The sequence below is a fragment of the Propionivibrio limicola genome (assembly GCF_009469695.1).
Lineage (GTDB): Bacteria > Pseudomonadota > Gammaproteobacteria > Burkholderiales > Rhodocyclaceae > Propionivibrio > Propionivibrio limicola.
Window position 1 is genome coordinate 1 of sequence record NZ_SSSR01000001.1, and the last position, 57671, is coordinate 57671.

Annotated in this window: 58 protein-coding genes and 1 tRNA gene (1 of these 59 running past the window's edge); 9 read left to right on the forward strand and 50 right to left on the reverse strand. The window is 55.6% G+C overall.

Features of this window, described 5'->3' with window-relative positions:
- Positions 1-341: 341 nt before the first annotated feature.
- The 12 genes from GH659_RS00005 to rpoE all read right to left on the reverse strand — a co-directional run bounded on the left by GH659_RS00005 (position 342) and on the right by rpoE (position 9173).
- Positions 342-432 (reverse strand) — tRNA-Ser (locus tag GH659_RS00005).
- 99 nt (positions 433-531) lie between these two features.
- A complete protein-coding gene (gene nagZ, locus GH659_RS00010) occupies positions 532-1578 on the reverse strand; it encodes a beta-N-acetylhexosaminidase (protein WP_211364046.1) in 1047 nt (348 codons plus the stop codon).
- Positions 1575-1952 carry a holo-ACP synthase gene (gene acpS, locus GH659_RS00015; protein WP_153108672.1) on the reverse strand — a complete coding sequence of 126 codons (378 nt, stop codon included), beginning with the start codon at positions 1950-1952 and terminating at the stop codon, positions 1575-1577. The genes nagZ and acpS overlap by 4 nt, the downstream gene beginning before the upstream one ends.
- Entirely contained in the window at positions 1949-2704 is a 756-nt protein-coding gene (locus tag GH659_RS00020) for a pyridoxine 5'-phosphate synthase (RefSeq protein ID WP_153108673.1), read from the reverse strand. The genes acpS and GH659_RS00020 overlap by 4 nt, the downstream gene beginning before the upstream one ends.
- Complete coding sequence (gene recO, locus GH659_RS00025) at positions 2701-3414, reverse strand: DNA repair protein RecO (RefSeq protein ID WP_153108674.1); 714 nt, start codon at positions 3412-3414, stop codon at positions 2701-2703. The genes GH659_RS00020 and recO overlap by 4 nt, the downstream gene beginning before the upstream one ends.
- A gap of 23 nt (positions 3415-3437) precedes the next feature.
- Entirely contained in the window at positions 3438-4322 is an 885-nt protein-coding gene (gene era / locus GH659_RS00030) for a GTPase Era (protein ID WP_153108675.1), read from the reverse strand.
- Entirely contained in the window at positions 4319-4987 is a 669-nt protein-coding gene (gene rnc, locus GH659_RS00035) for a ribonuclease III (RefSeq protein WP_153108676.1), read from the reverse strand. Before rnc ends, era begins: the two co-directional genes overlap by 4 nt.
- Positions 4984-5349: a DUF4845 domain-containing protein gene (locus tag GH659_RS00040; RefSeq protein WP_153108677.1), complete on the reverse strand. Its 366-nt coding sequence runs from the start codon at positions 5347-5349 to the stop codon at positions 4984-4986. The genes rnc and GH659_RS00040 overlap by 4 nt, the downstream gene beginning before the upstream one ends.
- A gap of 9 nt (positions 5350-5358) precedes the next feature.
- Positions 5359-6147, reverse strand: a complete 789-nt coding sequence (lepB, locus tag GH659_RS00045; protein WP_153108678.1) for a signal peptidase I — start codon at positions 6145-6147, stop codon at positions 5359-5361.
- A 17-nt stretch (positions 6148-6164) separates the two neighbouring features.
- Positions 6165-7955, reverse strand: a complete 1791-nt coding sequence (lepA, locus tag GH659_RS00050; protein ID WP_153108679.1) for a translation elongation factor 4 — start codon at positions 7953-7955, stop codon at positions 6165-6167.
- A gap of 166 nt (positions 7956-8121) precedes the next feature.
- Positions 8122-8526: a SoxR reducing system RseC family protein gene (locus GH659_RS00055; RefSeq protein WP_153108680.1), complete on the reverse strand. Its 405-nt coding sequence runs from the start codon at positions 8524-8526 to the stop codon at positions 8122-8124.
- 47 nt (positions 8527-8573) lie between these two features.
- Positions 8574-9173, reverse strand: a complete 600-nt coding sequence (gene rpoE, locus GH659_RS00060) for an RNA polymerase sigma factor RpoE (RefSeq protein ID WP_153108681.1) — start codon at positions 9171-9173, stop codon at positions 8574-8576.
- Positions 9174-9374: 201 nt separating this feature from the next.
- On the opposite strand from rpoE, the gene nadB reads away from it, so the two are divergent.
- On the forward strand, positions 9375-10973 hold the full coding sequence (gene nadB, locus GH659_RS00065) for an L-aspartate oxidase (RefSeq protein WP_153108682.1): 1599 nt from the start codon (positions 9375-9377) through the stop codon (positions 10971-10973).
- On the opposite strand, the gene GH659_RS15125 is transcribed toward nadB, so the two are convergent.
- The 9 genes from GH659_RS15125 to GH659_RS00105 all read right to left on the reverse strand — a co-directional run bounded on the left by GH659_RS15125 (position 10938) and on the right by GH659_RS00105 (position 17534).
- Positions 10938-11363: a protein YgfX gene (locus GH659_RS15125; protein WP_425499966.1), complete on the reverse strand. Its 426-nt coding sequence runs from the start codon at positions 11361-11363 to the stop codon at positions 10938-10940. The genes nadB and GH659_RS15125 overlap by 36 nt on opposite strands.
- A gap of 30 nt (positions 11364-11393) precedes the next feature.
- A complete protein-coding gene (fabF, locus tag GH659_RS00070) occupies positions 11394-12632 on the reverse strand; it encodes a beta-ketoacyl-ACP synthase II (RefSeq protein WP_153108683.1) in 1239 nt (412 codons plus the stop codon).
- 99 nt (positions 12633-12731) lie between these two features.
- A complete protein-coding gene (gene acpP / locus GH659_RS00075; protein WP_153108684.1) occupies positions 12732-12968 on the reverse strand; it encodes an acyl carrier protein in 237 nt (78 codons plus the stop codon).
- A 117-nt stretch (positions 12969-13085) separates the two neighbouring features.
- Positions 13086-13829: a 3-oxoacyl-ACP reductase FabG gene (gene fabG / locus GH659_RS00080; protein WP_153108685.1), complete on the reverse strand. Its 744-nt coding sequence runs from the start codon at positions 13827-13829 to the stop codon at positions 13086-13088.
- A gap of 2 nt (positions 13830-13831) precedes the next feature.
- A complete protein-coding gene (gene fabD / locus GH659_RS00085; RefSeq protein WP_153108686.1) occupies positions 13832-14770 on the reverse strand; it encodes an ACP S-malonyltransferase in 939 nt (312 codons plus the stop codon).
- An 11-nt stretch (positions 14771-14781) separates the two neighbouring features.
- Positions 14782-15744, reverse strand: coding sequence for a beta-ketoacyl-ACP synthase III (locus tag GH659_RS00090; RefSeq protein WP_153108687.1), 963 nt, complete (start codon positions 15742-15744; stop codon positions 14782-14784).
- A gap of 2 nt (positions 15745-15746) precedes the next feature.
- Complete coding sequence (plsX, locus tag GH659_RS00095; protein WP_153108688.1) at positions 15747-16772, reverse strand: phosphate acyltransferase PlsX; 1026 nt, start codon at positions 16770-16772, stop codon at positions 15747-15749.
- A gap of 69 nt (positions 16773-16841) precedes the next feature.
- Entirely contained in the window at positions 16842-17021 is a 180-nt protein-coding gene (gene rpmF, locus GH659_RS00100; protein WP_153108689.1) for a 50S ribosomal protein L32, read from the reverse strand.
- Between the two features lie 18 nt (positions 17022-17039).
- Complete coding sequence (locus GH659_RS00105; protein WP_153108690.1) at positions 17040-17534, reverse strand: YceD family protein; 495 nt, start codon at positions 17532-17534, stop codon at positions 17040-17042.
- A gap of 90 nt (positions 17535-17624) precedes the next feature.
- Between GH659_RS00105 and GH659_RS00110 the strand changes: the two genes are divergently transcribed.
- Positions 17625-18209, forward strand: coding sequence for a Maf family protein (locus tag GH659_RS00110; protein WP_153109023.1), 585 nt, complete (start codon positions 17625-17627; stop codon positions 18207-18209).
- Entirely contained in the window at positions 18196-18942 is a 747-nt protein-coding gene (locus GH659_RS00115; protein WP_211364048.1) for an SAM-dependent methyltransferase, read from the forward strand. Before GH659_RS00110 ends, GH659_RS00115 begins: the two co-directional genes overlap by 14 nt.
- A 40-nt stretch (positions 18943-18982) precedes the next feature.
- On the opposite strand, the gene GH659_RS00120 is transcribed toward GH659_RS00115, so the two are convergent.
- The 3 genes from GH659_RS00120 to GH659_RS00130 all read right to left on the reverse strand — a co-directional run bounded on the left by GH659_RS00120 (position 18983) and on the right by GH659_RS00130 (position 21663).
- Positions 18983-19930, reverse strand: coding sequence for a S49 family peptidase (locus GH659_RS00120; RefSeq protein ID WP_153108691.1), 948 nt, complete (start codon positions 19928-19930; stop codon positions 18983-18985).
- Positions 19931-20033: 103 nt separating this feature from the next.
- A complete protein-coding gene (locus GH659_RS00125; protein WP_153108692.1) occupies positions 20034-20690 on the reverse strand; it encodes an HAD-IA family hydrolase in 657 nt (218 codons plus the stop codon).
- Positions 20674-21663 carry an RluA family pseudouridine synthase gene (locus tag GH659_RS00130; RefSeq protein WP_153108693.1) on the reverse strand — a complete coding sequence of 330 codons (990 nt, stop codon included), beginning with the start codon at positions 21661-21663 and terminating at the stop codon, positions 20674-20676. The genes GH659_RS00125 and GH659_RS00130 overlap by 17 nt, the downstream gene beginning before the upstream one ends.
- Before the next feature lie 398 nt (positions 21664-22061).
- Between GH659_RS00130 and GH659_RS00135 the strand changes: the two genes are divergently transcribed.
- Positions 22062-24740, forward strand: coding sequence for an Rne/Rng family ribonuclease (locus tag GH659_RS00135; RefSeq protein ID WP_153108694.1), 2679 nt, complete (start codon positions 22062-22064; stop codon positions 24738-24740).
- A 135-nt stretch (positions 24741-24875) separates the two neighbouring features.
- On the opposite strand, the gene GH659_RS00140 is transcribed toward GH659_RS00135, so the two are convergent.
- The 17 genes from GH659_RS00140 to rpsB form a co-directional block, all read right to left on the reverse strand.
- On the reverse strand, positions 24876-26189 hold the full coding sequence (locus GH659_RS00140) for an N-acyl amino acid synthase FeeM domain-containing protein (RefSeq protein WP_153108695.1): 1314 nt from the start codon (positions 26187-26189) through the stop codon (positions 24876-24878).
- Between the two features lie 80 nt (positions 26190-26269).
- Positions 26270-27070, reverse strand: a complete 801-nt coding sequence (locus GH659_RS00145) for a TrmH family RNA methyltransferase (protein ID WP_153108696.1) — start codon at positions 27068-27070, stop codon at positions 26270-26272.
- Positions 27067-27639 carry a ribonuclease HII gene (gene rnhB / locus GH659_RS00150; RefSeq protein ID WP_153108697.1) on the reverse strand — a complete coding sequence of 191 codons (573 nt, stop codon included), beginning with the start codon at positions 27637-27639 and terminating at the stop codon, positions 27067-27069. The genes GH659_RS00145 and rnhB overlap by 4 nt, the downstream gene beginning before the upstream one ends.
- 9 nt (positions 27640-27648) lie before the next feature.
- Positions 27649-28809 (reverse strand): lipid-A-disaccharide synthase, encoded by a 1161-nt coding sequence (gene lpxB / locus GH659_RS00155; protein WP_153108698.1) that lies wholly within the window; start codon positions 28807-28809, stop codon positions 27649-27651.
- Entirely contained in the window at positions 28806-29576 is a 771-nt protein-coding gene (gene lpxA / locus GH659_RS00160; RefSeq protein WP_153108699.1) for an acyl-ACP--UDP-N-acetylglucosamine O-acyltransferase, read from the reverse strand. Before lpxA ends, lpxB begins: the two co-directional genes overlap by 4 nt.
- A 19-nt stretch (positions 29577-29595) precedes the next feature.
- Positions 29596-30033, reverse strand: coding sequence for a 3-hydroxyacyl-ACP dehydratase FabZ (gene fabZ, locus GH659_RS00165; protein ID WP_153109025.1), 438 nt, complete (start codon positions 30031-30033; stop codon positions 29596-29598).
- Between the two features lie 5 nt (positions 30034-30038).
- Positions 30039-31076 (reverse strand): UDP-3-O-(3-hydroxymyristoyl)glucosamine N-acyltransferase, encoded by a 1038-nt coding sequence (lpxD, locus tag GH659_RS00170; RefSeq protein ID WP_246167587.1) that lies wholly within the window; start codon positions 31074-31076, stop codon positions 30039-30041.
- A gap of 4 nt (positions 31077-31080) precedes the next feature.
- On the reverse strand, positions 31081-31572 hold the full coding sequence (locus GH659_RS00175; protein WP_425499970.1) for an OmpH/Skp family outer membrane protein: 492 nt from the start codon (positions 31570-31572) through the stop codon (positions 31081-31083).
- A gap of 33 nt (positions 31573-31605) precedes the next feature.
- Positions 31606-33930: an outer membrane protein assembly factor BamA gene (bamA, locus tag GH659_RS00180; protein WP_153108701.1), complete on the reverse strand. Its 2325-nt coding sequence runs from the start codon at positions 33928-33930 to the stop codon at positions 31606-31608.
- 4 nt (positions 33931-33934) lie between these two features.
- Positions 33935-35305 (reverse strand): RIP metalloprotease RseP, encoded by a 1371-nt coding sequence (rseP, locus tag GH659_RS00185; RefSeq protein WP_153108702.1) that lies wholly within the window; start codon positions 35303-35305, stop codon positions 33935-33937.
- Positions 35302-36492, reverse strand: coding sequence for a 1-deoxy-D-xylulose-5-phosphate reductoisomerase (gene ispC, locus GH659_RS00190; RefSeq protein ID WP_153108703.1), 1191 nt, complete (start codon positions 36490-36492; stop codon positions 35302-35304). The genes rseP and ispC overlap by 4 nt, the downstream gene beginning before the upstream one ends.
- Positions 36493-36505: 13 nt before the next feature.
- The gene (locus tag GH659_RS00195; RefSeq protein ID WP_153108704.1) at positions 36506-37372 is read right to left on the reverse strand and encodes a phosphatidate cytidylyltransferase; all 867 of its coding nucleotides are present in this window, start codon (positions 37370-37372) and stop codon (positions 36506-36508) included.
- Positions 37365-38180, reverse strand: a complete 816-nt coding sequence (uppS, locus tag GH659_RS00200) for a polyprenyl diphosphate synthase (RefSeq protein ID WP_153108705.1) — start codon at positions 38178-38180, stop codon at positions 37365-37367. Before uppS ends, GH659_RS00195 begins: the two co-directional genes overlap by 8 nt.
- A 21-nt stretch (positions 38181-38201) precedes the next feature.
- Entirely contained in the window at positions 38202-38762 is a 561-nt protein-coding gene (frr, locus tag GH659_RS00205; protein WP_153108706.1) for a ribosome recycling factor, read from the reverse strand.
- A 10-nt stretch (positions 38763-38772) separates the two neighbouring features.
- The gene (pyrH, locus tag GH659_RS00210; protein ID WP_153109027.1) at positions 38773-39498 is read right to left on the reverse strand and encodes a UMP kinase; all 726 of its coding nucleotides are present in this window, start codon (positions 39496-39498) and stop codon (positions 38773-38775) included.
- 23 nt (positions 39499-39521) lie between these two features.
- Positions 39522-40418: a translation elongation factor Ts gene (tsf, locus tag GH659_RS00215; protein WP_153108707.1), complete on the reverse strand. Its 897-nt coding sequence runs from the start codon at positions 40416-40418 to the stop codon at positions 39522-39524.
- A gap of 130 nt (positions 40419-40548) precedes the next feature.
- On the reverse strand, positions 40549-41289 hold the full coding sequence (gene rpsB / locus GH659_RS00220) for a 30S ribosomal protein S2 (protein WP_153109028.1): 741 nt from the start codon (positions 41287-41289) through the stop codon (positions 40549-40551).
- A 379-nt stretch (positions 41290-41668) separates the two neighbouring features.
- Between rpsB and map the strand changes: the two genes are divergently transcribed.
- Positions 41669-42481 carry a type I methionyl aminopeptidase gene (gene map / locus GH659_RS00225; protein WP_153108708.1) on the forward strand — a complete coding sequence of 271 codons (813 nt, stop codon included), beginning with the start codon at positions 41669-41671 and terminating at the stop codon, positions 42479-42481.
- A complete protein-coding gene (locus GH659_RS00230) occupies positions 42478-45060 on the forward strand; it encodes a [protein-PII] uridylyltransferase (RefSeq protein WP_153108709.1) in 2583 nt (860 codons plus the stop codon). Before map ends, GH659_RS00230 begins: the two co-directional genes overlap by 4 nt.
- 108 nt (positions 45061-45168) lie before the next feature.
- Here GH659_RS00230 and GH659_RS00235 read toward each other — a convergent pair whose 3' ends face one another.
- From GH659_RS00235 to smc, 6 genes are read right to left on the reverse strand one after another with little or no spacing between them, the layout of a single operon-like run.
- Positions 45169-45909: an S-methyl-5'-thioinosine phosphorylase gene (locus GH659_RS00235; RefSeq protein ID WP_153108710.1), complete on the reverse strand. Its 741-nt coding sequence runs from the start codon at positions 45907-45909 to the stop codon at positions 45169-45171.
- A gap of 1 nt (position 45910) precedes the next feature.
- Positions 45911-46459 carry a hypoxanthine-guanine phosphoribosyltransferase gene (locus tag GH659_RS00240; RefSeq protein ID WP_153108711.1) on the reverse strand — a complete coding sequence of 183 codons (549 nt, stop codon included), beginning with the start codon at positions 46457-46459 and terminating at the stop codon, positions 45911-45913.
- Positions 46460-46492: 33 nt separating this feature from the next.
- Positions 46493-47371, reverse strand: coding sequence for a UTP--glucose-1-phosphate uridylyltransferase GalU (gene galU, locus GH659_RS00245; RefSeq protein WP_153108712.1), 879 nt, complete (start codon positions 47369-47371; stop codon positions 46493-46495).
- A gap of 12 nt (positions 47372-47383) precedes the next feature.
- Entirely contained in the window at positions 47384-49405 is a 2022-nt protein-coding gene (gene ligA / locus GH659_RS00250) for an NAD-dependent DNA ligase LigA (protein WP_153108713.1), read from the reverse strand.
- Positions 49406-49431: 26 nt separating this feature from the next.
- Entirely contained in the window at positions 49432-50700 is a 1269-nt protein-coding gene (locus tag GH659_RS00255; protein WP_153108714.1) for a cell division protein ZipA C-terminal FtsZ-binding domain-containing protein, read from the reverse strand.
- 8 nt (positions 50701-50708) lie between these two features.
- On the reverse strand, positions 50709-54221 hold the full coding sequence (gene smc / locus GH659_RS00260) for a chromosome segregation protein SMC (protein ID WP_153108715.1): 3513 nt from the start codon (positions 54219-54221) through the stop codon (positions 50709-50711).
- A gap of 174 nt (positions 54222-54395) precedes the next feature.
- Between smc and queF the strand changes: the two genes are divergently transcribed.
- The 3 genes from queF to GH659_RS00275 are packed head-to-tail and all read left to right on the forward strand — an operon-like array spanning position 54396 to position 56214.
- The gene (gene queF / locus GH659_RS00265) at positions 54396-54815 is read left to right on the forward strand and encodes a preQ(1) synthase (RefSeq protein WP_153108716.1); all 420 of its coding nucleotides are present in this window, start codon (positions 54396-54398) and stop codon (positions 54813-54815) included.
- Positions 54816-54820: 5 nt separating this feature from the next.
- Positions 54821-55540 carry a UPF0149 family protein gene (locus GH659_RS00270; RefSeq protein ID WP_153108717.1) on the forward strand — a complete coding sequence of 240 codons (720 nt, stop codon included), beginning with the start codon at positions 54821-54823 and terminating at the stop codon, positions 55538-55540.
- A 26-nt stretch (positions 55541-55566) separates the two neighbouring features.
- Complete coding sequence (locus GH659_RS00275) at positions 55567-56214, forward strand: ankyrin repeat domain-containing protein (protein ID WP_153108718.1); 648 nt, start codon at positions 55567-55569, stop codon at positions 56212-56214.
- A gap of 83 nt (positions 56215-56297) precedes the next feature.
- Here the strand turns inward: GH659_RS00275 and lexA are convergent, their stop codons facing one another.
- The 3 genes from lexA to GH659_RS00290 form a co-directional block, all read right to left on the reverse strand.
- Positions 56298-56897: a transcriptional repressor LexA gene (lexA, locus tag GH659_RS00280; protein ID WP_153108719.1), complete on the reverse strand. Its 600-nt coding sequence runs from the start codon at positions 56895-56897 to the stop codon at positions 56298-56300.
- 71 nt (positions 56898-56968) lie between these two features.
- A complete protein-coding gene (locus GH659_RS00285) occupies positions 56969-57472 on the reverse strand; it encodes a GDYXXLXY domain-containing protein (RefSeq protein WP_153108720.1) in 504 nt (167 codons plus the stop codon).
- Positions 57469-57671: the final stretch of a DUF4401 domain-containing protein gene (locus GH659_RS00290; protein ID WP_153108721.1), read on the reverse strand. It continues 856 nt past the right edge of the window; only the last 203 of its 1059 coding nucleotides appear in the window; the start codon falls outside the window, past its right edge; its stop codon occupies positions 57469-57471. Before GH659_RS00290 ends, GH659_RS00285 begins: the two co-directional genes overlap by 4 nt.

Sequence of the window (57671 nt, forward strand, 5' to 3'; positions counted from 1 at the left end):
GCCGAACATCCGGTCAATCGTGTCGACGAACTCCTGCCTTGGGCCGTGGCAACGCAGATCGCCTCGCCTGACAACGCTTCAGCCTGATTCCGGTTTCAATTTCAAGACGGCGTTGGCAGAACGCTTACGATTGTATTGCGCCCGTTATGGGCGATTCGTTTACTTCCCGCTCTTCGATGTCACCTTCTTTACGGAGAAAACGCGGACCGTGGAGAGACAATTGTGCAGATAGTCAGCGTGCCCTTGGAGTAGCAAAGTAAGGATGAACCAGCAGGAATCCGCGCCAACACGCGGGAGTAGGCGTAAAAAAACCGCCTGTAGAGGCGGTTTTCTTTGAATCCTGGCGGAGAGAGCGGGATTCGAACCCGCGGTAGGGTATTACCCTACACACGCTTTCCAGGCGTGCGACTTAAACCACTCATCCATCTCTCCAGCAAAGGACGCGAATTCTAACAGAAGAAGAACGATTCATCAAAGCAATCGGCAAAAAATTGGAGTAACAGCGCCTTCGACTTCAATTGCAACGACGCCTTACACCTTTGAGACTTCTTTACTGGTGTCGGCAACCAATGCCATCGCGACATCAACAGCCGCCAGATAGCGCGGATCGCGCTTCAAATCAGGCAACGTGGTTTGCGGCAGAAGGCGAGCGATCCGCGCCGAGCGAAGGGGATCGAATTCTGGCTCCCAGCGTGCCAACACATCGCCGACGGCATCCGGCGCATTGCAGACAAGCAGCATGTCACAGCCGGCATTCCATGCCGCAGTGGCGCGGGCCACAATGTCGCCAACGACACTGGCCCCTTCCATCGAGAGGTCATCGCTGAAGATGACGCCATCAAATCCGATTTCCTCACGCAATTTATTGATCCACACCGGCGAAAAACCGGCCGGCCGCGAGTCCACTTGCGGATAGATGACATGGGCTGGCATCACGGCATCAAGCTTGACTCGGCGATAGGGTTCAATGTCGGTGGCGATCCCGGCCAAATTACGCTCGTCGACCGGAATGGCGACGTGCGAATCTGCTTCTGCCCAGCCATGGCCGGGGAAATGTTTGCCGCAGGCCCCCATGCCTGCGCCACGAAGCCCTTCGATAAGGGCTCCGGCCAATCGGGCGACGACAAGCGGATCACGGTGGAAGGAACGATCACCGATGACACTGCTGCGCCCCCAATCCAGGTCGAGTACCGGAGTAAAGGAGAAATCGACACCGTGCTGCCGCAATTCGGCGGCCAGTACGTAGCCGATATCATACGCCGCCGCCAGCGCTTCGTCAGCGTTGCGCTCCCACAATTCGCCCAAACGGCGCATCGGCGGCAGTCGTGTAAATCCTTCACGGCAACGTTGTACCCTGCCCCCTTCGTGATCGATGGCAATCGGCAAAGCCGGAGTCCGTAGCGCGTGCACCTCGGCGGTCAACTTCGCCAACTGTTCCGGAGACTGGTAGTTGCGTGCAAACAGGATGAGTCCACCGACTAGGGGATGCGAGAGGCGTTCACGGTCAAGATCGGTCAATTCAAGCCCGGCGATGTCGATCATCAGCGGACCATGAGGAAGTTTCAGCGGTTTGATCATGTACGCTCCATGACAACAAAAGCGATGGCGAATTCCTGTTCGTCGCTTATCGAGAGATGGGCCACCAGCCCCCGCTCGCCGAGATATTCGGCAAGTTCATGGGCATAGGCGAAAATGGGTTTGCCGAGCGCATCATGCGTCACGGCAACGTTAGCGAGTGTCGCTGGCGGCGACACGCCGATCCCGAGCGCCTTGCCAAACGCCTCCTTGGCGGCAAAACGCTTGGCGAGAAAACGGGCCGGATTTTTCGCCTTGGCGAAATCATCTCGCTCGGACGGCGCGAGCAGCTTCTCCGCCGCCCGACCGCCATGACGCGCATAGAGCTTCTCAAGGCGTGCCACGGCGGCAATGTCGGTACCGACACCAACGATCATCGGCCAAACACCTGCGCTTCACGCATCAGCTGTTTCATTTCGCGCACCGCTTCGCGCAGGCCGACAAAAACGGCGCGGCTGACGATGGCGTGGCCGATATGCAGTTCGCGAATACCGGGCAAACGGGCAATCGGCTGTACATTGAAGTAATTCAGGGCATGGCCGGCATTGAAGCGCATGCCGAAGCCGCGAATGGCTTCGCCAGCGACGCGAATCTTTTCCAGTTCGGCCAGCACCGCCGGGCTCTCGGCGTCGCGCCCCTTGTCGTGGAAGGCGTGTGCGTACGGGCCGGTATGGATCTCGCAAACACGGGCACCGATGCGCGCCGCCGCTTCAATCTGGTCGAGCTCGGCATCGATGAAGACGCTGCTGACGATACCTGCATCGGTGAGCCGTTCGACGACCTGCTTCAGGCGTGTTTCCTGCGCGACGACGTCAAGCCCGCCTTCTGTCGTGATTTCGTGGCGCCCCTCCGGCACCAGCATCGCCATTTCCGGCTTGAGTCGACAGGCGATATCGACCATCTCGTCGGTCGCCGCCATTTCCAGATTCAGCTTGATGTGAGTCAGCGTGCGCAGCTTTTCGACGTCGGTATCCTGAATGTGCCGGCGATCTTCGCGCAGATGGACCGTAATACCGTCGGCGCCACCGAGGTGCGCCTCGACAGCCGCCCATGCCGGCTCCGGTTCATAGGTTCGACGCGCCTGACGAATCGTCGCCACGTGGTCGATATTGACGCCCAGTTCGATCATAGTTCCTGTAACTCCATAAAAATCTTGCGTGTCTCCAGGCTCTTGCCCCCCGTGTAATGCGCCACCAGAGTGCGCATCAACTGTTTAGCCTCCAGCAACGAGCGCGGATCGGAAAAGTCGTCGTTCGCCATGTCGAGCAGCGTCTTGCCGCCGACCGAAAGCGCCGAGGCGCCGGCCTGGTCGAGACGAATGGGGCCACGTTCGATCTCGTAGGCATAGAAAGCGGATGGATCGACCGGCTGCCCGGCCACATCCGTATCGAGCGTCAGCCCGTAACCCAATTCCTGCAGCAAGGCACGTTCGAAGCAGCGCAAGTCCGATTCTCTCAGGGACTCGCCAAGACGGCGTAGTGTAGCCGCGTACACATTGAATAACCGCTCATGCGCATCCTCGCGCGGTAGCAGGTTCATGAGAAGTTCGTTGAGATAGTAGCCGTAAAACAGCGCCCTGCCGGAAAGCAGCGGCTGCCCCCCCTGCCACTCGGCTTTCATCAGCGTCTGCACTTCCCCCTTACCAGCCCAACCGAGTTCGAGCGGCTGAAAGGCAAGCAGCAGGCCGCGCAAGGCGGAGCGCGGACGACGCGCGCCACGCGCCAGGAGGGCGACTCGTCCAAAGTCGCGCGAAAAAACCTCGACAATCAGGCTTGTTTCACGGAAGGGATAGCTGTGCAGCACAAATGCGGGCTGGCCGTCGACTTTGTGCCGATGCATCACGTCGCCTCCCCGTTCCGGGATTATTCGTAACCGAGACTCTTGAGCAAGCGTTCGTCGTCCGCCCAGCCGGATTTCACCTTGACGAACACTTCGAGGAACACCTTGCCATCGAACAGGCGCTCCATGTCCTGGCGCGCTTCCGTGGCGATTCGCTTCAAGGTCTCGCCGCCCTTGCCAATGATGATGCCCTTATGCGCCTGTCGATCAACGACAATGGTCGCACTGATGCGGCGCATCGCGCCGTCGATCTCGAACTTGTCAATTTCTACGGTAGACGAATACGGCAGTTCATCACCGACCAGGCGGAAAAGCTTTTCCCGAATGTATTCGGCGGCCAGAAAGCGCTCGCTCCGATCGGTGATTTCGTCCTCAGCGAACAGGAGTTCGTCGTTCGGCAGGTGCTTGCGTGCTTCGTCCAACAACTCGTCGATCTGGCTACCCTTCGCCGCGCTGACCGGAACGATCGCGGCAAACGGGTATTGCTCCGACAAACTGGCCAGCAATGGCAGCAACGTGGTTTTATCCTTGACCTGATCGATCTTATTGACGGCCAGAATGATCGGACGGTCCGGCGGTAGCAGCTTGATAACGGCCTTGTCCTTGGCATCGAAATGATCGGCGTCCACGACAAAGATGACGACATCGACATCGGCCAGCGCCTGCGTTACACCACGGTTCATCGTCCGGTTGAGGGCATTGGTGTGCTTTGTCTGAAACCCGGGAGTATCAACGAATACGAATTGGGCATCGGGCCGGGTCAAAATACCCATGATGCGGTGACGTGTCGTTTGCGCCTTGCGCGAGACGATGCTGATCTTCTCGCCGATCAAGCGATTGAGAAGCGTCGACTTACCGACATTGGGACGGCCGACGATGGCGATGAAGCCGGATTTGAGTTCGCTCATGATTGCTTCAATTCTTTCAATGCTTGTTCGGCCGCCATTTGTTCAGCCACCCGCCGGCTACTGCCGTGGCCTTGGGTACGCAAACGGGGCCGTTCGATTTCACAGGCGACCTTGAACATTTGGGCATGTGCTTCGCCCTCGGTCGCCGACAGGTTGTATTTGGGCAAAGGCAGACGCTTACCCTGCAGGTATTCCTGCAGACGCGTTTTCGCGTCCTTGATTGGCTTGCCGGGAACAATAGCGTCGAGCATCCCGCAATAGAGCCGGGCAATGACTCCACTGGCCGCATCGAAACCTCCATCAAGCCACACAGCGCCGAAGATTGCTTCCAGGGCGTCAGCAAGAATCGATGGGCGCTGGGCGCCACCACTTTTTAGTTCACCCTCACCCAGCCGGATATAGTTGCCCAAGGACAAGGAAATAGCGAGTTGATGAAGACTGTCCTGCCGGACAAGATTGGCCCGGAGCCGGGAAAGATCCCCCTCGGGAAGCTCAGGAAAACGTACGTACAGCAGCTGAGCAACAACGGCGTCAAGAATGGAATCGCCCAGAAACTCCAGTCGCTCGTTGTGGGGCGAGCTATGGCTGCGGTGCGTCAGTGCGTTCTGAAGCAGAAGGCTGTCGGAAAACTGGTATCCGATTGCCTGTTCGAGTCGCTTGATCATTCGCCCGACGAGTTTCCGGCTGATGAACCCTCGAATTCGATCAACAGGCTGACGTTGTGAAAAAGGTGAATCTGCTTGTCGTATGAAAAATCAATCATCACAGCGTTGCCCTGCTTTGAAATCTGGAGGTCGGCGGGTGTAATTTCCGATACATGCTCGACCTCCATGTATTTCCCGAACGCTGTCCTGATTTCCGGAACCGTTTTCCCGCCAGCGTCATTGGCGACTGCCTTCGTGGCTTTGAGAATCTTGAAATACGTAATGTATTCGGGCGTAACCTTCATCCCGAGAATTGCCACCAAAGAAATAATGACGCCCCAGAACAACAGCCCCGAAAGGCTAAGACCGCGCTGTTTTCTCATTACGGACTCCTAGTTGAATGAACCGATGCGTTTCAGGTCGCTAAAGTTAAGCCAGATGAAAAAGGCCTTGCCGACGATGTTTTCGTCCGGAACGAAGCCCCAGTAACGACTATCGCGGCTATTGTCCCGATTGTCACCCATCATGAAGTAGTGCCCTTCGGGCACCGTGCAAACCACCCCTGAATTGTTATAGAGGCAATTTTCACGAAAAGGAAATTGTGCCGCATCCGGAATAAAACTCGGAGCATCCTCGTCGTTGATCGTCCGGTACTCAACATCCCCGGCTTTTTCGACGAATTGCTTTGAATAGTAGAGCCGTTCCGTGTGCAGATAATCTTCAACCTTTCGTGTCTCGACTGGTTTCCCGTTAACCGTCAGCTTCTTGTTCTGGTACGCCACACGATCCCCAGGCACCCCCACGACGCGCTTGATGTAATCGACCGATGGATCCTCCGGGTAGCGAAACACCATGACATCGCCCCTTTGCGGCTGACTGATGTCGATGATTTTTTTATTAATGACCGGCAAACGAATCCCATACGTATATTTATTGACAAGAATGAAATCGCCAATCTGGAGCGTTGGAATCATCGAGCCCGAGGGAATCTTGAAGGGTTCCGCCACGAATGAACGCAGAACGAATACCAGCAGGATGACGGGGAAAAAGCTGGCGCCATACTCGACCCACCAAGGATCTTTTGCACCGGCAGGCCGACGCTTTCGGAGAAAAACAGCATCGACCATCCAGATCGCGCCGCTGACAAGAAGCAAGATGGCGAGTATCAACGGGAAATTCACAAAAAACTCCTTGTTCTTTACTTATCGACGCGCAACACAGCAAGGAAAGCTTCCTGCGGTATTTCCACCGACCCGACCTGCTTCATCCGCTTCTTGCCGGCCTTTTGTTTTTCGAGCAGCTTCTTTTTGCGGGTGATATCGCCGCCATAGCACTTGGCCAGCACGTCCTTGCGCATGGCCTTGACGTTCTCACGCGCGATGATGTTCGAACCGATGGCAGCCTGGATCGCCACATCGTACATCTGGCGCGGAATCAACTCCCGCATCTTCGAGGCCAATTCGCGCCCCCTGAAGACCGAATTGGCCCGGTGTACAATCATCGACAGAGCGTCGACTTTCTCGCCATTGATCAGGATATCGAGTTTCACCACGTCAGCCGGACGGAATTCCTTGAATTCATAATCCAGCGAGGCGTAACCGCGAGAGACGGACTTGAGTTTGTCGAAGAAGTCCATCACGACCTCGGCCATCGGCATCTCGTAAACCAGCTGAACCTGACGACCGTGGTAGGTCATGTCAATCTGGTTGCCGCGCTTCTGATTGCAAAGCGTGATCACATTACCGAGATACTCCTGCGGAACAAACACGGTGATCGTAATGATCGGCTCGCGGATTTCCTGTGTCTTTGTGACGTCCGGCAGCTTCGAAGGATTCTCGACCTGGATGACAGTGCCTTCGCGGGTCACAACCTCGTAAACCACGGTTGGAGCCGTCGTAATCAGATCCTGATCGAACTCTCTCTCAAGCCGTTCCTGCACGATCTCCATGTGCAGCAGGCCGAGGAAACCACAACGGAAGCCGAAACCGAGCGCCTGGGAAACCTCCGGCTCGAAATGCAGGGAGGCGTCATTCAGCTTGAGTTTCTCGAGAGAGTCCCGCAAAGCGTCATACTGGTTGGCTTCCACGGGATACAAGCCGGCGAACACCTGCGACTTGATTTCCTTGAAGCCGGGCAACGGATCTTTCGCAGGATTATCGGCAAGGGTCAACGTATCGCCGACCTTGGTCGCCTGGAGCTCTTTAATGCCCGAAATTACATAGCCGACCTCGCCCGCATTGAGTTCGCTGCGCTGCATCGCTTTGGGCGTAAAAACCCCGACCTGTTCGCAAAGATGGGTCGAGCCGGTTGCCATCAGACGAATCTTGTCCTTCGGACGTAAAACTCCATCAACTACGCGCACCAGCATGACCACACCAACATAGTTGTCAAACCAAGAGTCAATCAGCAGCGCTTTAAGCGGCGCTTCGGGATTCCCTTCAGGGGGAGGAATGCGCTCGATAATAGTTTCCAGAATATCTTCAACGCCCAAACCGGTCTTCGCCGACGCAAGGACTGCGTCTGTTGCATCAATGCCGATCACATCTTCAATTTCTTGACGCGCATTGTCGGGCATCGCCGACGGCAGATCGATCTTGTTTAAGACGGGCAAGACCTCGACCCCAAGATCAATCGCGGTATAACAGTTGGCAACTGTCTGCGCCTCAACCCCCTGTGACGCATCGACGACCAGCAACGCCCCCTCACAGGCCGAAAGGGAGCGCGAGACTTCATACGAAAAATCGACATGTCCGGGCGTGTCGATCAGATTGAGGTTATAGACCTGTCCATTGCGGGATTTATATTGAAGCGCAGCAGTCTGTGCTTTGATGGTGATACCGCGCTCGCGCTCGATATCCATCGAGTCAAGCACCTGCGCCTCCATCTCGCGGTCGGAAAGCCCGCCACAAAGATGAATGATGCGGTCGGCAAGTGTTGATTTGCCGTGGTCGATATGAGCAATGATTGAGAAATTACGGATGTGTTGCATTTGCATCGTTTGACTGTCACGGCAAAGGCCGCGCCTGAAAAAAAGGGTGCCGGCGGGCACCCTTGTCTGATTTGCCTGAGGGCCGAATTTTATCGGATTTTGTTCGGAGAATCACTTCGTCGTCTTAGCAACGCCGAACAATACAGCGTCTTCTTTCCTCATACGCTTAATCTTTGATAAACGGTTCAGAAGGGCATCTCACTCGGGAAAACCGAAAAAACAACCAGACGATAAAGAGTCCGGCAATACCTCCGACGATGGAACCGACCTCTCCTCCTGCCACCAACCCGAATACCGCTCCAAAAATCAATGCCATTAGCGGGAATCCGTATGAAAACAGAGCGCCCTTCCGGACAACACCCTCTTCAATCGAAATCACGACACACTGACCAATAGCGGCGCCTTTATCATTCCGCACACGGAACGTACGCGGAGCGGCATTAAACACCGACCCAACACTGACTCCACCACACCCGCCTGGTTCGTAGCACCGGCCACATCCTGCGTCGTCAATCCGGACGATCGCGTAACGCCCGTCATGCGCGACCACAACCCCTTGCACCTCAATCATCGGCACATCCGAAAATCAAAAGCAAAGAGAAAATGCCAGCGACGGAGTCACCACCGCCGATCTGGCGCCGTATCGAGCAGGGGCCGCAGCTTCTCGGCAACAGCTTCGCGCGCGCGAAATATCCGCGACCTGACCGTTCCAATCGGACAATTCATCTCCGCAGCGATCTCCTCATAGCTAAGCCCCTCAATTTCGCGAAGAATGATCGCGTTTCGCAGCTCTTCAGGCAATGCCTCCATCGCGGCGTTCACAGTTTCCCCAATCTGTTTCGATTGCAAGACGCGCTCAGGTGTATTGATGTCGCGCAGTTGATCGGCATCCTCAAAAGATTCCGCCTCATCGGCGTCGTAATCAGTCGTCGTGGGCGCCCTGCGGCCCTTCGCCACAAGGTAGTTCTTGGCCGTATTTATGCCAATCCTGTACAACCACGTGTAAAACGCACTATCCCCGCGAAATGATGGCAGAGCCCGATAAGCCTTAATGAACGCTTCCTGTGCCACATCTTCAACTTCTGCCTGATCGCGAATGAAACGCGACAAAAGCCGCCCCAGCTTGCGTTGATATTTTTCTACCAAACGCTCGAAGGCCTGCTTGTCCCCACTCTGTGCGCGTTGGACCAATTCAAGGTCTATCTCGCGATCGCTCATGCTATTACGATTCCTGTTCGTCCGTGTCGTAGCCTCGAAGTATAGCTTAACAACCCACCACCCAATGGCGGGTCGAAACGAAATGTAGAAACAGTTTGTCGGTTCCTGATTCCGGCAGACACCAAGTCCAAGCGATAGCCTAAGGATCAGCGTGCTATAGTTGATTTTTAATGTAGGTTAATCATTATCGGGGATAACGAAGTGGCGCTTCACTTTGACGTTTTGATTATTGGCAGCGGCCTAGCAGGCCAGTCGGCGGCGCTTCGCCTTGCACCAACATGTACAGTCGGCTTGATTAGCAAACGTACGCTGGAGGACAGCGCATCTGCTTGGGCGCAAGGGGGTATTGCCGCCGTTCTAGACAGCCAGGATTCAGTCGAGGCACATATTCAAGACACATTTACCGCCGGCGCTTATCTGAACGATCCAAAAGCAACCCGTTTTGTCATTGAAAATGGCAGGCGAGCGATTGAATGGCTCATCGACCAAGGCGTTCCCTTCACCCGCGACCAAGGCGACTACCACCTCACCCGGGAAGGCGGACACAGCGCGCGCCGGGTCATCCACGTTGCCGATGCAACTGGCCTTGCCGTCCAGGAAACACTTACCCGTTCTGTTCGCCAGCACCCGAACATCACAGTCCTGGAACATCACATCGCAATTGATCTGATTACCGGCGATAAGCTTGGACTACCCGAAAACCGCTGCTATGGGGCGTATGTCCTGGACAACATCAGCGGCGAAGTCAAAACAATCTCCGCATCCAATACGCTGATTGCCACTGGCGGCGCCGGCAAAGTTTACCTCTATACAACAAACCCGGACACATCAACCGGCGACGGGATTGCGATGGCTTGGCGAGCCGGTTGCCGGGTTGCCAACATGGAATTTATTCAGTTCCACCCAACGTGCCTTTACCACCCGCAGGCAAAATCGTTCCTGATTTCTGAAGCTGTTCGCGGCGAAGGCGGCATCCTTCGCTTGCCGGACGGAACGCGTTTCATGCCAGAGCACGACGCTCGAGCAGAACTTGCACCGCGCGATGTTGTGGCACGCGCCATCGACTTCGAGATGAAAAAACGGGGGTTAGACTGCGTCTATCTGGATATAACCCATAAACCGGCAGAATTCCTCAAAGAACACTTTCCCAACATTCTCGCACGCTGCTTGGAATTGGGCATCGATATTACAAAAGAACCAATCCCCGTTGTTCCTGCGGCACACTATACATGCGGCGGCATCGTCACAAACCTCAACGCTCGCACAGACCTTCCGGGCCTCTACGCGGCTGGCGAAGCCTCCTGCACAGGCCTTCACGGAGCCAACCGACTCGCTAGCAATTCTCTACTGGAGTGCATCGTTTATTCCGAGGCAGCCGTCAATGACATTTTGGCCCAGCCGAAAATCGAACCACCAAAACTACCCGAATGGGATGCAAGCCGCGTTACCGACCCGGATGAAGAAATAGTGATCTCCCACAATTGGGACGAACTGCGCCGATTCATGTGGGGATTCGTCGGAATTGTACGAACGACTAAACGCTTGCAGCGCGCCCGACATCGCATACACCTGCTAAGCAAAGAAATAAACGATTTCTATAAAAACTTTCGCGTCAGCAACGACCTGATTGAATTAAGAAACTTAGTCGTCACCGCGGATCTTATTGTTCGTTGCGCTCTTAAACGCCATGAGAGCCGCGGACTTCATTTCAGCCGCGATTACCCGGATACTCTGAGCAAAGCGAAAAACACCGTGCTTCGTCGATCAAAGCGGAGAACCACCAGAAAAATTCCAGCGTAACCAGACCTTCAAGAACCGGAATTGTTCCAGAGTCACCTGATCAGGAAGCAGAATCAGACTGCATTTCCGGCCATCTTCCTGATTGTGAAGATTTAACACAATCAGGAAGGGAAATACTGCGCTAGACTTCCTGACAGCCCAGTTTGTTTCGCGACCATTACCGTATGTGCAAAATAGGGCTGTAGAGTTTCTCTCAACCAGCAACCTGTTAGGTCTTGGCCTTCTCAATGACCAACAATAAGAGCCAACAACACCAAGAACAGAGGCCAGCTTTACGTACCAAAACCATGGAAGCACAAAAACACAAATAACAGCGAGGACATGCCCGAATCCAAGAAGGACAAAAAGAAAAACCGACCGGCGCAGTTCAACGTTAAACGGAAACTGCATCGGTCGGCTTTTTGCCTGCCGGCTTCTTAATCACACACGCTTAAAGACAAGCGTTGCATTCGTACCGCCGAAACCAAACGAGTTGGAAATCGCCACGTCAATTCTCATCTGGCGGGCTTCATTTGCGCAGTAATCAAGATCGCAAGACTCGTCCAGATTAAAGATATTGATCGTTGGTGGCGAAACCTGATTGTATATTGCCAACGTCGAAAACACGGCTTCCACACCGCCCGCCGCGCCAAGGAGATGGCCGGTCATCGATTTGGTAGAATTAACAACCAGCTTCTTAGCATGCTCGCCGAAGGCACGCTTAACCGCAACCGTTTCGGCCACGTCACCAAGTGGCGTAGACGTTCCGTGAGCATTCAAATATTGAACATCTTCCACATTCAGACCGGAGTTTCTGAGTGCATTTGTCATACACCGAGCAGCTCCCTCGCCGTCCTCACATGGCGCAGTCATGTGATTAGCATCAGCACTCATGCCGAATCCGGCCAATTCTGCATAAATCCGGGCACCACGCGCTTTCGCATGCTCATACTCTTCGAGAACCATCACGCCAGCCCCCTCACTGAGGACAAAGCCGTCGCGATCTTTATCCCAAGGACGACTAGCCGTTTGCGGATCGGCATTGCGAGTAGACAGAGCACGAGCCGCGCAAAATCCGCCCACACCTAACTGGGATACCGTACATTCCGCCCCGCCAGCAATCATGACATCCGCATCACCATATTCAATCAACCGGGCTGCATCACCGATGCTGTGCGTACCGGTGGAACATGCGCTCACAATAGCGATGTTCGGGCCTTTATACCCATACATAACAGAGAGATTACCTGAAATCATATTAATGATCGAACCCGGAACGAAAAACGGCGAAATCTTTCGCACACCGGAAGCGACGAAGTCGTCGCGCGTGGTCTCGATCATGGGCAAGCCGCCTATACCGGAACCGATCGAAACGCCAATTCTTTCAGCGTTCGCCGGATGCGCTTCAAGCCCGGCATCCTTGATCGCCTGAATTCCCGCCGCCAAACCGTAGTGAATAAATGTATCCATTCGGCGCGCATCTCGGGACGGCACATACTCGGTAATATCAAACCCTTTGACTTCTCCCGCAATCTGCACAGGGAATGAAGACGCATCAAAACGCGTGATCCGGTCAATTCCGGAACGACCGGCAACGATATTTTGCCAAGCTTGATCGATGGTATTTCCAACCGGGGACACAATCCCAAGGCCGGTGATAACAACTCTTCGACGAACCAATTTGTTCTCCGAGAAAAAACGGGGGGAACTTCAGCCTCAAATCGTGCTTAGGACCCTGCGGGCTCAATGAGCCTCGCCCGCAGTCAGCCTCGCACAAATTTACTTCTTGTTATTTACGACGTAATCAATTGCTTGCTGAACGCTAGTGATTTTCTCGGCTTGATCGTCCGGAATTTCGCATTCAAACTCTTCTTCAAGAGCCATCACAAGCTCAACCGTATCCAACGAGTCCGCGCCAAGGTCATCAACGAAGGACGATTCATTCTTGATATCGGCCTCATTGACACCGAGTTGTTCCGCAACAATTTTCTTGACGCGCTGTTCGATGTTTTCCATTAAATTGCTCCTTCCAAGGTTGTTGTGTAAACAAAACCAATAAATTCTAACAAAATGACCGGTTCTTACCAACCTAGCAGGCGAACCGGTCCAAGACGCCCGCTCCCCTTTCGGGTGTTAATCCAAATACATCCCGCCATTCACATGGATCGTCGTACCGGTAACGTAGCCGGCACCAGGCGACGCCAAGAACGCTACAGCCGCAGCAACATCTTCGGGCTGACCAAGCCGCCCCAACGGGACATTCGCAACAAGCGAACTCCGCTGCTTCTCATCCAGAACTTTGGTCATATCGGTATCAATAAATCCGGGCGCAACGCAGTTTACAGTAATATTTCTGCTTGCCAGTTCGCGCGCAAGAGACCGAGACATCCCCGTAACACCGGCCTTCGAAGCACAATAGTTAGCCTGGCCCGGATTGCCGGCATGCCCGACCACGGAAGTCACATTGATGATCCTACCGGTTCGGGCCTTCATCATGCCACGCATCACAGCTCTCGAAACGCGGAAAACGGACTTGAGGTTGGTTTCGATAACCGCATCCCACTCCTCGTCCTTCATGCGCATTGCCAAATTGTCACGCGTAATCCCAGCGTTATTAACCAGGATACCTACTGCCCCATATTCTTTTTCGACCAGGTCAATCGCCGCATCGACTTGCTCTTGGTCACGCACGTCCATAACAATCGCGCGCCCAACCACCCCGGCATCTCCCAACTGGCCGGAAAGGCGCTCGGCATCCGCATCATTGATAGCGGTTCCCACCACCGTAGCTCCCTGACGGGCAAGTTCCAACGCGATTGCAAACCCAATACCCCTTGTCGCACCGGTAACAAGTGCAACTTGACCTTTCAACGGCATAATCACTCCAGATTGAGATTGGCTTCGACCAATGCCAGATCCGCGAAAGCTATGCTGGCAAGACTATCGGCACAACGCTTTGTGAGCCCCGCCAAAACTTTTCCGGGACCGCATTCAACCACCGTTCCGACACCCATCGACGCAATTTTTTGGACAGTCTCGACCCAGCGCACCGGAGAATATGCTTGGCGAACCAAAGCATCCTTGATCTTCTCCGGATCACTTTCCGTAGCAACATCCACATTATTTACGACAGGAATCGTCGGCACCGCAAACTGGAGTTCCGCCAAGCGCTTTTCCAGCTTATCAGCAGCAGGACGGATTAACGAAGAATGGAAGGGTGCCGAAACGGGAAGAATAACCGCCCTTTTTGCCCCCCGCGCCTTACAAGCCTCGCAGGCTCGCTCAACCGCAGCCTTGCTACCAGCAATGACGGTTTGCCCAGGACCATTAAAGTTAACCGGCTCAACCACCCCCCCCGCCCCAACTTCAGCAACCGCTTCGGCACAGGCTTCGCGAATCTTTGCGTCATCCAGATTAAGAATTGCCGCCATAGCGCCAGCACCAACCGGAACAGCCTCCTGCATTGCCGAGGCACGCAGCCGCACCAGCGGAACAGCATCTCTGAAAGCGATCACGCCAGCCGCGACAAGCGCGGTGTATTCACCAAGACTGTGCCCGGCCACAACCGATGGCTGCCTTCCCCCTTTTTCAAGCCAGAGCCGATAAGTCGCAATGCCAGCCGTCAACATCAACGGCTGAGTATTGACTGTCTGCGCCAAAAGCTCGCTTGGCCCCTCAGCAACCATTTTCCACAGATCGTCCCCAAGCGAAGCCGAAGCCTCGTCAAAGGTCGAACGAACGACTGGAGAATCGCCATAGGCCGCCATCATCCCGACGGACTGAGACCCCTGACCAGGGAATACAAAAGCAAACGCCATATCTTCCTCTCTCAATACTCAAGCAGAACGGCGCCCCAGGTGAAGCCGCCACCTACGCCTTCCAACACGACCCGCTGCCCTCTTTTGACGCGCCCATCTCGAATCGCGGCGTCCAAAGCCAAAGGTACTGATGCAGCAGACGTATTGCCATGTTGATCTACGGTAACGACAACCTTCTCCATAGGCAGACCAAGCTTTTTCGCAGTTGACTCGATAATTCGGATATTTGCCTGATGAGGAACAAGCCAATCGATTGACTCCGAGCCAATGCCAGCGACGGCACAACACTCCTTAGCCACATCTGTCAAAGCACGCACAGCGAATTTAAAGACAGCCTGGCCATCCATGCGAAGGAAAGGATCGCCAACAACCTGCCCGCGGCTTACACAACCAGGAACCGACAGAATATGGTTGTAAGAACCGTCAGCATGAGTGGCAGTCGCCAAAACCCCGGGCTTATCAGAAGCCTCAAGCACAACGGCCCCGGCACCATCGCCAAACAGGACGCACGTAGCCCGGTCATTCCAATCCAGTATTCGGGAAAAAACTTCTGCACCAACAACAAGGGCCTTCTTATGACTTCCGGATCGGATAAATTTCTCAGCAATTGTAACGGCGTAGACAAAACCGCTGCACACCGCCTGTACATCAAACGCCATCGCCCCTTGGTTTCCGAGCTTTTCTTGCAGCAAGCACGCGGTGCTCGGAAAAATATAATCGGGAGTTGAAGTAGCGACGATGATCAAGTCGATATCTTCGGCGCGTATCCCGGCATCCGAAATCGCCAGACGACTTGCCTCAAACGCGAGTTCGCTCGAGGTGACACCGGCCTCAGCCAAGTAACGGGTCTTAATTCCTGTACGGGTGGAAATCCAGTCATCGCTGGTATCGACCCCACGTTGCGCCAGTTCATTATTACTCACTGGCTTCCCCGGCAAGTAACTACCAACCCCTGCAATGCGAGCAAACAACATATTTATGCAGCCTCCTGAATCGGTTGTTGCTGAGTCACGCGCTCCGCAATGCGACTCAAAACATCATTTCGCACGGTATCGGCAGCACGCTCAAGCGCATGACAGAATGAATACGCGTCCGCAGAACCATGGCTCTTGACGACAATTCCTTTAAGACCAAGGAGGCTCGCACCATTGTAATGGCGGTGATCGACGCGCGCTTTAAACCTCCGCAAGACAGGCAGCGCCACGACGGCAGCGAGTTTGGTCAAGAAATTGCGCCCAAATTCTTGCTTGAGAAAGGCTGCCAACATCTGCGCCAACCCCTCGGAAGCCTTCAAGGCGACGTTGCCAACAAAACCATCGCAAACGACCACCTCAGCATCACCTTTGTACAGGCCATCACCCTCTACATTACCAACAAAATTCAGCCCGGACTCTTTAAGAAGATCAGCCGCTTTTTTTACGACATCGTTTCCTTTGATATCTTCTTCGCCGATATTCAAAATTCCGACCGACGGGCGTTCCTTATGCTCAATCGCTGAAACAAGCGAACTCCCCATGATGCCAAACTGCACCAGATGCTCAGGCGTACAGTCCACGTTTGCACCGAGGTCGAGAACATGCACATGACCCTGCATTGTGGGCAACACTGCACAGATCGCCGGACGATCAATCCCCGGCAACATTTTTAAAACAAAACGAGAAATTGCCATCAGCGCACCGGTATTCCCGGCAGACACACAGGCATCCGCCTCACCAGACTTAACCAGATCCAACGCCACCCTCATCGAGGAATCCTTCTTGTTGCGAATTGCCAGAGCAGGAGACTCATCCATCAGGACAACCTCGCTCGCATGCTTTACCGCAACCCTCGACTTTCGTAAAACATCCAGACTATCGCTTATAAGCGGGCGGATTTGCTCCTCTATACCAACAAGAACGACTTGAACATCCTCGTGCTTGCACACGAACTCAAGAGCGGCACGCACAGTAACACGGGGACCAAAATCCCCACCCATGCAGTCCACAGCGACGGTTACTGTCATCTGAAAAATAGGCAAAAAAAAGGCAGACCATCCCTATGACGGGGATTCGCCTGCCCTAATCAAAAAAACTTATTCGCCCGAACCCTTGGCAACTTTCTTGCCACGGTAAAAGCCCGACGGGCTCACATGATGACGGAGATGAACCTCACCTGTCGTAGGCTCAACGGCCACCGGAGGATTATTCAAAAAGTCGTGAGCACGATGCATACCACGTTTTGAAGGGGATTTTTTGTTCTGCTGAACGGCCATAAATTACTCCATATCAAATTACCGAGCCTTACCTTTGAAGTCTTTCAGGACTGCAAACGGAGAAACCTTCTCATCCCCCGACTTCATAACAGGCAAAGCACATTTCTCATGTCGAGGCGCCGCCGGAAGATCGAGAATAATTTCATCTTCGATCAACGCAACAACATCAAGTTCTTTTTCATTCGACAGAAAGTCCTTGGAGTCATCCTCCATATCCTCCTGCGTCAACTCTTCTTCACTCTCGACAAACTCAAGCACGCTTCGCACCCGCAAGGGATAGCGAATTTCTTCCAGGCAACGCTGACAGCACAAGGATAGCAAACCATCCAACTGCACCAACAATTGAACCCTGTTACGCGGACCAAGCCTACCCTCAATATGGAAAGTCACGCTCCCCGATGGGTTGACCAGCATGTCGGCAACACGAAGAAGCTCTGCGAGCGGCAATTCACCCTGCAGCGAACGTGCCTCCCGAGCAAAAGCCTGACCGTCAATTACCATCCGCTCTGACATAAGGCGCGCATGATATTATTTTTACCCAGCGAAGTCAAAAAAGAAATCACCCCACCACTCCTTGCGAAAACACTTATTTCTCAGCACCTTATGGCTAAACACACGATCATCCTAGCCTCGACCTCGCCTTTCCGGCGAGAACTCCTGTCACGTTTGCAACTACCATTCCTCACAACAAACCCCTGCGTCGATGAAGCCGCATTACCCGGGGAACACCCACAGGATACGGCAATCAGACTTTCTGAAGCAAAAGCCCAAGCAGTTGCGGCCAACCACCCGCACGCGCTAATCATTGGCAGCGATCAGGTGGCATACTTGAACGACCAGATATTCGGCAAGCCGGTAACACACGATAACGCTGTCAAACAACTACGAGCGATGCGCGGCCAGACCGTCAGTTTTTTCACGGGGTTGTGCCTGCTCAACTCGGACACTGGACACGCGCATGTTCGCGGAGTGCCAACCCAAGTAACATTTCGCGAACTAACCGACAGCGAAATCGAACGCTACCTCCAAAAAGAAAAACCTTACAACTGTGCGGGCAGCGCAAAATCCGAAGGGTTAGGGATTTCCATTATCTCCAAGATAGAGGGCGGCGACCCAAATGCATTGATTGGCCTCCCCCTGATTGCACTTTGCGACCTTCTAAAAGAAGAAGGATATGAATATCTCTAACGCCACTGCAGAAAACACCGTGATCACCGCGGGACGCCTCTTTCTAATACCCGTCCCGCTTGGCCCCTCACCACTTACGGGCCTTCTGCCCGACGACGTACGCGCATGCGCCAGTCGTTTGCAGCATTTCGTCGCAGAAAATGCAAAATCAGCACGAGCTTTTCTGAAGACTCTTCCCTCCTGCACTCCACTCCAGCAGATAGACATTCGCGAACTTAATGAACACACAGCCCCACGCGACCTACCTGAATTACTCGCCCCGCTCCGGGCCGGCAAGGATATTGGGCTAATTTCCGAGGCAGGCTGCCCAGCCGTTGCCGACCCGGGATCAAGCCTAGTCGCACTCGCCCATGCTGAAGGCTTTATTGTTCAACCAATGGTCGGACCATCATCGATATTGCTCGCCTTAATGGGATCCGGACTGTCGGGACAAAACTTTGCCTTTCACGGCTACCTCCCCGCCAAGGAAGAGCAAAGACAAGCAAAAATACGCTCGCTTGAGAAAGATTCCCGACAAGAAAAAAGAACGCAAATTTTTATCGAAACCCCATACCGTAACAATCAAATGCTCAAAACACTGACGAGCATTTGCACCGACGGAACAAAAATTTGCGTAGCGACCGATTTGACCCTGGGTAGCCAAGAAATAACCACTCACACCTGCGCCGAATGGCTTAAAAGACCTCTACCGATGATCGATCGCAGACCCACTGTGTTCTTGCTTCAAGCCTAGGCGGCCAATACTCCAAAAACACCTCGACAGGGCGGCACATCTACCGAATCACCGCCCCACCAAAAAGACGAAACGCCAGACGCTCACCAACCTCTGCGCCAAGACGCTTTGCAAAACGCTCGGCGATGTTTTCCTTTACCGAATAATCAAGGATATTCGGCTGTTTAATAACATCCCTAGCAACCGAATCAACAGTTCCATACGCGTCAGCCAAGCCTTGTTCGATACTTTGACTGCCCGTCCACATCAAGCCTGAAAACGTTTCTGGAGTTTCCTTGAGCCGTTTTCCCCGCCCCTTGCGGACAACATCAATAAACTGCCTGTGGATCTCGGCCAAAAGTGTTTGCGCATGCGCCTTCTGCTTCACATCCTGAGGCGAAAAGGGATCGAGAAACCCTTTATTCTCACCGGCCGTCAGCAAGCGTCGCTCGACACCAAGCTTTTCCATTGTGCTGGTAAAGCCAAATCCATCCATCAGGACACCGATAGACCCCACGATACTGGCCTTATCGACAAAAATCTTATCCGCCGCCGATGCAATATAGTAACCACCAGACGCACACACGTCCTCAACAACTACGTAAAGCGGCGTCTTAGGATATTTCGCACGAAGACGCACAATTTCATCGTAAACGATGCCCGACTGCACAGGACTTCCGCCTGGGCTATTGATTCGCATGACGACACCAACAGTCCTTTTGTCTTCAAAGGCAGATTGCAGAGCCGCCGTAATCTTCTCGGCGCTGGTTTCTCCATTCGTTTCTATCGCCCCTTGCACGTTGATAAGAGCCGTATGAGTTTTGTCAGATATTTTCTCCGACGCTTCCCAATCCACCACAAACAGCAAAACCGCAACAAGATAGGCCAGAACAGCAAGTTTAAAAAAGTTTCCCCAACGCCGCTTCGTTTTCTGCTCTGAAATAGAAGCCAACGCGATCTTTTCCAAAAGCTGCCGCTCCCACTGGGGATTTTTTTCCGAATTTTCCACAACAACCCCTAATCAAATTAAGCGAAAAACAAAAAGTGACTTGCTCAGGGCACGCAGGCAACGCAATCCGAAAAGAAAGATCTGTAAGCCCCCAATTTTGCCTCTATGCATTTGAACGCAGCCATCGAGACAACTCCCCCACGGTATTAAGGCGCGCCAGTGGATCCAAGGCATCGAGCACACTTGAGGAATGCGCACCATAAGCCACAGCAAGCCCCGAAGCCCCTGCATTAACCGCCATTTGCAAGTCGTGGGTCGTATCTCCGATCATCAACGTTCTTTCCGCCGAGGCGCTGAGTTCCTCCATTAGCTCCTCAAGCATTTGCGGGTGGGGCTTTGAGAAGCATTCATCGGCGCACCGTGTCGCGGCAAAAAAATGCCTCATCCCCGACTGTTCGAGTGCCCGCTCCAATCCTCCCCGGCTTTTCCCCGTTGCAACCGCGAGCGTAAACCCAGAAACAAACAACTCTTCCACAAGCTCCTTGGCGCCATCGAAGAGAGATAATTCATTACAGAGCGATAGATAATGGTGCTTGTAACGCCCCATGAAAAGAGGGAGGTGCGCCTCCTCCAAATCGGGAGCTGAATGACGAAGCGCTTCAGCCAGACCAAGTCCAATTGCCTGTTTGGCGTGATTTGATGACGGCTCCGGCAATGACAGGTCGCGACAAGCCGCCTGTACCGCGCAAACGATAGCCGCAGTGGAATCGAGCAAGGTTCCATCCCAGTCAAATACGAGCAAATCAAATCGTCTGGCCATAATCTTGCGCCTCTTTTCTTGCAAGTTCGTTAACAAAGGACTCTAGTGCGCCAGGCATTGGCGCCTCCAATTCCAACTGCGCGCCGGTCAGCGGATGTGGAAATTTCAAACGCCACGCATGCAAAAACATACGCTTCAGCCCTTCCTTAACCAAACTCTTATTAAGCGCAAAATCGCCGTATTTTTCATCGCCGACAATCGGAAAACCAAGATGAGCGCAGTGAACTCTGATCTGATGCGTTCGCCCGGAACGGAGTTCCGCCTCAAGCAAGCTAAAATGCTGCCATCGGGCAAGAAGCCTGAAAACGGTATGGGACGCTTTTCCGTCATTAGACACACGTACACGACGCTCCCCGGAATCAAGAAGATATTTCAACAAGGGCAGCCTTACGTTTCTGACCGGGTCCATCCAACGCCCCTTTACAAGCACAAGATAGCGCTTATCAGCCCCTCGCCCCTCAGCACCTCCGGTTTCGCGAAACATATCGTGCAACCTGACAAGTGCCGATCGCTTTTTCCCAACCAACAATAATCCGGACGTTTCGCGGTCAAGTCGATGAGCAAGTTCCAAAAACCGCGCATCAGGACGCTGCCTCCGGAGCGCCTCAATGACGCCAAAACTCACGCCACTCCCCCCGTGCACAGCAATCCCGGAAGGCTTGTTGATCACCAATAACGCATCATCTTCATAGACAATTGGAAGCTCAGCCCTCATTTCCGCCCCCGCTACAACCGCTTCTTGGCGCTGGGCTATCCGAACGGGCGGAATGCGAAGACTGTCTCCTGCGACAAGACGCGACGAAGCTTCGGCCCGTTTTCCGTTAACCCGAACCTCGCCGCTTCTTATGATGCGATACACGTGGCTTTTAGGGACACCCTTGCAGAGCTTCAGTAGATAATTATCAAGGCGCTGACCGGCACCATCCTCTGCAACGAGAACTTGACCAACATTGTTTTTGCTTACTTCTGCCATTTTTAATATACTGGCCTTGATTTGCGTCTCGGATTGAAAGAGGCGCTGACCCGTGAGACCGTCGAGCGACGCCTTCTTTGGTTCGTCGCATTTTCCGGCAGGCCGATGCGGCCTCGCTTGCACCAACTGTGCAAGATCAATCTGCGCAAATCGCCTGGTTAAGTACGCTCACCAAAAGTAGCGATACTACTTGATTTGCGCGCGCCTAGCACGTCCGGATCGCCCCAAGCAGATTCCCGAGCCCTGAAAATCAGGGCTCAGAAAAAGAACAAACTCAGCGAGATATTTCTTTTAGTTGATCTTCCGGAAAGCCCATGAAGCCTCCCTCCAAAAACAACTAATCGTTCGCTGCCTGCCAAGGCGCTCCCCTCGAATTATCCGCGCGCGGGAGCCCATAAATGAAACGCATGCTATTTAACGCGACACAGGCCGAAGAACTTCGGGTCGCGATTGTCGATGGTCAAAAACTAATTGATCTCGACATTGAATCGGCCGCCAAAGAGCAGAAAAAGAGCAATATTTACAAAGCCATCATCACGCGAATCGAGCCTAGTCTCGAAGCAGCGTTCGTCGATTATGGTTCTGAACGCCACGGTTTTCTGCCCTTCAAGGAAATTTCACGCGCTTATTTCCAGCCGGGAGTGGATCCGAGCCGCACGACGATCCGCGAGGCACTGCGTGAAGGACAAGAACTGATTGTCCAAGTCGATAAGGATGAGCGTGGCAACAAAGGCGCTGCTCTGACAACATTTGTCAGCCTGGCAGGTCGTTATCTGGTACTGATGCCAAACAACCCGCGAGGCGGCGGTGTCTCTCGGCGCGTTGAAGGAGACGAGCGCGCTGAACTGCGGGATGCGATGGACCAATTGCAGACTCCTTCCGGCATGAGCCTGATCGCACGCACAGCCGCCATCGGACGTAGCGCCGAAGAACTGCAATGGGATTTGAATTATCTTTTACAGCTCTGGAAAGCCATCGAAGGTGCCGCCAACCAACAGCACGGCGCCTTTCTAATCTACCAAGAAGGCAGCTTGGTCATTCGCGCAATCCGCGATTATTTCCAACCCGACATCGGGGAAATCTTGATTGACACTGACGAAGTCTTTGACCAGGCACGTCAGTTCATGGAACACGTCATGCCGGCAACGGTTAACCGCATCAAGCGGTATAGCGATGACGTCCCCCTCTTCTCCAGATTCCAAATCGAACATCAGATCGAATCGGCCTATTCGCGTCAAGTCAACCTCCCTTCGGGAGGCGCTATCGTCATCGACCACACCGAAGCACTGGTGGCCATCGACGTAAACTCCGGACGCTCGACACGCGGCGCGGATATTGAGGAAACGGCCTTCAAAACGAACTTGGAAGCGGCTGAAGAGATCGCCCGTCAATTGCGCTTACGCGACCTCGGTGGTTTGATCATCATCGACTTCATCGACATGGAGAATCAGCGCAACCAGCGAGAAGTCGAAAATCGCATGCGTGACGGGCTCAGACTCGACCGCGCACGGGTTCAAACCGGCAAGATTAGTCGTTTCGGCCTGATGGAACTCTCCCGTCAGCGTTTGCGCCCAGCGCTTGCTGAAACCAGCTATATCCCCTGCCCGCGCTGCTCCGGCACAGGCCATATTCGTAGCGCCGAATCAGCTGCCCTTCATATTCTTCGCATCCTCGAAGAAGAAGCAATGAAAGACAACACGGCGGCGGTCCACACGCAAGTGCCGGTTGATGTTGCAACTTTCCTGCTAAATGAAAAGCGCCAAGACATTCAATCAATCGAGCTTCGGCACAAAGTCAATATTCTGCTGATTCCGAACATCCATCTTGAGACACCGCAACATACGATCACCCGTTTGCGCCATGATGAGTTGAATCAGGAAGATCTTAATTTGCCTTCCTACAAGCTTGTCGAGGTACCGACCGACGAGTCCAGCAAACAGGTTTCTTCCAGCACCGAAACGAAGCCCCCCCGCCAGGAAGCCGCAATCAAGGGGATTACCCCCTCTCAGCCCGCACCAATCGTCGGAGAGAAATCGAAAGATACAAGCGAAGGATTCTTCGCAAAGATTCTTGCGTTTTTCCGAGGCACCCCCGAACCTGAACCGCTAGCCAAGCCTGAGCGCAAACCACGCAATGCGAGCCAACGTGAAAGCAAGCGTGGGGGACGGAACAGCAACAGACGCGATGATGAACGTGACAACCGGGAACAGCGTCAGAATCGCGATACCAAGGAAGGACGTGACTCACGCGCTCAACAAAGCCCTATCAACGAGGAAGCACCCAAGAACCGAGAACCGAAAGAACCACGAGAAGCTCGCCGACAACGCAGCGAACAACGGCCTGAGCGTTCACGAGAGGCCGCGCCTTCCCCGGAACCCTCGGGCAAGAACGTCCAATCGGTCGATGGCAAGGACATTGTCGCCAACAAAACGGCTGAAGAAGGAAGCACTTCTGGCAGCCGGCGTCGTGGACGCCGCGGTGGACGTCGCGAACGAGTGGAGCGAACCGATACTGCTGCAGAGACCTCGGTCGCGGATTCCGTCATGACATCTGTTGCGGTGACCAACACTTCAGCAAGCATTGAGAGCGCCCTCCCGACGGTTGAAACGTCAGGCGTGGCGACCGCACCAGCCACCCTCATGGATCAGCCCCAAACGGCAGACCTTGCCGCCGCCGTTACTGCTCCTGCCGTTGCAACTGAACCAGCGATATCGACGACGCCAGAGGAAACTCGCGAGGAGCCAATCTCCTCTGCAAGCATCGTTCCGGCGGAAACTACAACAGCCACTGTGGCAGATTCGACAGATCAAGCCGTTGAAGCGATTACAACTCAGACCGCCATCGAACCCACGGCCGTAGCCGTAACCGAACCGGCAATCGCAGCCGTTATGCCTGACGTCGAGAAAGCGCTGGAGACCAACGGTCTTGTCATGGTGGAAACAAGCAGCGAGAAGATCGAAGCGTGGAAACCACAAGAATCCTCGACAGAGGAGACTGCCTCCCATCCCCGGCGCAAGCGGCCTGTGGTTGTGCCCCCACCCGAGGAACCGTTGGTCATGGTTGAGACAAACAAGTAAAAACCGACACCAACCAAATCTCGGGATCAAAGGCACGCCGTAAGCAACGCATCACATCCCAACGCAGCTTCATAAATTCTGCGTTGGGATGTGATTGAACTTTCCCGATGACCGGCCCCACGTTGGCCGACGTTTCTACTGCATGAAACGCGTTGGCGTTTCAAGATCGCTGTAGATTGTGCTTTTATATAATGCAGAGACGAATTTCCTCCATGCCGTATCTGCTTCCTTCAATTTAAAGCCGTAATAACCCATCTCACCTCCGTCGCTCTTGTCTCGCACCGGCATTGATATCAACCGGGACACATCTGAACGGCCGAGTTGTATTACCGTATCGCACCACATATCCAATGGCAAAGGCCTCCTTGCCCACGCCTTGAATCCATTTAGCGAGACCTCAACGACGACTATTGGCATCTCCGATGCCCCCCGAGAGTCTGAATGGACAACAATCCTAGCCGGACATTTGACCGAAAAACGTTGATGTCGCCGAATTTCTGCATTGCCTTTTACCTCCTGAATGGACGGAAGAACCGCCTTATAAGCCGGGAGATCGTAAATTGTGTGCAGAAGAAATTTTTTTCGATCACTTAGATTATCTAAAGTATTAGTTCTAATATTGAAAAAATAATCCAGCAATTCAGGCGTCAATACAGGATCGTTTGTGGTGAAAAACCGGCGATTGGGGAATTTTATGTTCGGCAATTTCACTTCTGTGAAATAGGCATAAAGATTCCGATGCGGCGGCTTTGACGAATAGTGCTTTCGAAAGATTCCTGGCGCTTCCCGCAAGTCCAACGTAGCACCAATTGCCGGCGCTCCATTCACGAAATCATAATTGTCCACTACGTTCGCCGATAACCTTTGAAAGAATAAGAAGGACTCATACATCTCAATATGGCGTGGATTAACGGCAATCACCAGATGCCGCGTATCGAAGAAGGTCGTGCAGTATTCATACATGAACTTCATCAACGGGAACAAGACGACGCCCCCCTTGTGACGGAACTTTCGATGCACGGCAAGCGCCGAGACCTCGGCGATTTGCCCTTTTTTCTGGCGCACGGAGGATAAATCGAAAATTTTTTGCAGTGGGACGCCAAGCGCGCTTTCGCGAATCAACGAAATAGTCCCTACGACTTGACCGTCAAACAGCGCGCATAGAGTTGTCGTTGTCGGGAGGGCATGATAGACCGTCACTCGCATTCCGGACGGATGCGGCTCCATGAAACCGCTATCGACATAGGCGTCGTGCAAAACCTTGAAACACGCCTCAAGCTCCTCTTTCGTTTCAGCAATTTTCAGCACCAACCGAGGCGTTGGGGCCAAATTGCAATCAACAAAAGAGCGAAGGATCCTGAAACGCTGCTTGCGTGGCAACCAGGAGATCAGCCTCCTAATAACCAGGCGTATCAGCCTGCGTGCGCTTAAGCGAGCTATCGCGAGCATTTCTTCTCCTCAAAAGGAGTGCTTTTTTCATGATATAGCCTTCCTCACGAAAACCAAGAAATGTGGACGCCCACTTATCTTTATATAGCAGCCGAGAATTCCTCTCGCCGTTGCCTGACTGCCTCAAAGAGGCAAATTGCCACTGCGGCCCCAACATTGAGCGATTCTGTGGAACCAGGCATCGGTATTTTGACCTGTCGCCTTGCGTGGGCTGAAACCTCAGGCCGGACTCCTTGCCCCTCATTCCCGAAGATCCAGGCAATGCTACGCCGTAAATCCAGGGAGAAATAAGTGGCTTGCGCCTCAAGCGAGGTGACGATGGATTCGCCTTGGTAGTGCGCGAGAAATGTCGGCAAGTCCTCGCTCTCGAAAATATCGAGTAAAAAATGAGCGCCCATCGCCGCACGAAGGACTTTAGGTGACCATGCTTGGGCGCATGCGCTTGACAACAGCACTTGCCCGACTCCCGCCGCAGCGGCAGTACGAAAAATAGATCCGAGATTGCCGGGATCCTGGACTCCATCAAGCAACACGGCATCCGCCCCGACATCGGGATCGCGCAGTGTTTTCGGACACCCCGCTATGGCCATGATGCCGCTGGGTGTTTCAACCTGCGCCAGGTCAGCGTACAGCCCGTCCAGCAACACGCAAACCTTCGTATCCTGCGGTACGCATTCTACGAATGCCCTGATTTCAGGATGCTCCAAGCCGGTACGGCTAACAATTACTTCGTCGAGATGACCAATATGCTGAGCGTAACTCTCCAAGAGATGCATACCGTCAAGAATGATGAGACCACTCTTACGGCGCTCACGCCCGCTGTTACAAAGGCGCTTGAGAAGCTTGAAGTGCGGATTGTCGCGAGAAACGATATGTTTCATAGGAGAGGCAATTGGGAAACTGGAGCGAAACTGCGCCGATGTATTGGACTAGCGCCATGCGCACGCAAAACCGCCAAATGGTAAGCCGTTGGATAGCCCATATGGCGATCAAAACCGTACATCGGGTAGATCTTGTGCAGCCCACGCATTCCTTCGTCACGCACGGTCTTGGCAAGAATTGACGCGGCAGCTATCGAAGCGACCTTTCCGTCACCCCCGACAATAGCCCGAGATTGGCAAGGAAGAAGCGGACACCGATTTCCATCGATAAGGGCGAGTTCGGGACGAATCTGAAGGGCCGCAACAGCGCGTTGCATGGCCAATAAACTGGCTTGGAGAATATTGATCCTGTCGATTTCCTCGACACTCGCCTCCGCCACAGCCCATGCCAACGCCTTGCATCGAATCTCAACGGCTAACGCTTCGCGCCTTCTCGCTGACAATTTCTTTGAATCGTCGAGCCCCTCGATCGGATTGGCAGGATCGAGGATCACTGCAGCCGCAACAACAGGGCCGGCCAAAGGGCCTCGCCCGGCCTCATCCACACCACACGTCAGTACATCAGACATCGAACGGCCTCAGACTGTTCTATGCGGCAGGTATGCCAGGATAGCTTCGGCGGCCTTCTCGGCGGCATTTTGCCGAAGCTGTAAATGGATCCCGCGGAAAGCGTCGGCGATTCGCTGACTTGTCAATTTATCGCCCACAATGTTCAACAACGCTTGAGCAAGATTTTCGGGCGTTGCATCGTCCTGAATGAATTCGGGGACAATAAACTTCCCGGCGAGGATATTCGGCAACCCTACATATGGCAGATACCCCATGCGCTGCATCAGGCGGAAGGACAAACGCGCCATTTTGTAGGCAATAACCATCGGCCTTTTCAACAGCGCCGCCTCAAGCGTCGCCGTACCGCTAGCGACGAGAACGGCATCGGCCGCCATCATTGCCTCGTGAGCATGACCGAAGAGCATACGGAACGGCACCTCTTCTGCCCCCTCACGGTACAGCGCCTCTTCAAACAGCAAGCGCGTCTCCCGGGTCGCTAAAGGCACGAGAAACAGTGCATTAGGCAATCTCTTATGGATGACCTTCGCCGTCGCGATGAACGTATCCGCCAAGTATTCGAGTTCAGACTGCCGACTCCCTGGCAATAGAGCGAAAACAGGCTGATGGTTCGGCAGATTGAATAACTGTCGGGCACTAGCCCGCCCATCGTCAACAGGCAGCATATCGGCTAACGGATGCCCTACATAGCTGACAGGCATACCAATCTTTTCATAGAGCGCCGGTTCGAACGGGAAGAGCGCCAAAACCCGGGAGGCGGCCTCGGCAATCTTATGGATGCGCTTCCCACGCCACGCCCAGATCGACGGGCTGACATAGTGGATCGTCGGCACGCCGCGCCGCTTGAGCGCCTTTTCCAACGCCAAATTGAAATCCGGGGCATCGACACCGATAAAAATATCGGGCGGGTCGGCAAGCAGGCGCTTTTTCAGATCGCGGCGTATTCCGGAAATTTCCCGATAATGCTTGAGAACCTCCACATAACCGCGTACGGCCAGAGCCTCAAGCGGATGCAGAACCTGGAAGCCCCGCCCTTCCATTTTGGGACCACCAATCCCATAAAACACGGCATTAGGCAGCCGGTCTTTGAGCGCCTGAATCAAGTGACTAGCCAGCAAATCTCCCGATGCCTCGCCTGCCACCATGGCAATACGGACAACGTTTGGAGTCATCGTATGATGCCGCGCTTTGATACCGCAAGAAAATCCAGGATTGGTTGAATTTCCGGATGGACTTTTGCATCTTCTTCCAGCTTGGTACGCGCTTCCTCAAGCATCAGACCGGACTTATACAAGGTCCGATAGGCACGCTTCAACGCCATCAATGATTCCGGAGAGAAACCGCGCCGCTTGAGTCCTTCGGCATTTATCCCGAACGGCGATGCCGTATTACCGGCAGCCATCACATATGGAGGAATGTCCTGCAGCACAACGGTACCCACTGCCGTCATCGTATGGGCACCGATCCTGCAGAATTGATGAATACCTGTATAACCACCGAGGATTGCCCAGTCGTCGACATGAACATGGCCGGCCAACTGCGAATTGTTAGCAAACGTCGTCCGATTGCCAACATAACAATCGTGCGCGATGTGCACATAGGCCATGATCCAGTTATCGTCGCCAATACGCGTAAGACCACCGTCCTGAACCGTCCCAAGATTGAAGGTACAAAATTCGCGGATAGTATTCCGGTCTCCGATCTCCAGTCGCGTCGGTTCCCCAGCATACTTTTTATCCTGAGGAACCTCGCCAAGCGAGCAAAACTGGAAAATCCTGTTGTCACAACCAATCTTTGTATGACCGGAAATAACGACATGCGGAGCGATCACGGTATTGTCACCGACTTCTACATGCTCGCCGATAATTGAATACGGACCAACCGTTACGTTGGAGCCGATTCTCGCCCCTGGATGAATGATTGCGGTTGGATGAATCATATTCTCTATCCTGCTTATGTCAAACAACATCCCGCTTTGCACACATCAGCTCGGCATCAGCCACCACCTCACCGTCAACACGAGCCTCTACCTTGTATTTCCAGATACCACGCATCTGACGAACAATTTCCACGTGCAGGTGAAGTTGATCACCCGCGGTAACTGGCTTCTTGAAGCGGGCGTTATCAATTCCAACAAAATAAAAAACCGAGTTTTCGTCGGGCAAGCTATCCATTGTCTTGAAAGACAAGATTCCTGCCGCCTGCGCCAACGCCTCCATGATCAGCACTCCCGGCATAACCGGATGATGTGGGAAGTGGCCGACAAAGAAGGGCTCATTGATAGTTACATTTTTGTAGGCATGAATGGATTTTCCAGGCTCGCAATCCAGCACCCTATCAACAAGCAGAAACGGATAGCGGTGCGGAAGGTGCTTTAAAATTTCGTGGATATCCATCGTGTTCAACATGCTTTCTCCATTTGTTCCAGTTTCTTCTCAAGTTCATCCACACGCGCAGCCAACTTGGCTAACCGCTTTATCTGGACCGCGTTTTGCAACCAATCCTCATGCGATTCAAGAGGAAAAATACTCGTGTATTGCCCCGGCTTGCGGATACTTTTAGTCACCATGGTCCCGGCAGAGACATGAACATCGTCTGCCAACTCAAGGTGCCCAATGATCATTCCCGCTCCCGCAATGGTGCAACGACTCCCGATACGCGTGCTCCCCGCGACCCCGACACAGCCGGCCATCGCCGTGTGATCGCCGATTACGACGTTATGGGCAATCTGAATCTGATTATCCAACTTAACGTCATTGCCGATCACTGTATCGTCCAGAGCCCCCCGGTCAATTGACGTATTCGCGCCAATCTCGACATCATCGCCGATGACAACCCGACCGATTTGCGGAATCTTGACCCACGAATCACCATCTTTAGCGAACCCGAATCCGTCGCTACCCACAACGGATCCCGAATGGATGATGGCTCGCTGCCCGATTTGGCAGCCATCATAAATAACGACGTTCGGATAGATCACAGAGCCGCAACCGACTGAAACATCATCGCCAATCACTACTCCGGGATAAACGACGACGTTTTCTCCAATCGCCACCCGCTTACCAACAACAACGTTCTCACCAATACTTGCGGAGGCAGGGATATCAGAATGCACGACGGCCGTGGGGTGAATGCCGACCTGCCGTGATTTAACGGGATTCAGTAGCGTAACAACGCGCGCGTAGTATGCATAGGGATTGGAATGCACGATGCACGGCAATGACGTCTCGCCGGTATGACGAGGCGAAATGATGACAGCCGCCGCTTTTGTCTGTCGCAACTGCTGGCGGAATTTCTGATTGGCAAAAAATGCAATCTGGCCCGGAAGTGCCGATGCCAAGCTACCGACTTGGGATACGACTACCGAACCATCGCCTCTTACCGCACCGCCGAGGCGGCCAACGATTTCATCGAGCCGCCAACCATTACCCCCTGCCACTCTGTTACTTACCTTCCGACAACGCCTTGATGACTTTGTCGGTAACATCAAGACGTGGGCTGACCCAAACGACATCCTGCAAAATCAGGTCATATTTTTCGCTTTCAGCAAGCTGCTTGATGGCCTTGTTAGCCTTTTCAATAATTGCCGCATTTTCCTCGTTCTGACGAAGGTTCAGATCCTCGCGGAATTCCCGTTGCTTGCGCTGGAATTCTCTTGAGAGATCGTTGAGGTCCTTCTCTTTAGCACGACGCTCGGACTCGGACATCGTCACTGCATTCTTTTCGAGCGACTCCTGAAGAGACTGGAGCTGTTTAGCCAAACGCTGCAGATCCTGATCACGCTTGGAGAACTCGGCCTCGATTTTCTTGGCCGCCCTCACAGCAGCGGGCGCATCGCGAAAAATACGCTGCGTATTTACGTATCCAACTTTCAGTGTTTCCGATGCCGACGCGTAAGACATTGGCAACACAGCCATCAATGCAACCAGCAACATAGCAAATTTCGTCTTCAAGCTGTTTCTCCTTGATTAGAAGGTTGTTCCCATCTGGAACTGGAATTTCTGGATATTATCATTCTTCTGTTCGTTAAGCGGCTGCGCGAAGCTGAATTTGAGCGGCCCAAAAGGCGAAAGCCACGTGGCCGCAAGCCCCACGGACATGCGAACAGGACCGCTGTCATACACATCGGAATTCTTGTCGGCAGCATCGGAGTAAACCTGACCGGCATCGAAGAACGGCCCGAACCGCATCGATTTGTCAGCGCCAAAGCCAGGAAGGGGCATCGTTAACTCGGCATTAAACACAAAGCGTTTTGTACCCCCCAATCGCACCTCATCACCGTCAGAGTCAATCTCATACGGCCCCAAACTTGCCGTATCGTAGCCACGTACCGAGCCAACGCCTCCGGCATAAAGGTTCTTGAAAAATGGTAGCTCCTGCCCGCCCAAGCCATTCGCATATCCAACTTCACCATTGAGCATAAGAACCATAGTACGTGTTACGGGGTAGAACCTTTGATGCTGATACGTAGCCCGATAGTAATTGAGGTCTCCCAGTGGACTTACCTCAAAGCTCGCCTTTTGATAAACACCCCGCGTGGGATTGATTGCACTATCCTTGGTATTGCTGACCCAGCTTGCCGTTAGAGGAACAGATGTATTGCCGCATTTGTAGGTATCCGTACCACAGAACTCATCGATAAAATCGACATACTGAAGTGGCGTATCCGTATCTGTACGATCAATTTCAACCTTTGTGTAATCAATGGCCGCACCGAAATTAAGCGTCTGCTTCTCGCTTATCGGAAAACCGAAGCGAATCCCACCCCCTGTCGAATGAGTTTTATAAACGTAACCAAGCGAGGTCGGGTCTGTCTTCCTTTCGTAGATATCAAACCCTTGGCTTACCCCATCAACCGTAAAGTAGGGGTTTGTGTAACTAATACCCAATGTCCGGTTAACACTACCGGTGGACAGTTGCAACGAAGCAAATTTACCACTGCCGAAAATATTAGCCTGCGAAATGGAGCCGGAAAGAATAACGTTTTCAGAGTCAGAATACCCGACCCCAAGTGAAATGTTGCCGGTCGACTTTTCCGTGACATTGAAATTCACATCGACCTGATCAGTTGTACCTACCACCGGAAGCGTTTCGACATTCACCTCGGAAAAATAGTCAGTCTTGTCAATACGTTGACGCGACAATTTAACTCTCTCGTCGTCGTACCACGCACCTTCCATCTGACGAACTTCCTGACGGACGACTTCATCACGTGTTTTGGTGTTACCGGTCACATTGATTCGTCGCACGTAAACGCGCTTCCCCGGATCGATGAACACGGTAAACGCAACCCGTCTTTTTTCCTTGTCTATTTCCGGTGCCGCATTAACGTTCGCGAAGGCATATCCGCGTGATGACAACTTGTCACTAATTGCCTTGGTACTCTCATTCAGATTTTCACGCGAAAAAACGTCACCGGGCTTGATTTTCATCGCGGCCCTTAACTCTTCTTCCGGCAACGTCAATTCCCCGGCGAGTTTGATGGACGAGACGATATAACGCTCCCCTTCGGAGACCGTCGCCGTAATGTAGATATCCTTCTTGTCAGGACTGATCGAAACCTGGGTCGACTCAATATTGAATTCGAGAAAACCGCGATTGAGGTAGAAAGAGCGCAAGGCCTCCAAATCGGCGGACAGCTTTTGCTTCGAGTATTGGTCGTTTTTGGTATACCAACTGATCCAGTTGGGCGTCTGCAACTGAAAAACCTCAAGCAATTCTTTTTCGCGGAATGAATTAGCCCCAACGATATTGATCTGCTTGATCGTTGCCGCATCGCCCTCGTCGATCTTGAAATTGATTCCGACACGATTCCGTTCAAGCGGCGTGACCGTTGTCGTAATTGACACGGAGTATTTACCACGTGTCAGATACTGACGTTTCAACTCCTGTTCAGCTTTCTCAAGCATGCTGCGATCAAATGACCGTGATACGGCAAAACCGGCTTCTTTAAGCCCTTTGATCATTTGATCCTTATCGAATTCCTTGAGACCGGTAAAATCGATCTGAGCAATAGCCGGGCGCTCTTCAACCGCCACCACAACGACATCGCTCTCGATCTCGATACGGACATCCTTGAAAAACCCGGTGGCAAACAAAGCCTTGATGGCCTGCGCCGCCTTGTCGTCCGTCAACGTATCGCCCACTTTAATCGGAAGATAGCTGAAGACCGTACCGGCTTCGGTCCGTTGGATGCCGTCGACACGGATGTCTTTTACGGTAAAAGGCTCAAAAGCGGAGGCGCCGGACACAAAAAGGGATGCCACCAGCCCTGCCAACAAGTTCTTTTTCATATGATCAGCCGGGAATTAAACGATTGATATCATTGTAGAAAGCAAGCGTCATCAACATGGCCAGGATCGCCAGACCAATTCTCTGGCCAATCTCCCTTGAACGCTCGGACAGGGGCTTGCCTCTCACAATTTCGACGGAATAATACAGTAAATGACCGCCGTCCAGAACCGGGACAGGAAGCAGATTGAGCACCCCAAGGCTGACACTCACCAACGCCAGGAATGCCACGTATTTGGTCAAACCAAGCTTCGCCGACTGCCCCGCATAATCGGCAATCGTCACCGGCCCGCTGATATTTCGCCACGAAACCTCCCCGGTAAGCATTTTTCCGATCATTACGACGCTGAAGATCGATTTCTCCCACGTTTCCTGAATGGCTTTCGCGACCGAACCCACAGCGCCATAGCTGATCTTGACCATCAACAAATCACGCACCTGGCTGTCTTCTGCAACCGCCGCACCGATACGCCCGATTGAGCCGCCGGTACCGGGCACGACCGCCGGCTCGATCACCAATTGCCTGCGCGCCCCCTGCCTCTCGATATCGACATTCAACCGCTTGCCGGGAGAATTACGCACCACATTGACAGCATCCGACCAGGCGGCAATCTCCAGCCCCCCAATCGCCAGAATACGATCACCCGGCAGCAATCCAGCCACTTCGGCCGGGCTGCCCTTACCAATGGCGCCAACAACAGCGGGAACCTCTGGCCGATACGGAGCCAGCCCAAGCCTTTCGATGAAGTCGCCTTCCAGGCCGTTGCCACGGGCGGCGGAGACATCCAGCAACCGCCGAATGGAAACAACGGTAGCAAGACCCACTGTTTCCAGCTCGACAACATCACCTTTCACTGCTTGCCGAAGTAGTTCCCAGTGAAATTCTTGCCAACTTAGAACCGGCACCCCACCAACCTTAATCACGCGATCGCCGTTTTCGACACCGGCAGCAAATGCCGCAGTCTGTATAGCAGGCCGGGCAAGAATCGGCTTGAACTCTTCGACGCCATAGAAGAAGAGGCCCCAGTAAAGCAGCACCGCCAGCAGAAGGTTGGCGCAGGGGCCGGCAAGAACGATAGCGACCCGCCGCCAAACGCTCTGGCGGTTGAAACTACGCGCCAACTCTTCCGGCAACACGCACGCCTCTTCCTCATCAAGCATCTTCACGTAACCGCCAAGAGGGAATACCCCGATGACCCATTCGGTCCCATCCCGACCGAACCTTCTTGACCAAATGCCCCGCCCAAAACCTACCGAAAAGCGAAGTACCTTCACGCCAAGAAGCCGCGCGGCAGAATAATGCCCCAACTCATGAACAACAATGAGCACCCCGAGCATCAGGGCAAAGGCACCTGCATGGAGAAGCCAGGCACTCATGCCGAAATACGCTCGACGACCATATGCCTCGCCAGCTGGCGAGCCGAAGCGTCGGCCGCGATTACATCCGAAAGAGAATGCAGCTGACTTGGCACGCTACGATCCATAACGCGCGCGATTATTGAGGGTATTTCCGTGAAACCAATTTCTTCGTCCAGGAACGCCTGAACGGCGACCTCATTAGCCGCATTGAGAACAGCCGGCATGCTTTCACCTTCTTCCAATGCCCGATAAGCGAGTGCCAGACAGGGAAAACGGACGAAATCCGGCGATTCGAAATGCAGACTCGCCACCTTGAAAAGATCCAGCGGCGCGACACCGGCTTCAATCCGCTCTGGATACGCCAAAGCATGCGCGATTGGCGTCCTCATATCGGGATTCCCCAATTCGGCAATCACCGACCCGTCGACATATTGAACCAATGAATGTACGACGCTTTGCGGATGAATAACGACCCTGATCCGCTCTGCCGGCACATTGAACAGCCAATGGGCTTCGATCATCTCCAGCCCCTTGTTCATCATGGTTGCCGAATCGACTGAAATCTTCCGCCCCATGACCCAATTCGGGTGAGCACACGCCTCAACCGGCGTAACGTGTCTGAGTTCGTGCAGTGCCGTCTTCCGGAACGGCCCTCCTGAAGCGGTCAACAACAGCCCGGAGATGCCCGAATCCTCCAGGTTGCCGGCGTAATCATGAGGCAGTGACTGAAAAATGGCATTGTGTTCGCTGTCGATGGGAAGCAATTTCGCGCCATGCTCCCGAACCGCTCGCATGAAAACGGGACCAGCGGTCACCAGCGCCTCTTTGTTGGCCAGCAACACTCTTTTCCCGGCCATTACCGCCGCCAGGGTTGGTGGCAGACCGGCGGCCCCCACGATGGCCGCCATCACGGTATCGACCTCCGCCAATTCCGCCATGCGCACCAGCGCTTCAGTTCCAGACTCGACCTGTGTGCCGCAATTGCTCTCTCTCAAGCGATTCCGGAGCGTCTCGGCCAACGGCTCGTCTCTGACCACGGCGAAGCGAGGCCTGAACTCGACACATTGCTCAAACAAACGGTCGATCTGAGCATGAGCGCACAAAGCCACAATTTCATACCGCCGACGATGCCGACGAATCACATCGAGCGTACTGACACCAATCGAGCCGGTAGAACCTAGAATGGTGAGCTTTTGCAGGGGCATTTTGAAGACTTAATCAGGAAAGGGTGCCCAGCCAGACGAGCGCGACCAAGGGCAACATTGACGTAAGACTGTCGATCCTGTCCAGCACGCCACCATGGCCAGGCAATATCGAACTACTATCCTTGAGCCCCGCCTGCCGCTTGAGCAATGATTCAAACAAATCGCCAATCACACTGATGATCGTTAGTAGAACGGCAAATGCAAAAAACAAATACCATGGAAAACGGTCAGCGAATTCCGTCGGAAGGCGCGGAAATACAATGAAGAAAACATAAACAACGACGGCAGCCGCACCCCCGAACGCCCCTTCCCATGTTTTGCCGGGGCTAATCGTCGGGGCCAGTTTGTGGCGACCGAACGCCCTTCCGGAAAAATAGGCCGCAACATCCGCAACCCAAGCAACCGCCATGACAGCAATCAGTGTCCACGCACCCAGCATGCGGAGCTGCACAAGCGCCAGCCAAGCCGGAAGAATCACAACAACACCGGTCAGAACACCCCACACCGCCCCGAGCCGGTCACCGGACAGAGCCCAACGGCTACGCATCCACAAAGGCACCACTCCAAACCAGAATATTGCGGCAGGAATGTAGAACCAGCGGCCAAGCGACCACGCTGCCTGATCGATTCCACGTCCACCAACGCCAATTCCAAGCGCTTCAGGCACCAACCAGACAAACATGCCGCATATGCCGGCGAAAAAAATGGCCAGTCCCAGCCGCCCTTCCTTGCCGAGGCGCATCAAGCCGCCCCACTCCCAGGCGGCAATCGCGGCAACAAGCGTCGCCACCAGCGTCCAGCCAAGGGAGGACAGTCGAAAGAGAGCGAAACAAAAAGCTGCAAGCAGGACCACCGCGGTAATGATCCGCGTCTTAAGCATCGTTTCTCACTTCCGACGCGCCGTCTGTGGGCTCGTTACGTGAAGTAGCCACAGCAGAACCGTCGCCCAGCTGTTCACTCGTCCGACCGAACCGCCGTTCACGCTTTTGATAGGAAGCGATTGCTCTATCAAACGCGGTCGAATCGAACTCCGGCCAGAGGGTTTTGGTAAAGTAGAACTCTGAATACGCCAGTTGCCAGAGAAGGAAATTACTGATTCGCTCTTCACCACCGGTGCGAATAAACAAATCCGGCTCCGGAGCAAAACTCATTGCCAGATACGGCGTCAAATCGGCTTCATCCCAATGCCCGCCTTTTTCTGGATGTTCCAGTGCCAGACGATTAACTGCCTGCAATATATCCCACCGTCCACCATAATTGGCAGCAACGGTAAGCGTCAGCCTTGTATTTGACGCTGTTTGCAGTTCGGAGGCCTTAATCAAAGCCTGCAATTCGGAATCAAAACGGGACAGATCACCAACGACTTTTAAACACACACCGTTCCGATCCAGTTTGGCGACCTCTTGCCGCAAAGCGCGCACAAAAAGTTCCATCAGCAGCCGGACTTCCTCTTCGGGACGTCGCCAGTTTTCGGAACTGAATGCAAAAAGCGTCAGGTATTCGATATTGTGCGCCAGGCAGTATTTAACCGCGTTCCGCACCGTCACAACGCCACGATGATGGCCAGCGACACGAGGAAGGAGCCGTTTTTTAGCCCAGCGCCCGTTGCCATCCATGATGATGGCAACGTGCTTCGGGGCAGACGTGCCTTCAGGCACATCGCGTGTCGTACTCTTGAAAATACCCACTTACCGCCTCCCGACGAGGCCTTAGATGGCCATCAGTTCGGTTTCTTTCTGCGCGAACTGTTTGTCGACCTCGGCAACATGCTTGTCGGTGAGCTTCTGGATGTCGTCCTGAGCGCGACGCTCATCGTCTTCGGAACATTCCTTGTTTTTAACCAAATCCTTGAGCGTCGCATTCGCGTCGCGTCGCAGGTTGCGAATAGCGACGCGTGTATTTTCACACTCATGCTTGACAACCTTGATCAGGTCACGGCGCCGCTCCTCCGTCAACGCCGGCATCGGAACCCTGATCAAATCACCCTGCGAGGCAGGATTCAGGCCGAGATCAGAATCACGAATAGCCTTCTCCACTTTGGAGGCCATCCCCTTTTCCCAGGGCTGAACCCCCAACGTCCGTGGATCAAGCAAGGTAATGTTGGCAACGGTATTTACCGGGACCAACGAACCGTAGTAATCGACCTGCACATGATCGAGCAACCCCACATGGGCACGTCCCGTACGAATCTTTGCCAAATCGAGCTTGAGCGCCTCAAGCGATTTTTGCATCTTGTGTTCTGCAGTGCTTTTCACATCAGCAACCGACATTTCATTCTCCTCAGCAATAGACCAACGTGCCTTCGTTCTCGCCAAGTACTACGCGCTTGAGCGCGCCCTGTTTGAAAATCGAAAAGACGTTGATAGGCAGTTTCTGGTCCCGGCATAGGGCGAACGCAGTGGCATCCATGACCGCCAGATTCCGGGAAATGGCCTCATCGAAAGTAATCGTGTCGAAACGGGTTGCGGCCGGATCCTTTTTAGGATCAGCGGTATAAATGCCGTCCACCTTGGTTGCCTTGAGGACAATTTCCGCGCCAATCTCGGCACCACGAAGCGCGGCGGCCGTATCGGTCGTAAAAAACGGATTGCCGGTGCCGCCAGCAAAAATAACCGTGCGCCCCTGCTCCAGATAGCGGATTGCCCGCCCACGAATGTAGGGCTCAACCACCTGTTCAATATTGAGCGCGGACTGGACGCGGGCCACCATACCCGAAACCCGCATCGCATCCTGGAGTGCGAGACCGTTCATAACGGTCGCCAGCATTCCCATGTAGTCTGCCTGCGCCCGATCCATGCCATTGGCTGCCGGAGCAACACCGCGAAAGATGTTGCCCCCGCCGATGACGACGCCGACCTGCACCCCCATATCAACAACGCTTTTAACCTCACCAACAATTTCGGAAATAGTCTGGCGGTTGATTCCATACGCATCCGACCCCATCAGGGCTTCGCCGGACAGCTTTAGCAGGATGCGCTTGAACTTGGGGGTACGAGTCTCACTCATGGCAGAAAATACCTTTGTCAAAATTACTTTTGAGCGGCAGCAGCAGCCTGGGCAGCAACTTCAGCGGCGAAATCGGTTACTTTCTTTTCCAGACCTTCACCAACCAAATACAACGTAAAGCCGGCGACGGAGGCCCCCTTGGCCTTAAGCAACTGCTCGATGGTCTGCTTACCATCTTCGGCCTTGACGAACACTTGCGCCAGCAGCGTCACTTCCTTCAGATATTTCTGAACAGTGCCTTCGGCGATCTTCTCAAGCATGGCTTCCGGCTTGTTGTCAGCACGCGCCTTCTCGATAGCGATCCGACGTTCGGTATCCAACAACTCCTGCGACACGCCGGCGGCATCCAGCGCTTTGGGCTTCGACGCAGCAATGTGCATAGCCAAGTCTTTGCCGAGTTGTTCGTCACCACCGACGATATCCAGCAGAACGCCGATCTTGGCGCCACCGTGGATATAGGAAACCAGCTTGCCCTTGGCTTCAACGCGGACGAAACGACGGATCGTCATGTTTTCGCCGATCTTGCCAACAAGCGCCGCACGGGTCGATTCAACAGAACCCTCACCCATCGGCAGTGCCGAGAGGGCTTCAACACTTTCCGGATTCTTCGAAGCGACGAGTTCGGCACAGCCATTGACGAGCGCCAGAAAATCGTCGTTCTTCGCCACGAAGTCGGTTTCGCAGTTAACTTCAATGATCGAACCAAGCTTGCCGTCAGCGGAAATGCTCACACCGACAATACCCTCAGCAGCAACACGAGACGCAGCCTTGGTCGCCTTATTACCCAGCTTCACACGCAGAATCTCTTCAGCCTTGGCAAGATCGCCATCAGCTTCGGTCAGCGCCTTCTTGCATTCCATCATCGGTGCATCAGTCTTAGCACGCAGCTCAGCCACCATGCTCGCGGTAATTGCAGCCATTTTTTCTCTCCACTTAAGGTTGCGGCCGGGAATCCGGCCGCACTTATTACTTACTCTCTACAAACATCAGCCGCCAGAGAGCTACAGCCCTCTGCAACGACCAATGACGGGCAAAAGGCCCGCTACGTAATTATTCTTCGCCTTCTTCTACGAATTCGTCGCCAGACGTCGCCGCAACAATTTCCTCGACGAACTGGCTGCGACCTTCGAGAACCGAGTCGGCCACGCCACGAGCGTAGAGACGAATCGCGCTGGACGAGTCATCGTTACCCGGAATGACGTAATCAACACCTTCAGGCGAGTGGTTGGTATCGACAACGGCAATAACCGGAATACCCAGCTTGTTAGCCTCGGTAATGGCAATTTTATGGTAGCCAACATCGATAACAAACAGCGCATCAGGCAGAGTGTTCATTTCCTTGATACCGCCGATCGACTTCTGCAGCTTGACGAGTTCACGCTGAGCCATCAGCGCTTCTTTCTTGCCGAGCTTCTCAAGCGAGCCTTCCTCGACCATGACTTCCATATCCTTCAGGCGCTTGATCGACTGCTTGACGGTCTTGAAGTTGGTCAACATACCGCCGAGCCAACGCTGATCGACGTAGGGTGAATTTGCACGCGCAGCTTCCTCGGCGATGATCTCGCGCGACTGGCGCTTGGTTCCGACAAAGAGAATATTTCCCTTGTTGGCGGACAGCTTGCGAACAAAAGCCATCGCTTCATTGTACTTCGCGAGCGTTTTTTCCAGATTGACAATATGAATCTTGCTGCGGGCACCGAAAATATACGGTGCCATCTTGGGATTCCAGAAACGGGTCTGGTGGCCAAAATGGACACCGGCCTCAAGCATCTGACGCATAGTTGTAGACATACTTATCTCTTTCTCAATATCAGGGTTAAGCCACCATTCACCCACCTACGCCTGTCACACTTACCGTGACAGACACCCTTGAACGGGCGAATGTGCGTATTAAGCAACCAAAAACATTACTTCGATTTGGTCAACATCGCGCCCACATCGGACGCCTTGTTACCCTGCCGGTCACCCAGCAAAGCCGAAAAATTCTATCACCCTGCCGACAAAAACTCCAGATTGAAGTATCTGCGTCGATCTGACTTCAACAACGCCTTGACATCCCCAACTGGCACATGACGTGACGAAGACCCTCTTGCAAGGGGCGAAATTGCCTCACGCACGCTCTTAATTTATCCTTCGACTCTTGAATATCTACCCGAGACCATCGAAAAACATGAGCCGCATTACTCTCAAAACTCCAGAAGAAATCGAAAAAATGCGGATTGCGGGACGTCTCGCTGCCGAGGTTCTCGATTACATAACACCGTTCGTCAAGCCTGGCGTCACGACCGGTGAACTGGACCGTCTTTGCCATGATTACATGGTCAAGGAACAGGACAGCATTCCCGCCCCCCTGAACTACGCGCCGTCGGGCTACAACCCCTATCCGAAAGCAACCTGCATCTCGGTCAACCACCAGATCTGCCACGGCATACCGGGTGACAAGCAACTCAAGAACGGGGACATCGCCAACATCGACATCACGATCATCAAGGATGGTTATCACGGCGACACCAGCCGCATGTTCCAGGTAGGCGAGGTGTCTATCCAGGCCAAGCGTTTGTGCGAAATCACTTTTGAGTGCATGTGGCTCGGCATCGCCCAGGTCAGACCCGGCGCCCGCCTTGGCGATATTGGGCACGCCATCCAGCTATATGCCGAAAAAGCCGGTTACTCGGTCGTACGCGAGTTTTGCGGACACGGAATCGGCGCTCGCTTTCACGAAGACCCGCAGGTGGTGCATTTCGGCAAACCCGGGACCGGCGTCGAACTCAAAACGAATATGATTTTCACGATTGAGCCAATGATCAATGCCGGCAAGGCGGCGATCCGCCAACTCGCCGACGGCTGGACAGTCGTCACAAAGGATCACAGCCTGTCAGCCCAGTGGGAGCATACTGTGCTTGTCACCGAAACCGGGTTCGAAATTCTCACCCTGTCCGCTGGCACACGCCCCGCCCCTGATTGGATCAAAACGCCCGCATGATACTCGACACCGCCGAACGCATCGATCTTCTTTCCCGTTACCGCTCACGACTGCAGACCGGCCAGACAGCGCTTCGCGAACGCTACCTGGCCGAACCGGACGCATCGCGTCTCCTCTACGAGCGTAGCCATCTGATCGACGGCGTCCTGCGGGATTTATGGAAAGAGCTCAAATTCCCCGAGGACTTGGCCTTGGTGGCTGTCGGGGGCTACGGGCGGGGCGAATTATGGCCGGCCTCGGACATCGACCTCTTGATCCTGCTACCCGAAACGCCGGACGCAACCCTCGCCACCCAACTTGAGCAACTGGTCGGACTGTTCTGGGATATCGGCCTCGACATCGGCCATAGTGTCCGCACACTGGACGAATGCTTGGCCGAAGCCGCGGCCGACCTCACCGTCCAGACGGCGCTCGTCGAAGCGCGGCTTCTCGTCGGCGACTATGGGCTTTTTACCCGTTTCTACTCCGAATTCAGGCTTCGCCTCGATCCGCAAACCTTTTATCGCACGAAGCGGAGCGAGCAAGACGAGCGCTATCTGAAGTATCAGGAGTCTCCCTACAGCCTGGAACCCAACTGCAAGGAAAGCCCGGGCGGATTGCGCGACCTGCAAACGATTCTGTGGATCGCTCAAGTCGCCGGCTATGGAAACAGCTGGCGCGATCTCAAACGGCACGGTTTCATCACGCATCAGGAAGAACAAGGACTGGAGCGACGCGAGAAATTCCTGCAACGCCTTCGCATCCAGCTGCACTTGCTGGCGGGACGGCACGAAGACCGCTTGCTCTTCGACTTCCAGACCGCCCTCGCCGAGCAAATGGGATTCAAGGCCACTCCGACCCGGCGCGCCAGCGAGCAGTTGATGCAAGAGTATTACCGGAACGCCAAGACGATCATGCAGCTCAACACGATTTTGCTGCAGAACATGGGCGCGGCCATTTTCCCCTCGAACAAGCAGCCGCCGATCCCGATCAACGAGCGCTTCCAGAATGCGCACCAGCTCCTCGACGTCACACACGAAAATGTGTTCCACGAAACGCCGGGCGCCATGCTTGAAGCGTTCCTCGTCATGCAGCAGCACCCAGAGCTGAAAGGCCTCACAGCCCGCACGATCCGGACGCTCTGGCGCGCCAGAACGGCGATCGACGACGACTTTCGCAACGACCCGGTCAACAAGGCGCGCTTCATTGAACTTTTCAAACAGCCGCGCGGCGTGTTGCACGAACTCCGGCGCATGAACCAGTTCGACATTCTGGGACGCTACCTGCCGAATTTCGGTGAAATCGTCGGCCAGATGCAGCATGACCTGTTCCACGTTTACACAGTGGACCAGCACTCGATGCAGGTACTGCGCAACCTGCGCCGCTTTTCTGAAACCGAGTTTGCCCACGAATATCCGTTCTGCAGCCAGCTGATCAGCGAATTCGAGCGGCCGTGGGTGCTCTACATCGCCGCACTTTTCCACGATATCGCCAAGGGCCGCGGTGGGAGCCACTCGGAACTTGGCGCGGTCGACGCCAAGGAATTTTGCGACAGCCACGGTCTGGCCGAAGAAGACAGCGAACTCATCGTCTGGCTGGTTCGCCAGCACCTTGTCATGTCGGCCGTCGCCCAGAAGCAGGACACGTCAGATCCGGACGTCGTCGCCGCCTTTGCCGCCATCGTCGGCGACGAACGCCATCTGACCGCGCTTTACCTCCTGACCGTGGCCGACATTCGCGGCACCAGCCCGAAAGTCTGGAATTCCTGGAAAGGGCAGTTGCTTGAAGACCTGTTCCGACAGACCCGGCGCCTGCTCCAATCCGGCGGCAAAGCGCCGGTACGGCACGGCATCATCCAGGAACGCCAGGAAGAAGCGCTGCGCCTCATCCGCTACTACGGCATTCACGAATCCGGACACGAAAACCTCTGGCGCCAGCTCGACACCGTGTATTTCCTGCGCCACTCGCCCGAGGATATCGCTTGGCATGCGCGGGCGCTGCACTACCGCGTCGACGCCGAACAACCCGTCGTCAAGGCCCGTCTGAATCCGCACGGCGACGGCATCGAGGTCATGGTTTACACCCGGGATCAAAGCTACCTGTTTGCCCGTCTGGTCGGATTCTTCAGCCGCGCGGGCTACAACATCATGGATGCGAAGATCCACACCACGCGCCACGGCTACGCGCTCGACAGCTTCATGCTGCTCGACGTCAGCGGGCGCGACAGCGACCGGAGCATGATCAGCTATATCGAGCATGAACTGGAAGACCGGCTCACCAAGCAAGCCGCGCCGGAAGCTCCATCGAACGGACGCATCTCGCGCCAGGTCAAACACTTCCCGATCCAGCCGCAGGTCAACATCCAGCCCGACGACAAAGGCACGTATTACATTCTTTCGGTCAGCGCGGCTGATCGCCCCGGCTTGCTTTATACCGTCGCCATGGCACTCGCCGACTACGGCGCCGACCTGCATACCGCAAAGATCGCCACGCTCGGCGAACGGGTCGAGGACACCTTCCTGATTACAGGAAACAATCTCGAAGAGAGCGCCGCCCGGGTCAAGCTTGAAACCCACTTGCTGAACCAGCTTGAGCATTGAGGAAAAGAGCCCTGGCAAAAGACTGGGGCTCTCTCCTCCTCGGTCTTCTTCGGCCTGCGTCAGATCAGGCAACAAGTCCCGAAAACCGAAGAGGCGGAATTGCCACCGCTATTCGCCGCTCACCATCGCGTCAATGATCGTCCGCACTTGGCCCATCGATTCCTGCAAGACGTCCTGAATCGCATCAAAATGGATGCCGTAGCGGCTGTCGGAGCGACCGGCCGCGTAATTGGCCACAACGCTGATTGCTGCATACGGAACATCAAGTTCGCGGGCAAGCGCCGCCTCCGGCATGCCGGTCATACCGACAATATCGGCGCCATCACGCTCCAGGCGGTTGATTTCGGCAGCGGTTTCGAGCCGAGGTCCTTGCGTCGCCGCATACACGGCCGAGTCGCTGACCGGGATGCCGACGCGTACTGCCGCCGCAATCAATTGCTGTCGCAGAAGCCCATCGTACGGCTCGGTAAAGTCGACATGTGTCACCGCGCAATCCCGTCCCTCGTGGAATGTCGATTTCCGCCCCCATGTGTAATCGATGATCTGGTGCGGGATGATCACGTCGCCGGGCTTCAGGTCGGCACGGATGCTCCCGACCGAAGCCACTGAGACAATCGCCCGCGCACCACTGCGCGAAAGCGCCCAGATGTTCGCCCGGTAGTTCACTTCGTGCGGCGGGATCGTGTGGCCGTAGCCGTGGCGGGCGAGAAAGACAACGGGCTTACCACCGATCTGCCCGAACGTCACCGCACCGGACGGATCGCCGTACGGGGTACGCAATACTTCGCGATGCGATACATCGAGGTTGGCCAGTTGGGTCAGGCCGGTTCCACCAATAACTGCCAGCATGTCAATCATCCTTCATTGCATAAATGGCCGGCAGATTGCGCCAGGCGCCGCGCACATCCATCCCATAGCCAAAGACGAAGCGATCCGGAACGGTCAGCGCCACAAAATCGGCCTTGATCGGCTTGTTTTTACCGTTGAGCTTATCCGTCGCCACAGCGGTATAGCAGGCCTTGGCGCCCAGATGCTTCAGGCGATCCACAACAGCGGCCAAGGTGACGCCTTCATCAAGAATATCGTCGATGACGATCACCGTGCGCCCCTTGATCGGTGTCCACGGGGCGGCCCGCCACGAGAGTGCGCCGCCCGACGTATCCTGGCCGTAGCGCGTCACGTGCAGGTAGTCGAAATCGAGCGGGAAGTTCAGTTGCGTCATCAGCTGGCCGGCGAAAGGCACGCCGCCGCTCATCACGCACAGCAGTAGTGGAAAGGTTTCTCCGAGTTTCTGCGTAATCTCGCCCGCCACACGGCTGACCGCCACGGCCACTTCCTCGGCGGAGTAAATGAGATCGGCGTTGGCGAGAAGGTCTTTCGCCTCTTGTGAATCCGTCATACGTTGGTTGCCTCTTGTTGATCCTTTTAACCCTTATTCCTTGTCCAGAATCAGGTTGTTCAAATAGTTCGAGAACGCCGCCCCCACTTCGGGATGACGACGACCGAATTCGATCGTTGCTTCGAGATAGCCGAGCTTCGATCCGCAATCAAAACGCCGGCCATGATACCGGTAGGCGAGTACCTGCTCTTCGCGCAGCAGCGCCGCGATGCCATCGGTCAGCTGTATTTCGCCGCCGGTACCGGGCGCCACCTGCTCCAGGTGATGGAAAATGCGTGGCGTCAGCACATAGCGCCCGACGACGGCCAGATTGGACGGCGCCTCTTCCGGCCTTGGTTTTTCGACGATGCTCTCGATGCGCTCGATCCGCTCGGCAAGGCCATTCGATTTGACGATGCCGTAGCTCTTCGTCTCGGCCGGAGGAACATCCATCACCCCGATCACGGAACAGCGGTAATGGTTATACACATCGGTCATTTGTTTCATGACGGGCGGCTCGCCGTCGAGCAAATCGTCGGCCAGCAGCACGGCGAACGGTTCGTCGCCAACAACCGGCTTCGCGCAAAGCACGGCGTGCCCCAGGCCGAGCGCTTCCTGCTGCCGGATATAGATGCAATGAATGTTTTTCGGCAAGAGGTTATGCACGAAATCAAGCATTTCCGTTTTCTGCCGCCGCGCCAGTTCACTTTCCAGTTCGTAGGCCTTGTCGAAATGATCCTCGATCGCCCGCTTCGTCCGGCCAGTCACAAAAATCATCTCGGTGATACCCGCCGCAACTGCTTCCTCGACCGCATACTGGATCAGCGGCTTATCGACGATCGGCATCATCTCCTTCGGATTCGCCTTCGTCGCCGGCAAAAAACGGGTACCAAGACCGGCCACCGGGAAAACGGCTTTTGTGACTTTTTTCATGATTTCCCTCTTTTATTCGTCAACCAGGCCGAGCAGTTGCGTCTCATCGATCACCGCGACGCCCAGTTCAGTCGCCTTGGCGAGTTTCGATCCGGCCTCTGCGCCGGCCACGACATAATCGGTCTTTTTCGACACCGAACCGCTCACTTTACCGCCCGCCGCCTCGATGCGTGCTTTCGCCTCATCGCGCGTCAAGCCGGGGAGAGTACCCGTCAGCACAAACACTTTCCCGGCCAGCTTTCCCGTCGTGGCGGACGCGCCTTCCCCCTCTTCCCAGACAACCCCCAAGGCGCGCAGTTGTTCGATGACTTCGAGATTGTGCGGCTCACTGAGAAACTGTAGCAGCGACTCGGCAACCACCGGACCAATGTCAGGCACCAGCATCAGTTGCTCCCGATCGGCCGCCAGCAAACGCTCAAGCGCGCCGAAATGCCGCGCCAGATCCTTGGCCGTCGCTTCTCCGACGTTGCGGATGCCGAGCGCGTAGATGAAACGCGCCAGCGTCGTTTTCTTGCTTCGTTCAATGGCGACCAGAAGATTAGCGGCTGACTTTTCGGCCATGCGCTCGAGGTTAACCAGCGCTTCCATGCCAAGCCGGTAAACATCCGCTGGCGTGCGCACAAGGTCATGATCGACGAGTTGCTCGACCAGTTTGTCACCCAATCCCTCGATATCCATCGCGCGACGCGAGGCAAAATGAATCAGCGCTTGCTTGCGTTGGGCCGGGCAATACAGGCCGCCACTACAACGAGCAATCGCCTCATCCGCCGAACGTGTGACATGCGATCCGCACACTGGGCAAATCTTGGGCATGACGAATTCGGGCGCCAGAATCGGCCGTTTTTCGGGAAGAATGCGCACCACTTCGGGAATCACATCGCCGGCCCGCCGAACGACGACGGTATCCCCGACGCGCACATCCTTGCGCCGAACTTCATCCTCATTGTGCAGCGTCGCGTTGGTCACGGTCACGCCACCGACAAACACCGGCGCCAGCCGCGCCACCGGCGTCAGCGCCCCGGTCCGCCCGACCTGAATGTCGATGCCGAGCACTTCGGTCATCGCCTCTTCAGCCGGATATTTATGCGCCACCGCCCAGCGCGGCTCGCGGGAAACAAAGCCCAGCACCTGCTGCAAAGCCAGTGAATTGACTTTGTACACGACACCATCGATATCGAACGGCAAGCGACTCCGTTCGCCGCCGATTCTGGCGTGAAAATCGGCCAGCGCCTGCGGCCCCTGCACGACGGCACGCTCACGGCAAACCGGCAAGCCGAAGGCCATCAGCGCATCAAGAATGGCGCTGTGCGTCGGCGGCAGCACCCAGCCTTGCACTTCGCCCAGACCGTAAGCAAAAAAGGAAAGCGGCCGATTGGCCGCAATGCGTGAATCGAGCTGGCGGATGCTGCCGGCGGCGGCGTTGCGCGGATTGACCAGTGTTTTTTTGCCGGCCGCCAGGGCACGCGCGTTGAAGCGCTCAAAATCGGCGCGCTTCATGTAGATCTCGCCGCGCACTTCGAGCACCGGCGGCGGAGCATCTGTCACCAGACGCAGAGGAACATCGCGAACGGTGCGCACATTTTCCGTCACCTCCTCGCCGGTCTCGCCATCACCGCGTGTAGCGGCCCGAACAAGAACGCCGTCTTCGTAGCGCAAGTTGATCGCCAGACCGTCGAATTTGAGTTCCGCCGCGTATTCGACAGCGGGATCGCTCTCACCCAGCTTGAGCTGACTACGCACACGGCTGTCGAAGGCAAACGCACCGCTCACCTCGGTATCGGTTTCGGTGCGGATCGACAGCATCGGCACGGCATGACGAACCGGAGCAAACGTATCAAGCGCCTTGCCTCCCACCCGCCGGGTCGGCGAATCGGGCGTCACCAGTTCCGGATGCGCGGCTTCGATGGTCTGCAACTCGCGGAACAGCCGGTCATATTCCGCGTCCGGAATCAGCGGATCATCCAGAACGTAGTAGCGATGATCGTGCTCCGCGATCTCGGCCCGCAGCTGACGGGCACGCTCACTCATGCTCATGCGTCAATCGGCTTTCGGGAACCTGATCAAGAAAACAGACGCAAGGCCACCGGACTGCCCGCCGGAAGATTTTGCGCGGCCATCAACGACTGATACTGGGCAATCTGCCGACGGATCGGTTCAAGCGAACCTTCCGACAAGGGCCGACGGTTGTCATCGACCAGCGTCCCGCGCAACACTTCGGCGAAACGGCGAGCCTGCTCGACCATCTGGTTGAAAACGCGCTCGCCATGCGCGACACGCGGCACATCAAGCAGGAAGGTGACGGCTGGCGTCAGCAACAACCGTATCGTTTCCGGCTTGAAACCAGCTGGGTCCTGATTCATCAACACATAGAGCACGTTGCCTTCGTCATCGCAGCGAACGAACCGCCCCTGAGCGTCGATGACCATTCCCGCCGCCTCGGCCAGCGCGCGCAGTTTGGTTCCCGAGAACGGCTGGCCCTGGCTGATCACGTTGATGCCAATCTGGATATCGACGCCGGCGCAGAATTCGTCGAGCTTGGCCGCTGCCGCCTGAGCCGGCTGACGTGAAGGAAGATCGACCATCGCCATCAGACTGACGGCCAAATCCTGCATGGTGCTCTGGAACCGCGCCAGATCCGCCTCGCTTACCGCCCCCTGCCGATCAACCAACTGCAAGCCGGCGCGCAACTGCCGATAGGCGCCGGTGCCGCCGGCAACAACCGGCTCCCACTCGGATGCTGCTTCGTTATAGCCGACCCAGTTCACCGGTTTGCTGACCCGGGCCCGCACCTGACGCTGGATTTCGAGAACCTGCGCGACCGGCACAGGATCGGCCGCTTCAAGTGTTGCGATGTAATCGACCTGCTCGCACAGAAGCTGATCCGTCGTGCCCGTCACGTCAGGCAAACTGGCTGGCTGCCGTTCGGGCAAAATTTCTTCCGCTGACGAAACCGCCGGATTGACGACCGGTTCGGGCACCTGCGTCGCTACGGTCTCTTGCACAGGCTCGATCTGCAAAACGGGTTCGATACGCTCGCTTCCCACCGGTGCGTCAACGAAGGGTTCGATCCGGCTCTCCGGATAGCTCATTTCTGCGCCGGCTTGTTCCCCGCTGGCCGGGGCTTCCTGTGCCGGCTCGGCACAGTCGGCAACAGCGGGCTCCTTCGGTATCGCGCCGGCCTCGCCGTCGAACAGCACATCCGGATGCGACTTCCTGAGCACCTGCTCGACAAGTTTGCGGTGACGGTATTCCTGCCATTTGTTGAAGGCGAACACGCCCACGACAACCACGCCCCCAAAACCAATCAACCCCATCTGCAATTCGGTCATAGTCGTTCCTAAACAATCTGTTCGCGCATGCGCAACGCTTCTTCCATATCGACTTCCACGATGCGCGATACGCCGGATTCCTGCATGGTAACGCCAACCAACTGCTCGGCCATCTCCATGGCGATCTTGTTGTGGCTGATAAAAAGAAACTGCGTGTTGGTCGACATGCGTCGAACCATCGCGCAAAAACGTTCGGTATTCGTATCGTCCAGCGGCGCGTCGACCTCGTCAAGCAGGCAGAACGGCGCCGGATTGAGCTGGAACATCGAAAACACGAGGGCAATCGCCGTCAGCGCCTTCTCGCCGCCGGACAGCAGGTGAATCGTCGAGTTTTTCTTGCCCGGCGGCTGCGCCATCACCTGCACGCCGGCGTCGAGGATTTCCTCGCCGGTCATGATCAGCTTCGCCTCACCGCCGCCGAAGAGCGTCGGAAAAAGCTGGCCGAAGTTGCGGTTGACCGTGTCGTAGGTCGACTGCAGCAGGTCGCGCGTTTCGCGGTCGATACGACGGATCGCATTTTCCAGCGTTTCCATCGCCTGCGTCAGATCCTCCAACTGCGCATCGAGGAAGCCTTTGCGCTCGCGCGCGGTCTCCAACTCTTCGAGCGCCGCAAGATTAACAGCGCCCAACGCTTCGATCGATCGTTGCAGCGAGGAAATCGAACTCTGCAACGCACCCGGCCGGACGCCCGCCATGTTTCCGGCGAGTTCGGCGGCCAGGCTCTGCTCGTCGGCCTGCGCCTCCTGCAACTGGGCGGCAAGCTGTTCGCAACTGAGACCAGCGGCCTGCTCCTTGAGCTTGAGTTCGCTGATCCGCTGGCGCAAGGGTTCGAGACTTTGCTCGATCTTCATGCGCTGCTCTTCCAGGCCGCGCAGTCCGCTCGTCGCCGCTTCGAGCGCATCCCGCGCCGCCGCCAGCGCCTGTTCGCGCGCCACACGGTGATCGAGCGCCTCCTGCAATTTCGGTTCGAGGTCGTCGGCCTGCAGGGCGACGGCATTTTCCTCGCAGCGCGCCAGCTCTTCCTCAACGCGGCCGATCTGTTTGCGTGCCAGCGCCAAGTTGTTGGCAATCTCGGCGATTTTGGAACGGCACTCGCGCTGCGAGAATTGCGCCTCGCGCAAGTCGCGCTCGACGGCCGATACGCGCTCGCGCTCGTCGCGCAAGGTTCGCTCAATCTGTTCGAAACGTGCCATCGCCGCACTGACGGCCTGCTGCTGAACGCGAATCTCTTCGCGCTGTTCCTCGATCGCCTCTTCGGCCACGAACAGGCGTTCGTTTTCGCTTTCTTCTTCCGCCGCCATTTCTTCAAGCGTGGCGTCGATCTGCGCCTGCCGCTCGCGGAAGCGATCAAGCGCCTGCGAAAGCTTGAGCGTCTCGACCTGGATGGCGTGCGCCCGTTCCTGCAGTTCGTCGAGGCGGCGGCGCGCCTCTTTCTGCGCGAATTGAGCCTCTTCCATCGCCGCTTCGACCTCGCCCAGCCGCGCTTGCGTCAGTTCGAAGCGTTCATCGAGTGCGTCAATCGCTGCGCCGAGTTCCTCGATCTCGCGCTGCCGTTCGAGCAAACCGTGCTGCGCCGTATCGGGCGCGAACAGGGTCACGCTCTGGTGGCAGACGATGTCGCCACTCGGCGTTACGCAACAGGCGGAACCGGCGAGCGTTTCGCGAAGCGCCAGCGCGGTCGGCAAATCGGGAGCTGTATGCACCTCAGCCAGCCAGTCGTGCAGGATCGAAGCAAGCGCCGGATCATCGCAACGGACGCGGGCGGCCAGCCGCCCTTCCCCCGCTTCGGACGAGCGCCCCTCACCCGGCAGCAGAAGCGTCAGCTTGCCGGCCGGACGATCATTGCCCCACGCGGGATCGATGTGATCGGCCCGCAGCGCATTGATCCGCTCGCGCAACACGGCTTCGACGGCATCTTCCCAGCCCGCGTCGACATGCAGCGATTTCCAGAGGGGGAAAGAACCATCCAGATGGTAGCGACGCAGCCACTCAGTCAGCTTGCCGTCGCCCTGTGTGCGTTTCTGCAATTGTTCGAGCGCGACACGTCGCGCATTCGCCTCGGCGCGTTCCTTTTGCGCCTGTTGAAGTTGCGTCAGGACGTCGCGCCGCTGCTGTTCGAGTTGCGGCAACTGAGCCTGCTTGTCCGCCAATTCCTCCTGGGCAAGCACAATGCGCTCGCGCAACTCGGCCAGTTCCTCCTGCTTGCCGTCGAATTCGGCCGTATCCGGCACCGGCAGGGCTTCCCGCTCCTGCACCAGACGTTCGCGCCGTCCGGCGATGATTTGCAGCGAGCGTTGCGCATGACCGCGATTGGTCAGTTCAACCTGCAGCCGCTGATCGGCCTGCGCCAATACGCCGCGTTGCCGCTCAACCGCTTCCTGCGCCTCGGCATGCGCTTCCTCGGCCATCGGCAAACGCTCCTGCTGCGCGGCCAGACGCATCTCGCCCTGCTCGACGCGGTCGTCGGCAAGCAAGGAAAGCTCCTGCCAGCGCTCAAGATCGCTCTCGAATTTTTCGAGCTGCGCCTGCCAATGGATCTGATCGTCCTGCAACTGCGTGAGTCGCGTTTCATATTCGCGCTGCGATTCGCGGCGATGGCGGATTTCGGCCTCAAGGCGCGCCACCTCGGCATTGGCGGTGAACAACTGGCTTTGCGCGTTGTGCAGTCCGTCGCTCGCCGAGAAATGGCTCTCGCGGGTTTCCTCGAGCCGGGCTTCGGTTTCGCGCAAGGCGGCTGTCTGCGCTTCGAGCTCATTGATGGCGCGCGCGACCTCTCCCGCCAGCCGGTCGCGTTCAGCCTGCGCCTCGTTGCGCCGCAACAGCCAAAGCAACTGCTGCTTGCGGGTCAGTTCGTCGTGGTATTCGCGGTACTGACGCGCCACAGCGGCCTGACTTTCGAGGCGCTCCATCTGGGTGCCGAGTTCGGTACGAATATCCTCAACGCGGGTCAGGTTCTCGCGCGTGTCGGCCAGACGCCCTTCCGTCTCCTTGCGCCGCTCCTTGTATTTGGTGACGCCGGCGGCTTCTTCGAGAAAGACGCGCAACTCCTCCGGCCGCGCCTCGATGATGCGGGAAATGGTGCCTTGCCCGATGATGGCGTAGGCGCGCGGTCCGAGGCCGGTGCCAAGAAAGAGGTCGGTAATATCCTTGCGCCGGACGTGCAGGTTGTTGATGTAGTACTCGGACTGGCCGTTACGCGTCAGCAGTCGCTTGACCGACAGCTCGGTGTATTGCGACCACTGGCCGGCGATGCGCCCGAGCGAGTTGTCGAACACCAGCTCGACCGAAGCACGCGACACCGGCTTGCGCGAACCGGACCCGTTGAAAATCACGTCCTGCATCGACTCGCCGCGCAGCTCGGACGCCTTTGATTCGCCGAGCACCCAGCGCACGGCATCCATGACGTTCGATTTGCCGCAGCCGTTCGGCCCGACAACGCCGACCAATTGCCCCGGCAGGGCAATTGTCGTCGGATCGACAAACGACTTGAATCCGGCGAGTTTGAGTTTGGTCAGGCGCATGAAATAGAACGCAGCCCTGTAGGCTGCGCGACTAAGGTTCCGTAATCACTGTACCAGTGCTTCATTCATGTATGACAGGGCACTGGCACGTTTGGGCGCCTATAATATCATTTTGCTTTTCTGCCTTTACGAATCTTGAACACTCACGGATTCCAATCCTTTTCCCACTCAATTATGTCGACCCAACCTTCCAAGACGCTTGAAACCTTCCCGAACCCGGCTCCACATCGCGATTTCCACATACATATGGAAATTCCGGAATTCACCTGCCTGTGCCCGAAAACCGGGCAACCGGATTTCGCCACGCTGATCCTCGATTACATTCCGGAACAGACCTGCGTCGAACTGAAGAGTCTCAAGCTCTATGTCTGGTCGTTCCGCGAGGAAGGCTGCTTCCATGAGGACGTCACCAACCGCATCCTCGACGATCTGGTCAAGGCCACGCAACCGCGCTTCATGCGCCTGACCGCCAAATTCTTCGTGCGCGGCGGCATCTTCACCAACGTCGTCGCCGAGCATCGCGCCGCGGGCTGGACGCTGCAACCGCGCGTCGAACTCGCGCAATTCGATACCCAATCCAACACCCGAGGCTGATTAACATGAGCAACTCCACCGAACCGCAAGCCCAACTCGACGACGCGCTCCTTGACCGCCTCGAAAACCTTCTCGACGAACCGGCGCTCGACGAAGCCATGCGCCTTGACGAAATCCAGGGCTACCTGTGCGCGGCACTGTCCGGTCCGCAACCGATCCCGGAAGATGACCGCCTGATCGACATTCTCGGCAGCGAAGAAGCCCTCGACAGCGATGCAGGAAGAGAAGCGGCAGAAATCATCAACCAGTTCGCCACCGCGCTCGAAGCCGAAATGGCCGCCGGCGAGCCCCCCGTCCTGCTTCTCTATCCCAAGAACGAAAGCGAAGACAGCCCGAGCGATTACGAGCCGTGGTGCCAAGCGTATCTGAGCGCCGTCGATCAGGCCGAAGAAGACTGGTTCGAAGCGTTGGAGAACGGAAATTCGGAAGACGCCGAAGACGAAATGGCCTACCTCGACGAACGGCTGTTCCCGATGATGGTCCTTACCGGCGAGGCCGAAACTGCCGCCACGGAACACGGCGAAGAGTGGCCGGAAGGCGAAGAGCGTGCCGAGATGGAAAACGAATGCGAGGAAACGCTGCCGCAGGCCGTGACCGACATTTACCGTTTCTGGCTGGCCAAGCGTGGCGTCGGCACCATTCAGCGCGAAACGCCGAAGGTTGGACGCAACGATCCGTGCCCTTGCGGCAGCGGAAAGAAATTCAAGCAGTGTTGCGGGAACTGAAATCGCGCTGACTTGATGGCCAGATCATGATGACCGTTTTCGCCCCCAAGGAAATTCGGCCGCAACGTTCGCGGGCGTCCCTCTCTAAATTGCTGAGCACGTTGGCAGTTTGCGCGGCGGCGACGGTGTTTTCCGCCTGCAGTCCGAAAGACGACGCGAACGAGCCGGTGGTGGTCAACGGTGATGTTTTCCCCATCGCCGAGCCCGCGCTTTCCAAGGCCGTCATCGAAGACAACCTGAAACAGGTTCGGAAACTGCTGGATGAAGGGGCCGATGTGCAGACCAAGGACGCGCTGGGTCGGACCCCCCTTCACATGGCAGCTTTCTACGGCCGCGCCAAATCCACGGAAATGCTGATTGCCGCAGGAGCCGACATTGAGGCACGCGACGGCGTTGGCATGACTCCACTGCACATCGCCACGATTTCGAGCGGTCGTCAGCATGTCCGGCTGTTGCTCAACCACAAGGCAGACATTCAAGCCAAGACGGATTCCGGTCAAACAGCGCTCCATCTCGCGGCGTCGACCGGTCAGCCGAAACTCTCCAAGCTGCTTATCGATCGTGGCGCGGATCCGCAAGCCAAGGACGCCAACGACAAGACGCCACTGTTCTACGCGAAGCAGAACAAGCATCCGCAAACCACCGCCCTGCTTCAAAAGTACGGGAAAGAATAGGGACCGGCGAAAAGCCGATCCCTCTTGCAAACTCCTGTTCCTGAAACCACAGCCCTACGCCCGGCCGCACCCTTCGCCAGTCCTCACATCGCCTCGCCACGAATGAGACCAACGGCGATGCCTTCGATCACCAGCGGCTGCTCGCTGGTGTCAACGACGATTGGTTCGAAATCCGGGTTCTCGGCGATCAGTTCGACAACGCTGCCTTTCTGCTGGAAGCGCTTGACCGTCACATCATCGTCGAGTCGCGCCACGACAATCTGACCATTGCGCGCTTCGCCGCAACGATGCACGGCCAGCAAATCGCCCTCCAGAATGCCGGCATTGATCATCGACAAGCCGCGCACGCGCAGCAGGAAGTCGGCCCGCGGCTTGAACAGACTGGCATCAACCGCGTAACGTCCCTGCACATTCTCCACCGCTAGAATCGGGCTTCCAGCCGCGACGCTGCCGATCAACGGCAAGCCGAGTTGCTCGACAAGCCGGATGCCGCGCGCCGAACCGGGCTCCAGCACGATGATGCCCTTTTTGGCGAGCGCCTTGAGGTGCTCCTCCGCCGCGTTGTGCGAGGCAAAACCGAACGCATTGGCAATCTCGGCCCGGGTGGGTGGCGCCCCCAACACCTCAAGGGAAGTCTTGATGAAATCGAGGATTTCCTGCTGCCGGGGCGTGAGTTTGATCATGGCGCGCGCTGAATCGATTGACGAAATGGCTGTATTTTTATACAGCCAACCATCGGAACGCAAGCCCTGGATTAAAACCGGTTTTCGCCCAGGCGCTTCAGGTCGGCGTCCCGCAAGGCCACCAAGCGTGGCTCGCCGTCCGGTCCGACGCGAAACTCGCCGTAGCGTGCCAGCCGGTAACGCGGCTCACCCCCCTCCTGAAAGAAGAAGGCGTTGGTCGCGATTCGCACCTGATGGTTGCGAACACGGTAACGAATCGCCATTTCATCGTCGGCCGGCGCCGAATCCGCCGCCGGCAAACCGGGCTCGGTGCGAACCAGCGAAGCCACGCCGTTCGCGTCGAGTCGCAACACGGCATAACCATCCGCACGCGACCAATGCGAGCCGATTTCGTTATTCAGTGCATAGTTGAGCGCCATGTAATCGCCTTGCATCAGCGAACGGGGATCGACCGGCGCGAGTTCAAGCAAGACGGTACGCCCTTCGGCCAGGATTCGCTCATTCGACCAGACGCCCCAGCCGGCGCCGCCCAAGACAATCGCCAGCCCCAGCCAGATCAGTATCGACCGCTTCATTTCTGATCTCCTTTCAAGCCGACAAGCCACCGTACCGACAACAGCAAAACACCGCCGAGAACCATGAGGCCGGACTTGTCGAGAAGCGTCAATTGCAGGTCGTAGTAAAACCGCCCGACGCCCCAAACCAGCACGACACCACCCAATGCCAGCAACCAGCGATGCCCGCGCGCAAATCCGAACAGCAGCACGAGCATCC

Excerpts from the sequence above, each read along its gene's own strand:
- nagZ (WP_211364046.1), bottom strand. The coding sequence starts at position 1,578 with ATGATCAAACCGCTGAAACTTCCTCATGGTCCGCTGATGATCGACATC.
- acpS (WP_153108672.1), bottom strand. The coding sequence starts at position 1,952 with ATGATCGTTGGTGTCGGTACCGACATTGCCGCCGTGGCACGCCTTGAG.
- GH659_RS00020 (WP_153108673.1), bottom strand. The coding sequence starts at position 2,704 with ATGATCGAACTGGGCGTCAATATCGACCACGTGGCGACGATTCGTCAG.
- recO (WP_153108674.1), bottom strand. The coding sequence starts at position 3,414 with ATGCATCGGCACAAAGTCGACGGCCAGCCCGCATTTGTGCTGCACAGC.
- era (WP_153108675.1), bottom strand. The coding sequence starts at position 4,322 with ATGAGCGAACTCAAATCCGGCTTCATCGCCATCGTCGGCCGTCCCAAT.
- rnc (WP_153108676.1), bottom strand. The coding sequence starts at position 4,987 with ATGATCAAGCGACTCGAACAGGCAATCGGATACCAGTTTTCCGACAGC.
- GH659_RS00040 (WP_153108677.1), bottom strand. The coding sequence starts at position 5,349 with ATGAGAAAACAGCGCGGTCTTAGCCTTTCGGGGCTGTTGTTCTGGGGC.
- lepA (WP_153108679.1), bottom strand. The coding sequence starts at position 7,955 with ATGCAACACATCCGTAATTTCTCAATCATTGCTCATATCGACCACGGC.
- GH659_RS00055 (WP_153108680.1), bottom strand. The coding sequence starts at position 8,526 with ATGATTGAGGTGCAAGGGGTTGTGGTCGCGCATGACGGGCGTTACGCG.
- rpoE (WP_153108681.1), bottom strand. The coding sequence starts at position 9,173 with ATGAGCGATCGCGAGATAGACCTTGAATTGGTCCAACGCGCACAGAGT.
- GH659_RS15125 (WP_425499966.1), bottom strand. The coding sequence starts at position 11,363 with ATGCAGTTTCCGTTTAACGTTGAACTGCGCCGGTCGGTTTTTCTTTTT.
- acpP (WP_153108684.1), bottom strand. The coding sequence starts at position 12,968 with ATGGAAAACATCGAACAGCGCGTCAAGAAAATTGTTGCGGAACAACTC.
- fabG (WP_153108685.1), bottom strand. The coding sequence starts at position 13,829 with ATGCCGTTGAAAGGTCAAGTTGCACTTGTTACCGGTGCGACAAGGGGT.
- fabD (WP_153108686.1), bottom strand. The coding sequence starts at position 14,770 with ATGGCGTTTGCTTTTGTATTCCCTGGTCAGGGGTCTCAGTCCGTCGGG.
- GH659_RS00090 (WP_153108687.1), bottom strand. The coding sequence starts at position 15,744 with ATGTTGTTTGCTCGCATTGCAGGGGTTGGTAGTTACTTGCCGGGGAAG.
- plsX (WP_153108688.1), bottom strand. The coding sequence starts at position 16,772 with ATGACAGTAACCGTCGCTGTGGACTGCATGGGTGGGGATTTTGGTCCC.
- rpmF (WP_153108689.1), bottom strand. The coding sequence starts at position 17,021 with ATGGCCGTTCAGCAGAACAAAAAATCCCCTTCAAAACGTGGTATGCAT.
- GH659_RS00105 (WP_153108690.1), bottom strand. The coding sequence starts at position 17,534 with ATGTCAGAGCGGATGGTAATTGACGGTCAGGCTTTTGCTCGGGAGGCA.
- GH659_RS00110 (WP_153109023.1), top strand. The coding sequence starts at position 17,625 with ATGGCTAAACACACGATCATCCTAGCCTCGACCTCGCCTTTCCGGCGA.
- GH659_RS00115 (WP_211364048.1), top strand. The coding sequence starts at position 18,196 with ATGAATATCTCTAACGCCACTGCAGAAAACACCGTGATCACCGCGGGA.
- GH659_RS00125 (WP_153108692.1), bottom strand. The coding sequence starts at position 20,690 with ATGGCCAGACGATTTGATTTGCTCGTATTTGACTGGGATGGAACCTTG.
- GH659_RS00130 (WP_153108693.1), bottom strand. The coding sequence starts at position 21,663 with ATGGCAGAAGTAAGCAAAAACAATGTTGGTCAAGTTCTCGTTGCAGAG.
- GH659_RS00135 (WP_153108694.1), top strand. The coding sequence starts at position 22,062 with ATGAAACGCATGCTATTTAACGCGACACAGGCCGAAGAACTTCGGGTC.
- GH659_RS00140 (WP_153108695.1), bottom strand. The coding sequence starts at position 26,189 with ATGCTCGCGATAGCTCGCTTAAGCGCACGCAGGCTGATACGCCTGGTT.
- GH659_RS00145 (WP_153108696.1), bottom strand. The coding sequence starts at position 27,070 with ATGAAACATATCGTTTCTCGCGACAATCCGCACTTCAAGCTTCTCAAG.
- rnhB (WP_153108697.1), bottom strand. The coding sequence starts at position 27,639 with ATGTCTGATGTACTGACGTGTGGTGTGGATGAGGCCGGGCGAGGCCCT.
- lpxB (WP_153108698.1), bottom strand. The coding sequence starts at position 28,809 with ATGACTCCAAACGTTGTCCGTATTGCCATGGTGGCAGGCGAGGCATCG.
- lpxA (WP_153108699.1), bottom strand. The coding sequence starts at position 29,576 with ATGATTCATCCAACCGCAATCATTCATCCAGGGGCGAGAATCGGCTCC.
- fabZ (WP_153109025.1), bottom strand. The coding sequence starts at position 30,033 with ATGGATATCCACGAAATTTTAAAGCACCTTCCGCACCGCTATCCGTTT.
- GH659_RS00175 (WP_425499970.1), bottom strand. The coding sequence starts at position 31,572 with ATGTTGCTGGTTGCATTGATGGCTGTGTTGCCAATGTCTTACGCGTCG.
- bamA (WP_153108701.1), bottom strand. The coding sequence starts at position 33,930 with ATGAAAAAGAACTTGTTGGCAGGGCTGGTGGCATCCCTTTTTGTGTCC.
- rseP (WP_153108702.1), bottom strand. The coding sequence starts at position 35,305 with ATGAGTGCCTGGCTTCTCCATGCAGGTGCCTTTGCCCTGATGCTCGGG.
- ispC (WP_153108703.1), bottom strand. The coding sequence starts at position 36,492 with ATGCCCCTGCAAAAGCTCACCATTCTAGGTTCTACCGGCTCGATTGGT.
- GH659_RS00195 (WP_153108704.1), bottom strand. The coding sequence starts at position 37,372 with ATGCTTAAGACGCGGATCATTACCGCGGTGGTCCTGCTTGCAGCTTTT.
- frr (WP_153108706.1), bottom strand. The coding sequence starts at position 38,762 with ATGTCGGTTGCTGATGTGAAAAGCACTGCAGAACACAAGATGCAAAAA.
- pyrH (WP_153109027.1), bottom strand. The coding sequence starts at position 39,498 with ATGAGTGAGACTCGTACCCCCAAGTTCAAGCGCATCCTGCTAAAGCTG.
- tsf (WP_153108707.1), bottom strand. The coding sequence starts at position 40,418 with ATGGCTGCAATTACCGCGAGCATGGTGGCTGAGCTGCGTGCTAAGACT.
- rpsB (WP_153109028.1), bottom strand. The coding sequence starts at position 41,289 with ATGTCTACAACTATGCGTCAGATGCTTGAGGCCGGTGTCCATTTTGGC.
- map (WP_153108708.1), top strand. The coding sequence starts at position 41,669 with ATGAGCCGCATTACTCTCAAAACTCCAGAAGAAATCGAAAAAATGCGG.
- GH659_RS00230 (WP_153108709.1), top strand. The coding sequence starts at position 42,478 with ATGATACTCGACACCGCCGAACGCATCGATCTTCTTTCCCGTTACCGC.
- GH659_RS00235 (WP_153108710.1), bottom strand. The coding sequence starts at position 45,909 with ATGCTGGCAGTTATTGGTGGAACCGGCCTGACCCAACTGGCCAACCTC.
- GH659_RS00240 (WP_153108711.1), bottom strand. The coding sequence starts at position 46,459 with ATGACGGATTCACAAGAGGCGAAAGACCTTCTCGCCAACGCCGATCTC.
- galU (WP_153108712.1), bottom strand. The coding sequence starts at position 47,371 with ATGAAAAAAGTCACAAAAGCCGTTTTCCCGGTGGCCGGTCTTGGTACC.
- ligA (WP_153108713.1), bottom strand. The coding sequence starts at position 49,405 with ATGAGCATGAGTGAGCGTGCCCGTCAGCTGCGGGCCGAGATCGCGGAG.
- GH659_RS00255 (WP_153108714.1), bottom strand. The coding sequence starts at position 50,700 with ATGACCGAATTGCAGATGGGGTTGATTGGTTTTGGGGGCGTGGTTGTC.
- smc (WP_153108715.1), bottom strand. The coding sequence starts at position 54,221 with ATGCGCCTGACCAAACTCAAACTCGCCGGATTCAAGTCGTTTGTCGAT.
- queF (WP_153108716.1), top strand. The coding sequence starts at position 54,396 with ATGTCGACCCAACCTTCCAAGACGCTTGAAACCTTCCCGAACCCGGCT.
- GH659_RS00270 (WP_153108717.1), top strand. The coding sequence starts at position 54,821 with ATGAGCAACTCCACCGAACCGCAAGCCCAACTCGACGACGCGCTCCTT.
- GH659_RS00275 (WP_153108718.1), top strand. The coding sequence starts at position 55,567 with ATGATGACCGTTTTCGCCCCCAAGGAAATTCGGCCGCAACGTTCGCGG.
- lexA (WP_153108719.1), bottom strand. The coding sequence starts at position 56,897 with ATGATCAAACTCACGCCCCGGCAGCAGGAAATCCTCGATTTCATCAAG.
- GH659_RS00285 (WP_153108720.1), bottom strand. The coding sequence starts at position 57,472 with ATGAAGCGGTCGATACTGATCTGGCTGGGGCTGGCGATTGTCTTGGGC.